We start from the raw sequence: 52,643 nt of genomic DNA, 5'->3' as shown, positions 1-52,643 counted from the left end.
ACGCCCTGCGGACTCCGGACGTCGTGGCCACGCATCTGACGGAGCTGGGGATACCCACGGGGGCGGACGATGCCACGGCTGCGGGGGAGCGCACGGCAAGCCGCGCCTTGCGGACCCGTCGGCGGACCTGGAGTTCTCCCTGTCACACTGCGCGGACCTGGTCGCAGTCGCGGTCACCGCCGGCCGCCCCGTCGGCGTGGACGTCGAGGCCGTCAGGGATCTCGACGGCGACCGGGCCCTGCTGCCTCGCGTGGTGCTGTCCGAGGCCGAGCAGCGGGTGCTGGCCGCGCTGCCGGCGGCTCGCACACCGGCCGCGTTCACCCGCTACTGGGCCCGGAAGGAAGCCGTGCTGAAGGCCACCGGCGACGGATTGACGGTGAACCCGGCCGACCTCACGGTGAGCGGCCCCGGCACGCCGGCGGCCCTGCTCGACTGGCGCGGCCGTCAGGACCACCGCGCAGCGTTCCTGCCGCTCGCCGATGTGGCGGCGGGCCCGGACCACCGGTGCGCCGTCGCGTTCCTCGGCCCTCATCCGCCCGGTTTCCGAGTGGTGCGCCACCGGCTCCCGGACGTCCGCGCGGCCGGGGCTCCGCCCCGCTAGATCCCCAACTCCTGAGCCAGCACCGCGGCTTGGACGCGGCTGCGCAGCTCCAGCTTCCCCAGCAGCCGGCTGACGTGTGTCTTCACCGTCGCCTCGGCCATGTCGAGCCGGGCCGCGATATCGGCGTTGGACAGCCCTTCGCCGAGGCAGGACAGCACCTCGCGCTCGCGCCGCGTGAGGGTGTCCAGGACCGACGGGTCGGCCGTCGTCTCCCGGCGGGGCTTCGCGGCGAACTCGGCGATCAGACGCCGGGTGACGGCCGGGGCGATGAGGCCCTCCCCGCGCGCCACCGTCCGCACCGCCTCGATCAGGTCCTTCGCCTCCGTGTTCTTCAGCAGGAACCCCGCGGCCCCGGCCCGCAGCGCCCCGAACACGTACTCGTCGAGGTCGAAGGTGGTGAGCACGAGGACGTCGGCCACCTGCTCGGCGACCACCTGCCGGGTCGCCGACACCCCGTCCAGACGCGGCATCTGAACGTCCATCAGCACCAGGTCGGGCCGCAGTTCGCGCGCCATGGCCACCGCCTGCCGGCCGTCCGCCGCCTCGCCGACCACCTCGATGTCGGGCGCGCTGCGCAGGATGAGGACGAGCCCGGCGCGCACGGCGGACTGGTCCTCGGCGACCAGGACGCGGATCATCGGCTGTCTCCTTCGGTCACGGGAAGCGTGGCGCGTACCACCCAGATCTTGCCGTCGACCGAGTCCGGGTCCTCGACGGGGCCGGCCTCGAACGCGCCGCCCAGCAGCGCGACCCGCTCCCGCATTCCGACGAGTCCGGCACCGGAGCCGGGTGCGCCAGGGCGGTCGCGGTCGCCGAACGGGCTGGTCACGGAGACGGTCAGACAGCTGTCGAGCTGGGCCAGCGCCACCGTGACCCGGCCGGGGGAGGCGTGCTTGAGGGCGTTGGTGAGGGACTCCTGGACGATGCGGTAGACGGCGAGCTCGACGGGCGCGGGTACCTTGCCATGCTCGGCCTCCAGGGTGACGTCGAGGCCGTTGGTGCGGGCGCCGTCGACCAGGGCGTCGAGCCCGTCGAGGGTGGGGGCGGCGACCGGCTCGGTGTCGCCGCTGGAGTCCCGCAGGATCCCGATCAGCCGCCGCATCTCCGCGAGCCCTTCGACGCTGTTCTCGCGGATGACGGCGAGGGCTTCCTTCGAGGTCTTCGGGTCGTCCAGGGAGAGCGCCGCCGTGGAGTGGATGGCGATCGCGGAGAGGTGGTTGGCGACCATGTCGTGCAACTCGCGTGCCATGCGGGCGCGCTCGGAGGTGATGGCCTGGGCGCGGTCCATCTCGGCCAGCAGCGCGGTCTGTTCGGCGCGCAGGCGGGCGGCCTCGGCGGCGTCGCGGTGGTTGCGGACGATCCAGCCGGTGACGGCCGGCATCAGCCCGACCAGGCCGATGACCACGCCGACCAGCAGGGCCTCGGGCACCCGCCACACCGCGACGGGCACCACCGTACCGGCCACGGTGAGCAGCCCGGTGATCCAGGGGACGCGGCGCACGGTGGCGGGCGGGCCGTAGACGACGGCCGCGTACACCAGGTCGGTGAACATCACGACCGTGACCAGGTTGCCCTGGGTGATGAGATCCGTGGTCAGCGCGGCCCACCCCACCAGCAGGGCCGTGCGCGGCATCGTGCGGCGCATCGCCTCGCAGCCGGCGGTCACGACGAGGGGCAGCAGGATCCACCAGCGGCCGTCGAGCAGCACGATCGGCTCCTCGGCCGGCCGGGCCGCGAGGCCCACACCCCACAGCAGCAGGCCCCCGAGCAGTCCGGCGAGCGCGGCGCACAGGTCGAAGCGGTGCGGGCGGGGCAGTCGTACGGCCATGTCCCCATCCAACACGGGACGGACGCTCGTCGCCTGATTCCGGGGAAGGGTCCTGGACTGCATCTTTCGATGTACCGCGAGTTCGTCGGCGCCGACGACGAAAGCGGCCGGTCCCGACGGGAGCCTGGAAAGGTGACCGAAGGGAGCATGTTGTGATCGTCGCGCTCATCATCGCCTGCGAGGTCGGCTTCTGGGTGCTGCTGGCCCTGGGACTCGCCGTCCGCTACCTGCTGAAGTGGCGCCGTACGAGCGTCGCCCTGCTGCTGTGCGAGCCGCTCCTGGAGGTCGTGCTGTTCGTGGCGACGGCGATCGACCTGAAGAACGGCGCCGAACCGAGCTGGGAGCACGGCGTGGCGGCGCTCTACATCGGCTACACCGTCGCCTACGGCCACTACACGATCCGCTGGCTGGACGGCCACGCCGCCCACCGCCTGGGCGGCGCACCCAAGCCGGTCGGGCCACCGCGCTACGGCATCCCGCGCGCCCGGCACGAGGGGCGGCTGTGGCTCCGTACGGTGCTGGCGGCGGCCGTCGCCTGTGCGTTGCTCCAAGGCGCGGTCTGGTACGTCGGCGACGACGGGGACATCTCGTCGCTGCGATCCTTCCAAGGGGCCGCGCTCAGGGCCGCGGGCATCCACGGCCTGGTCGCCCTCGCGTATCTGATCTGGCCGAAGAAGGAGCCGGCCGCGCCCGCGGAGGAACCGCGGCTCACGACGACGAAGGAAAGCACCCGACGCTGATCAGCGCAACCTCCACCAGGTCGGGGGCTAGGACAGGCCCTAGCGCTCCCCGCCCGGCACCCACAGCACGTCCCCGACCTCCGTGTTCGCCGTCCGGGCGAGGATGAACAGGAGGTCGGACAGGCGGTTGAGGTAGGTCGCGGTCAGGGGGTTCATCGTGTCGCCGTGGACCTCCAGCGCGGCCCACGTCGAGCGCTCGGCCCGGCGTACGACCGTGCAGGCCTGGTGGAGCAGGGCCGCCCCCGGGGTGCCGCCGGGGAGGATGAAGGAGCGCAGCTTCTCCAACCGCTCGTTGAAGTGGTCGCAGTCGGCCTCGAGCCGGTCGATGTAGAACTGCTCGACCCTGAGCGGCGGGAACTGAGGGTTCTCCACCACCGGCGTCGACAGGTCCGCACCCACGTCGAACAGGTCGTTCTGCACCCGGGTGAGGACCTTGACGATCTCCTCGTCCAGGCCGCCCAGTGCGATCGCCGTCCCGAGCACGGCGTTCGCCTCGTTGGCGTCGGCGTACGCCGAGATCCGCAGATCGGTCTTGGCGACCCGGCTCATGTCGCCGAGGGCGGTGGTGCCCTGGTCGCCGGTCCTGGTGTAGATGCGCGTCAGATTGACCATGTGACCAGCGTAGGTACGCCCCGGCCGTTCGGACCACGCGTGTGCGGACCGTCACGGCCACAACGGCGAAGGCGAGGGCGACCAGGACGCCGTACAGCAGGGTGGTGACCATCCGCAGGGTCGTCCTGGCCCCGGGCACGCAGTACCTGATCAGTCACCTCGAAGCCACCGTGCGCGAGGAGGCCGCCGCGGCCGAGGGTGACCCGCTGCCGGCCGCGAGATGCTCAAGGGGTGCAATCCGGACGAAGTGTCCCGAGAGGTCCTGGTGCTTCTCGACGACATCGAGGAGCTGTTGAGCGAGAAGGTGCTCAACTACGCCGTCCGGGGCGCGGAATGACCCGTGCCGGTGTGAAGTCCGTCAGATGAGACGTGACTCGCGTTACTAACCGGTCACACGGTCCCTCACGAGCGCTAAGGTCCGCCGAGAGCAACGTAAACAGGGTGTAAGGCGTTTCAAAGGGGAGTCGCAACAGTGGCACGGAAGCTTGCCGTCATCGGCGCCGGCTTGATGGGTTCCGGGATCGCCCAGGTCTCCGCTCAGGCGGGCTGGGACGTCGTCCTGCGGGATGTCACCGACGAGGCGCTCAAGCGCGGCACCGACGGCATCAAGGCCTCGTACGACAAGTTCGTCAGCAAGGGCAAGCTGGAGGCCCATGACGCCGACGCCGCCCTCGCCCGGATCACCGCGACCACCGACCTGGACGCCGCCGCCGACGCGGACGTCGTCGTCGAGGCCGTCTTCGAGAAGCTCGAGGTCAAGCACGAGATCTTCCGCACGCTCGACAAGATCGTGCGTGAGGACACCGTGCTCGCCTCCAACACCTCCGCCATCCCGATCACCAAGATCGCGGCGGCTACCGAGCGCCCCGAGCGGGTCGTCGGCGTGCACTTCTTCTCGCCCGTGCCGATGATGCAGCTCGTCGAGCTCGTCCGCGGCTACAAGACGAGCGACGAAACCCTCGCCGCCGCGCGGGAGTTCGCCGAGTCCGTCGGCAAGACCTGCATCGTCGTCAACCGGGACGTCGCCGGCTTCGTCACCACCCGGCTCATCTCGGCGCTCGTCGTCGAGGCCACCAAGCTCTACGAGTCGGGCGTCGCCACCGCCGAGGACATCGACCTCGCCTGCAAGCTGGGCTTCGGCCACGCCATGGGCCCGCTCGCCACGGCGGACCTCACCGGCGTCGACATCCTGCTGCACGCCACCAGCAACATCTACACCGAGTCCCAGGACGAGAAGTTCGCCCCGCCGGAGCTGATGCGCCGGATGGTGGACGCGGGTGACATCGGACGCAAGAGCGGGCAAGGCTTCTACAGCTACTGAGCACCCGTAAAACCGCACAGGCCCCGGGCGTATCACGCGATGGGGTGAATTCGGTATCGGTTCGCTCACAGACGGCAACCTCAGGCGGCTCAACGCAGTCAGAGGTTGCATCACCGGCCACGGCGAAGACTCGTAGCGAACACAGGCACAGACACATCGCGGAGCACGAACGCACGCTTGGGGAGCGCATATGCACATCAGGGGCGACCACGCCGAACTGGTCGTCGGGGGCGTCCTCGACGTCCGCAGCGCGGCGGACGCCCGTACGGTCCTGCACTCGGCCGTCGACGACGGAGTCGGCGATCTGGTGCTGGACCTGTCCGAGCTGGACTCCTGGGACGCCACCGGGCTCGGGGTGATCATGGGGGCCCACCGGCGGGCCGGCCGCTGCGGCCGGCGCCTGGTGCTGCGCGGCGTACCGCCGCAGATGCAGCGCCTGCTGGTGGCCACCCGGTTGCACCGGATCCTGGCGATCGAGGGCGGCATCGGGGTGGAGTCCCTGCCCCGGGTGTGACGCCGGGCACGGGCGGGGCGGGACAGCCGGGCGTTACGGCTGCGAAGCGTACGTCGCGCGCAATCCTCACGAGACCGTGACGTCTCGGACGGCGCGGTACCCCGAGCTGTCATAGATACTGTGCGAAGGTTTAGGGTTCGGCTGCCCGCTGCCTAGACAAACCCCTTCGAGCGGGCCCGGACCAGAAGCGACAGCGCGGTGTGCGGCAAGGCCGGGAGGGGCTTGGCACAGGCACACGACGCTTTTGGGGGGCTTGAAACCTATGGACCCGAACAACCGGGGACCCGAGGAGTACGGCCATGACGGCGACGACAACTCGTCGCGCCAGCGCCCGCCCAGGGACCCCCTCACACCCGACTTCGGACAGCACTCGCCCGCGCTCGCCCGCACGGTGCAGCTCGTCGCGGGCGACTTCCTGCTCACCGTCAACCCCGTCGACGGCAGCGAGATCGAGGTCTGCCCGCCGGCGGAGCGGCCGGCGCGGCCCGAGAAGCTGTCCCCGGTCGACCGTGCCGAGGCCGACCGCGCCGCCAGACCGCCCGTCCCGCCCGGGCCGACCCGGCCCGAACAGCCGCTCCTGGCCCGCCAGGACGAGCGTGAACAGTTGGTACGGCTGCTCGCCCGCGGCCGCTCGGTTCGCCTCGTCGGCTCCCGGGGCGCCGGCCGCACCAGCCTCCTCGACCTCGTCGCCGAGGACTGCGCGGACCTCGCCCCCGACGGCGTGGTCCGCCTCACCGGCTTCCACCGCACGCCCGACGACCTGCTGTACGACCTCTTCCACGCCGTCCACGGCGCGCCCCTGCACCGCCCGGATCAGGACGAACTGCTCGCCTGGGTCCGTGACATCGGCGCGGTCGTCGTCCTGGACGACATCGAGTTCGGCGGCGCCGCGCTCGACGCGCTGCTGGACGCGACCCCCGAGTGCGCCTTCCTGATCGGTGCCACGCCCGACGTGCCCGCCCCATCCGCCGGCTCCGGCATCGAGGACGTCGCCCTCGCCGGTCTCGACCGTGCCGACAGCGTGGAGCTCCTGGAGCGCCAGGTCGGCCGGGTCCTCACCGAGGACGAGGAGAACTGGGCGGGCGACCTGTGGTTCGAGTCGGAGGGGCTGCCGCTGCGGTTCGTGCAGGCCGGGGCGCTGCTGCGGCAGCGGGACCGGCTGCGGGACGGAGCGGACCCCGCCGGGGAGTTCGCAGCCTTCCAGGACGAGCCGCCGGTCGACGCGCCCTTCGACGCGCCGATGGAGGGCGGTCGCGAGGAGGTGCCGCTGCCGTCGGTCGGCGAGGCGGCCGGCCCCGCGTCGCTGCTCGCCTCGCGGCTCAGCGCCTCCGCCCGCGCCACCCTGCGGTTCGCCGTCGCGCTCGGCGGCGAGGTGCCGCACCAGGCGCATCTGCCCGCACTGGTCGGCGACACCCACGCGGACGCCGCGCTGGGCGAGCTGGCCGACTGCGGGCTGGTCTCGCCCGTCGGCTCCCGTTACCGGCTCGCCGCCGGGGTCCAGGCCCAACTGGAGGCCGCCGGCTACGCCGAGGACGTCCAGGACGGCGCCCTCACCGCCGCCCGGCACTACGCCTGGTGGGCCGGGCACCCCTCGGTCACGCCGGAGCGCGTGTGCGCCGAGGCGGACGCCGTGCTCGCCGCGCTGGGCGTGCTGGTGCCCGGCACCACGCCACCCGCCGAGGGCGAGGAGAGCCCGACCGTGCGGCTGGCCCGCACGGCCGCGCCCGCGTTCGCCGCGGGACTGCACTGGAGCGCCTGGGAACGGGCGCTGCGGGCGGGCGCCGAGGCCGCCCGGCTGGCCGGCGACGTCGCCGAACAGGCCTACTTCCATCACGAGTTGGGCATCCTCGCGCTCTGCCGCGGCCGGCTGGACCGGGCCCGTGCCGAGCTGGAGACCTCCATCGGTCTGCGCGGCGCCCTCGCCGACAAGCGCGGCACGGTCGCGGGCCGCCGCGCCCTCGCCCTGGTCTCGGACCGCTCCGGTACGACGCCGGGAGTGGCCGCGTTCGGTGCGACGGCGGCGGAGGAGGTGCCGGACGCGCGGTACGAGGAGTCGCAGTCGCCGCCGGGCGGCGTGCCGGCCGCGTTCTCGTCCGGAGGGAACCACACGACGCTGGTCACGCACCGGGCCTCGGCGGCCTCCTCGTCGTCCCCGGCGGCCTCGCGCAACGGCCGTGGCGGTGTCCGGGGGTTCGCCCGGCGCAACCTCGCCGCGGCCGGCGCGGGCGCGCTGCTCGTGGCCGTGCTCGGCACGGTGGTGACGCTCGGCGCGACGTCCGACAACGACCCGAGTGCCCCGGCCGACCAGGTCGGTGTCAACCCGTCCGCGAGCCAGGGCATCGGCGACGACGGCCTCGGCGCCGACAAGGCGGAGGGCGACGACGGGCAGAGCTCCGGCGACACCGGCACGGCGACGAGCCGGCCGACGGATCCCGGCCCTGACGGCACGCTCGGCACCGCGGACGACCCGACGCCGACGGAGTCGGGGGAGCCGTCGGACCGCCCGAGCGGCACGCAGGGGCCGGGCGGCCGGCCGACCGGTCCGACGGACGACCCGACGAAGCCGACGGACGACCCCACCAGACCGACGGACGATCCGACCAGGCCCACGGACGACCCGACCGACGATCCCACCGACGACCCGACCGACGATCCCACGGACGACCCGACGGGCCCGACGGGCGATCCGACCGACGACCCCACGGACACGCCGACGGACCCGCCGTCGACCTCGACCTCGGCCAGCGGCCCGGCCTCCTCCAGCCCGGCGGAGACCACCTCCGCCGGCGCCCCGAGCACGGACGAGGGCACGCCGAGCAGCACGTCGGACACCGTGATCTGACGCGACGACCAGGACGAGGAAGAATCAGGACGAGAGGGCCGGGTCCATCCCGTGGACCCGGCCCTCATCATCGTGGAACTGCTCGGAACGTGCGTCAGAACAACCGCAACTTGTCGTCCTCGATCCCCCGCAGCGCGTCGTAGTCCAGCACCTGGCAGCCGATGCCCCGGTCCGTCGCCAGGACCCGGGCCTGCGGCTTGATCTCCTGGGCCGCGAAGATGCCGCGGACCGGCGCGAGATGGGGGTCCCGGTTCAGCAGCTCCAGATAGCGCGTGAGTTGCTCCACGCCGTCGATCTCGCCCCGGCGCTTGATCTCCACCGCGACCGTCCGGCCCTCGGCGTCCCGGCACAGGATGTCGACCGGCCCGATGGCCGTCATGTACTCGCGGCGGATGAGCGTGTACCCCTCGCCCAGGGTTTCGATGCGGTCGGCGAGTAGTTCCTGGAGGTGAGCTTCCACACCGTCCTTGATCAAGCCAGGATCGACGCCGAGCTCGTGCGAGGAGTCGTGGAGGACCTCCTCCATCGTGATGATGAGCTTCTCGCCCGCCTTGTTGGTGACCGTCCAGACGTCCTTCTGCTCGCCATCCCCCTCCTTCAGCGTGCAGGGCGGCGACATCCAGTTCAGGGGCTTGTAGGCCCGGTCATCCGCGTGGATGGAGACGCTGCCGTCCGCCTTGACCAGGATCAGACGGGGCGCCGAGGGCAGGTGGGCGGTGAGCCGGCCCGCGTAGTCGACGGAGCATCGGGCAATGACGAGACGCATGGTCGGCAACGCTACTCGACGGGCCCAGGTGGACGCGATTCGCCCTGGGGGAGTCCGTATGACCCCGGACTGCCCCTGTTCATTTCTGGCCGATTGTGTGCCTAACGAGGACTGCCCATGTACGCATTCTCCTGGTGCGGTCACCGTCCGTTGCCTACCGTATTAAACGGGAGGTCGCGAGGCGTGTACGCAGAGTGTCCGATATCGCGAACTCCCCTATCTGTCCGGCAACCCCTGCTGCTGCGGGGGTGCGAGAGGAGAACCCATGTCGCTCGACGTCTCACCGGCCCTACTCGAGAAGGCCGAGCGAGGCGAGGTCGACGAAGCCGAATTCGTCGACTGCGTCCGGACCTCCCTGCCCTATGCATGGGGGATGATCAGCTCCCTGGTGGCCCAGCTGAAGGTGGACGGCGGTCAGTTCGCCGACAACCAGACGCCCCCGCCGGACGAGCAGGCACGTGGCCAGCTGCTGCGTGCGCTTGCGAGTGACGCGATACGCGGCGCGCTGCAGCGGCACTTCGGGGTGCGACTGGCCTTCCAGAACTGCCACCGGGTGGCGGTGTTCCCGCTCGACGCCTCGGTCGACGAGACGCTGACCCGCTTCACTTCGGTCCGCAGTCAGCTGCTGAACCAGTCTCCGGAGTTCAGGGACTGCTGACGCAGAGCCGCTTGCTTGCCGCTCCTTACGCGGGAGGTGCATTCAGTACTGGGGCGGCAAGCCCCCTGGCACACCGGGCACTTCGTCGGGGCCGGGTCATCGGCCGAGCTGCGGCAGCACCTCGGCGCCCAGTCGCCGTACGTTCTCCTCGGTCGCCGCCAGGTCGCCCGAGCCCTCGACGAGCAGGGCGAAGCGGGAGATCCCGGTCCGTTCGCTGGTCGCCGCCAGGCGGTCGGCGCACAGACGCGGGGTGCCCACCGGATGCAGCCCGCAGAGCAGTTCGGTGTACGCCAGCGGGTCGCGCATCGCGCGATGGCGGCCGTCCACCGTCACATGGGCCTCCAGGCCCTGCCGGAGCCAGCCCGGCATCGCCTTCGTCAGGGTCTCGACCGCGTCCGTGCGCCGGTCCGCGATCTGGCAGACGCCGGCCGAGACATGGGCCGCGCCCAGGATCTCCTGCGCCGGCCGGCCGACGGCGCGCGCGTGCTGCCGCCACAGGGCGACCATCTCGGCCTTCTCCTCGTCGCCCACATGCATTCCCAGCAGCATCGGCAGCCCGCGCTCGGCCGCCATGCGCACGCTCGCCGGTGAGGTGCACGCGACGACGACCTCGGGCCCCTCGGACTCGGTGAGGCACTCCGACGGCCTCGGTACGACGGGGACTTCACGGAAGCTGAACCGCTCGCCGGCCGCCGCGACCGCCGGTTCACGCAGCCAGCGCACCAGCAGATCGAGTGATTCCGGGAACCCTTCCTCGTACGCCTGAAGTCCCGAGCCGAACACCTCCAGATCGACCCAGGGGCCGCCGCGGCCCACGCCCAGCGAGAACCGCCCGCCGGAGGCGATGTGCAGCAGCGCGGCCTGTTCGCCGACGGCCACCGGGTGGGCGGTGGGCAGCACGGTCACCGCCGTGCCGACCCTCAGCCGACTGGTGCGGCCGAGCAGTAACGCGGCCAGGGTGATCGCGGACGGACAGGTGCCGTACGGCACGAAGTGGTGCTCGGCCAGCCAGACCGTGTCGAGCCCCGCTTTCTCGGCGACCTCGGCGGAGCGGACCGCGCGGTGCAGCGCCTCCCCGTCGCCCTGGCCCGGGAACCGGGCCGCCAACACGAAACTTCCTACGCGCATCGCTTTTCCTGCTTCCTTGGCTCCGACGCGGAGCTCCCCCACCCGGGCATAACCGTCTGACACGTGCCGAGGACACGGCCTGGCGAAGAGATTTGCGGATTGTCTGCACAATGGATGGCCGGAGCGAGGGACTTGTGGGGGTTGGTCCCGTACGAATACCCCCGTCCGTGCCGCGTAGGCTGGACACGACCCGTGCATCCTGTATAGCCCCGTGAGGTGTTCCGTGTCCCCGCGTCGCAACCGACCCAAGGCCCTCAAGGGAGCCGCCTCGTCCGGAGGCGGCGCCGAGGACGACCGCCCCGGGCGCTACGGCGGCTGGCAGTCCACGGAGAGCTGGGACGGCGAGGACTGGAACGTACGGCATGTGGCCGGCGCGAGCGCGCAGGGCAAGGCGTACCGCTGCCCGGGCTGCGACCAGATGATCCCGGACGGCGTCCCGCACGTGGTCGCCTGGCCGGACCACGGGGGCGTCGACGACCGCCGTCACTGGCACCGGGCGTGCTGGAACGCGAAGGACCGCCGCACCACGCGGGTGCAGCGGTCCCGTAACGCGCCGAGGTTCTAGCCGGGCGGGCTCACACGTCCCGCTGCTCCAGCAGCGCGTAGGCGCCGGCGAACGCGGCGGCCGTCACGCCGAGCATGATCCACAGCGGATCCCAGCCGGACGGGCCGGAGTCGGTGAAGGACTGGGAGTAGAAGACGCTGAGCTGGTTCGGGATGGAGTACTCGATCAGGGCCTGCTGGAGGTCCTGAAGCGACTCCGAGAACATGAACAGCGCGATGACCATCGGGGCCAGCATCAGCCCGATCATGATGGTGATCGCGCCCGCCGAGTGCCGGATGATCGAGCCCACGACGAGCGAGAGCAGGCCGAGCAGCGCGATGTAGAGCGAGATGCCGACCGTGCCCTTCAGCCACTCGGAACCGGTGGGCTCGCGCGCGTCGTCCAGGAGGGACACGTCCGCCAGGGCGACGAGGAGAGCCGACGCCAGCGTCACCACGAAGGCGACCGCGAAGAACACGATCGCCTTCGCCGCCAGCACCCGCGCCCGGCTCGGGCACGCGGTCATCGTGGTCCGGATCATGCCGGTGCCGTACTCCGAGGCCGTGGTCAGCACGCCCAGCGTGATGACGCACATGCTGCCCAGCAGCAGCCCGAAGAAGCCGAACGACAGCGGGTTCTCGCCGGCCAGGCTGCCGTCCGAGGCGTTGGCGGCGACCAGCGCGGCGGTCGCCAGACCGATGCCCACGACGAGCAGCACGAACACGCCGAGCGTCCACATCGTGGAGCGCACCGACCTGATCTTCGTCCACTCCGAGGCGAGCGCATGCCCGAGGTGCGTGCGCACGACGGGGATCGGCGAGGTGTAGGTGGGGTACGACGAGCCGGGCGCCGCCTGCCAGTTCGGTGCGGCGGTCTGCGGCATCGGGGGCTGGGGCGTGCTCATCGGGCGTCCTCGGGCTTGGTCGGGGCGGCTGGGGCGGACGGGGTGCCGCCCGCCACCGGCACCGAGCCGAAGGACTCCGACATCGCCTCGACCAGCAGCAGCCCGCGGCCGCCGGTCGACTCCCAGTCGACGATCACCGGCTTGGCGGGCGCGCGCGGCGAGGCGTCGCTGACGCAGACACGCACCCGGTCGCCGCGCAGGATCAGGTCGAGCCGGACCGGTCCCTGAGTGTGGATCAGCGCGTTGGTGACCAGTTCGGACACGACCAGCAGGACGCCGTCGGCCGCTTCCCCGACCTCCCAGCGGCGCAGGGTGCGCGCGGTGAAACGGCGGGCGTGCATGACGGCGTCGGGCAGCCGCCACACCACCCAGCCGGACCGGATCGGCCGGGCCGTCATGCCGTCGTAGCGCAGCAGCAACAGCGCCACGTCGTCCTCGCGCCGGCCCGCGTCGCCGAGCAGTTCGTCGGCCATCCGCCCGGCATCGGCCGGGTCGGCCGCGGCGAGCGCGGCGCGGGTGCGGTCCATCCCCTCGTCCAGGGGCAGGTCGGCGGCCTCGACCAGGCCGTCGGTGACCAGGGCGAGCACCGTGCCGGGCGTCAGCGCCACCGCGGTCATGGGGAACTCCGCCTCGGCCAGCACGCCCAACGGAAGTCCGCCCTCGACCTCCACCTCCTCCGTGGTGCCGTCGGGCTGGCGCAGCAGCGGGGCGAGGTGACCGGCCCGCACGAAAAGCGCGTTGCCCTCTTCCATGTCCACTTCGACATAGCAGCAGGTGGCGAACAGGTCGGTCTCCATGCCGACGAGCAGCCGGTTGGCGTGTGAGACGACCACGTCCGGCGGGTGGCCCTCCACCGCGTAGGCCCGGACCGCGGTGCGCATCTGGCCCATGATCGTCGCGGCCCCCGCGCTGTGCCCCTGCACGTCGCCGATGACGAACGCCACCCGGTCCTCGGAGATGACGATGACGTCGTACCAGTCGCCGCCCACCTGGAGCCCGCGCCGGGCGGGCAGATAGCGGGCGACGGCCGTGCCCCCGGGGAGTTCGGGCAGGCGCCGGGGCAGCAGGCTGCGCTGGAGCAGCGTCGCGAGTTCCTGCTCGGCGTCGTACGCGTGCGCGCGCTCCAGGGCTTGTCCCACCAGCGCCGCGGTCGCGGTCAGTACGGACCGCTCCTCGGTGGCGAACTCGTGCGGCTGGTCCCAGCCGACCAGGCACACGCCGACGACGCCGCCCTTGGCGGGCAGCGGCAGCACGGCCAGGCCGCCGGCGCCGATGCCGGCGAGTCCGGGTTCCAGGGCGGTGCCGGCGGGCCACAGATCCATGCGGCCGTCCCGCAGCGCCAGTTGAAGGGTGGGCAGGGCCCGGACCGGGGCGTCGGGCCATTCGGAACGCCACTCGGCACGCCAGGTCTCGGGCCAGGCGTCGGGCCGCGGCGGGTCGAGCACGATGACGATCAGCCGGTCCTCCCGCAGTTCGGCGAGGGCCACGCGGTCGGCGGCGAGCGGCTCGCGCAGCGCGGTGACGACCACGCGGCCGACGTCACGGACGGTCGTGGCGTCGTCGAGTGCGGCGGTGAGCCACTGGATCCGGGACACGTCGTCGGCGCTCCGGCGCTGGACCGAGGTCGCGGTGACCACCCCGAGCAACTGCTGCGGGCGGTCGCCGGGGCTCGCCGGCACCCGGCATCTCAGGCTCAGCCAGCGCATCTCGCCCGTGGGACAGCGGACCCGGAACTCCAGCTCCCGCCGGGCGGACGCCGGGGTGGACGGCTCCAGGACCGACATCAGCGCGTGCATGTCCTCGGGGAAGGCGTTCGCGATGAGGCTGTCCGCCTTGCCGTCGAACTCCTCGGGCGTGAGGCCGACCAGGTCGAGCAGTGTCTCGTCCGCGTCGATCACTCCGGTGTCCGGCACCAGGACGAACGAGCCCACCCGCAGCGTGCGCAGGGCGCGATCCAGCAGCGACGGCGCGGTGGGGCGGGCAGTCCCGGCTTTCTCGGTTCCGGCTTTCTCCGTCCCGGCCTTGAGCAGATCGGCGACCGCGTCGGCGTAACGCGTCAGGAAGCGCCGTTGCTCGGCCTCGAATCCGTCCGCGGAGGCCCCCACGAAGACGAGGCAGCCCAGCCGCCTGCCTTCCGCCGTGAGGGGCAGCGCGCCGAGTGACGTCTGGGCTCCCGGCGGCGTCGGCCCGCCTTCGTAGGAGGCGAGGGCCGCGGGGGTCAGCCACAGCGGCCGGTCGCTGCGGAACGCCTGCGCGGCGGGTGAGCCGCCGGACAGGGGCAGCCGCTCCGGCAGACCGTACTCGGACACGGCGGGTCCGGCCGTCTCCAGGAGCCGGAGTTCCTCCTGCCCGGCACCGGCCGCGTAGACAGCCGCCAGCGCCGCTCCGGCGAACGTCAGGGCCCGCTCCACCGGTACGGCCTCTCGCGCCGGAGGCGCTGAACCGGTGCCCGCGGCCCCGGACTGAGATGCCCGCAGCTGTGAGACGCCGGCCCGGGCACCGCCGTCATGAGGCATGTCCGCACCTTCCTCCCGCCCGGGCCACAGGTGCCGCCAGGTTGCGATCGGGGCGCTCAGCTACCAGCGTCTCATATGCGGACGAAGCGGACAGATCAGCCCGCCCACCGCTGTCGGTCGCGTTCGCAGTTCACCTCGGCCGGTGCCACACTTACGACATAACCGTCTTGCCACTTTTCATCCAGTTGCTTTCCAGGCGGGCGCCCGGCGCCGACATCCAGACCTCGTCCCGTTGGGAGGTCTCGCAATGAAGGCCCGCGTACGGGGGGCGGTCGTCGTGGTGACCGCGGCCGCCACGGCCGCGGTGCTCGCGGCCTGCGGGGACGACGGGACAACGGGCTCGGGCGGGGGAAGCCGGCCGAGGATCGGCGTGCTGCTGCCGGACTCCACCACGGCCCGCTGGGAGACCAATGACAGACCGCTGCTCGACCGACGGATCAGGGAACTGTGCGACGAGTGCACGGTGGAGCACGCCAACGCCAAGAACGAGGTCGCCATCCAGCAGGCGCAGATGAACTCGATGATCGCCGAGGGGGTCGACGCCATCCTGCTCGTGGCCGTCAATTCCAGATCACTGCGCCCCACGGTCGCGAAGGCGGACGAGGCGGGCATTCCCGTGATCGCCTACGACCGTCTCGCCGAGGGCCCGATCTCGGGTTACGCCTCCTTCGACGGCGAGGAGGTGGGCCGGCTCCAGGGCAGGGCGCTGCTGGAGGCCATGGGGGACACGGTGCCCCGTGGTCGCATCGTCATGATGAACGGCGACCCCACCGACCCCAACGCGGTGTCGTTCAAGAGGGGCGCGCTGTCCGTGCTGGAGGGCAAGGTCGAGATCGCCAAGGCGTACGACACCGGCCAGTGGAGACCGGAGATCGCGCACATGAACATGTCCGGCGCCATCTCCGCGCTCGGCGCCGGCACCATCGACGGGGTCTACGCCGCCAACGACGGCCTCGCCGCCGGCAGCATCGCCGCGCTGAAGGCCAACAAGGTCGCTCCGCTGCCTCCCGTCACCGGGCAGGACGCCGAGCTCGGGGCCCTGCGGCGCATCGTGGCCGGCGAGCAGTACATGACCGTGTACAAGCCCTTCGAGCCCGAGGCCGCCGCCGGTGCCGCGATGGTCGTGGCCGCGGCCCGCAACGAGAGCCTCGACCGGGTCGCCGAGGACACGGTGCGCACCGACAGCGGGCACACGGTTCCGGCCGTCCTGCTCACCCCGGTCTCCGTGACCGTGGACACCATCGACGACACGTTGGTGAAGGACGGCGTGCACACCGTCCAGGAGATCTGCACCCCGCAACTCGCCGCCGCCTGCGAGCGGGCCGGGCTCACCTGACGGGCCCGTTCCGCGGCGGGCCGGTCCGGTCATGGGAAGGAGTGGTCGTTCGTGCCGAGTCCCCCCTTGCTGAGGCTGCGCGGCGTGTGCAAGCGCTTCGGTGTCGTCGACGTCCTCACCGACATCGAGCTGGAGATCCGCGCGGGCGAGGTCGTCGCGCTGCTGGGGGACAACGGGGCCGGCAAGTCCACGCTGGTCAAGGTGATCTCCGGGGTCGCCCCGGCGGACAAGGGCCTCATCGAGTGGGAGGGCCGGGCGGTCCACATCAGGCGCCCCCACGACGCCCGGGACCTCGGCATCGCCACCGTCTACCAGGACCTCGCGCTGTGCGGGAACCTCGACGTCGTGGGCAATCTCTTCCTCGGCCGGGAGATCCGCAGCTACGGGTTCCTCGACGAGGTCGAGATGGAGCGGCGCACCGGTCAGCTGCTGGAGCGTCTGACCCGGGGCATCCCCGATCTGCGCGCCCCCGTGGTCTCCCTGTCCAGCGGCCAGCGCCAGACGGTCGCCATCGCCCGCTCCCTCCTCGGCGACCCGCGGATCCTCCTCCTGGACGAACCGACCGCGGCCTTGGGATTCGAGCAGACCACCGAGGTCCTGGACCTCGTGGACCAACTGCGCGACCGGGGCCTCGGGGTGCTGCTCATCAGCCACAACATGGGCGATGTGAAGGCTCTCGCGGACCGGGCCGCCGTGCTGCGGCTCGGCCGCAACAACGGCTTCTTCGACGTGAACACCGCGTCCCAGGAACAGATCATCGCCTCCGTCACCGGCGCCACAGAGAACGTGCCCCGCCGGATGGCACACCGGGAGGCAGGGTGGTGAAAGGGATGCGCAGCAGGGCCGCCAGCACGCGGAACACACCCGCCGAGCCCGCCACCGGGGCCCGTCGGCCACCTCGCGGACCGGCCGTCGCCCAGGTGGTGGAGAGCGGGATCGCCGTCCTGCGGCGCAAGCTGAGCGCCGGCGAACTCGGCTCGCTCCCGGTCGTCCTGGTCCTCGCCGCGGTCTGGATCACCTTCCAGTCCCTCAACGAGAGCTTCCTGTCGCCCCGGAACCTGTCCAACCTCAGCGTGGACATCGTGGGGACGGGGTTGATCGCGGTCGGCATCGTCTTCGTGCTGCTGCTCGGCGAACTGGACCTGTCGGTCGGGTCGATCAGTGGTCTCGCCGCCGCGGTCTTCGCCGTACTGAACGTGAACAACGGCGTGCCGGAATGGCTCGCCCTCATCGTCGCGGTGCTCGCGGGCACGGTGGCGGGAACCGTCCAGGGCTACTCCGTCGCCAAGACCCGGGTGCCGGCCTTCGTCGTCACCCTGGCGGGGCTGCTGACCTGGAACGGCCTGATGCTGTACATCCTCGGGACCAGCGGCACCGTCAACCTCGACGAGAACGGGCTCGTCGCCAAGCTGACGAGCCACTACTTCACCCACGACGCCGCCGCCTACGCGGTCGCGGCCGTCGGCACGGGCCTGGTCTTCCTCGTGTCCTGGCAGGAGAGACGGCGCCGCCACGCCATGGGCATGCGGCACCGCTCACTGCGGGGGATCATCGTGCGCACGGCCGTGCTCGCGGCGGTCTCGTTCACCGCCGCCTACCTGCTGAACCGGTTCCAGGGGCTGCCGCTCGCCCTGCTGATCTTCCTGGTCGTGGTGGCCGGGCTGGACATCGTCCTGCGCCGCACGCACTACGGACGGCAGGTCTACGCGCTCGGCGGCAGCATCGAGGCGGCCCGCCGCGCCAGCCTGAGCGTGACGCGGGTGCAGACCGCGGTGCTCGCCGTCTCCGGCACCATGGCGGCGCTCGGCGGCCTGTTCCTGGCCTCACGCATCACGTCGGTGAGCCAGGGGGCGGGTTCGGGCATCCTGCTGCTCAACGCCATCGCGGCGGCCGTGATCGGGGGCACCAGCCTGTTCGGGGGACGCGGCACGACCTGGTCCGCGGTGCTCGGCATGCTGGTCATCCAGTCGATCGCCTCGGGCATGGTGATCACGGACACCCCCACCGCCGTCCAGTTCATGATCACGGGTGGGGTGCTCTTCGCCGCCGTCGTGATCGACGCACTGTCACGGCGTTCACAGGAGGCGCACGGGCGGGCCTGACGATCCTCAGTCGGCGCAGCAGCCGTCCTCGGCACCGGCACCGGCACCGGCGCCGGCACGGGTGTCGAGTCGGCAGAAGCAGGACGCCTCGATCGGTACGTCCGCCAGCGCGGCGGCGAGGCGGAGCTGCTGGGCCACCATCCGCGCCTCCCCCGTCCTGCCGAGGCGCGTCAGGCACTCGTGCAGGCCGTGCAGCGACCAGACGTTGCCGGGGTGCTGCACGGCGCGCGGCAGGGTGCCGTCCAGGCCCAGGTCGGCGCGGTAGACCGCCTCGGCCTCCTCGACCCGGCCCTGTTCGAGGAGCAGTGCGCCGTAGGCGTGCCGGGTGGGTTGCATCCAGCCCCACGGCTCGTCGTAGGGGAGGTTGTCGTCGAGGTCGATGGAGCGTTCCAGTGCGGCGAAGGCGGCGTCGTGGTCGCCCTTGCGGTACTCCAGCTCGCCGTCGAGCATCGCCGAGGCGATCGCCAGGATGTCGGCGCAGGTGTTGTTGAAGAGCATGCGGGTCTCGGGGACGCGGGCGACGGCCGCGTGGAAGAGGCGGCGTTCCGTCTCCGCCTGCGGGACGCGGTGCGTGGCGGAGAGCGCGACGCCGCGGGCGTAGTGGATCATCGCGGTCGTCACGCAGTACAGGTCGGGGTCGGCGGGCAGCGGCAGGGCCAGGATGTCGTCCCAGCGGCCGAAGCGGATCAGGACGTGGACCCGCATGGCCACGAAGGCCTCGAGCCAGTCGGCCATGGGCGGGCTCGGCACCCGCAGCAGGTCTTCCGGGATGGACGCCTCCAGCTCCGCCGCGGTCCTGAGGGCCACCTCGGACTGGCCGAGGAACATCGCGCCGTAGATCTTGAAGTGGTAGTTGTGCGAGCGGTACAGGGTGTAGAAGTTCATCGCCCCGGCCCGGGCGTGGTACTTCTCGTCGGCCGCGATCGCCGCGGTGTTGTCCGAGACGACCCGCCGGTAGTCGCCGCAGAGCACCTCCAGGTGCGAGGGCATGTGATGCAGGTGGCCGGCGTCGGGCACCAGTCCGCGCAGCCGGTCCGCGACGGGCAGCGCCACCTCGGGTGTCGGGGACATCTCCATCAGGTGGACGTACATGTGCACCACGCCCGCGTGGCCGCGCCCCGCGTCGGTGGCGAGGGCGCGCTCCAGGACTGCCCTCGCCTCCAGGGTGCGCGCGCCCTCGGCCGGTTCGCCGGTCCTGAGGTCCCACAGCTGCCAGGGGGTGAGGTTCATCAGGGCGTCGGCGTACAGGGTGGCGATGTCCGGGTCCTCGGGGGCGAGTTCGTAGACCGCGCGCATGCTGTCGGCGTAGGGGGCGTTCCAGATCGAGCAGTCCTCGACGGCCTCCGCCTGCGGGTAGCGGGCGCGCAGTGCGCCGATCAGCGCCCGTTCGACGGGGGTGGCCTTCGCCGTCTTGTCGTGGGCCAGTTCCACGGCGGCGTGGGTGCGGTCGACGGTCCGGGCCAGGTCCTGGTCGTCGAAGAACTCCCAGGGCTTGTTGTAGTTCGGACCGAGTGCGTAGGCGATGCCCCACTGGGCCATGGCGCAGTCGGGGTCGGCCGCGGCGGCGGCCTCGAAGCAGGCGACGGCTTCCTCGTGGTGGAAGGCGTACGTCCACATCAGCCCGCGGTCGAACCAGAGTTGGGCCTGGGCGGAGGACGTGGTCACGGGGCGGGTGTAGGTGCCGAGGTCGTAGTAGTCCATCGTCTGTCTCCTGCCTGTGCTGCGCCCGCCGGCCTGTTCCCGAGTCTTCCTGAGCGCATCGGGTCTCGCACCGACAACGGGGGCAGCCGCCGCCCGGTTGCGGTTCAGCTGTCTCCGGCGCCGGCGCAGCACGGACGCGGTGTCGCGCAGAGCGACGACGCGGGCCGCGGCGGGGCCCGCGGTCCGAGGAACCCGGCGCGGCGAGCCGGCCGCCGGACGACCGCCCACCCCCGGGCCGCCGCACGGAGGGCCTCGCAGGGCTCCTACACCGCTGGCCAAGCCTCCCCGGGTGCGGGCAAGGGGCGTCGTGGCGCATTCTTGCTGTGTCGCACGCGTGAGGGCGTACGGACGAGGTAGGCCGATGACTGGGAGCGCCGAGGGCGCAGAGCGGACTCCCGGCAGGCTGGCGGCGCTGCTGATCGATGCCTCGGCGGAGGCGATCAGCGCGGCCGGTGGCCACGCCGGAGGGGTCTACCTGCGCTCACGCACGCCCGGGCTGCTGCGTCTGGCGGTGCTGGAAGGGCTGCCCGGGCCGCTGTTCAAGCCCTGGTGGCGGCTGCACGTGGACCGGCCGTTCCCCGTCGCGGACGCCTATCGGCTCGGCGTCGAGGTCGCGCTGCCGAACGCGACGGAGACGATGCGCCGCTATCCGCAGTTCGCGGCCGGTCTGCCGTTCCAGTTCGGGTCGCTGCACATCCCCGTCGTGGGCGGCTCGACCGTCTTCGGTGTCCTGACCGTGCTGCTGCCCCCGGCGGCGGACGCCACGGAACTGCTGCCCGTGCGCGAGCGCGTCGGGCGGCTGGCCGCGGAGCTGGGGGTGGCGCTGGAGAAGGTGCGGGACGGGGACGAGGCGTCGGCGGTGTCCTGGGAGGGCGGGCCCGTGTGTGTCCGGCCCCCGGCCAGCCGCCCGCCCTCGGGGCGTCTCGGCCAGTTCGTCTGGGACCCGGTGACGGGCACCGTGACGACGGACGAGCGGTTGAAGCTCGTGCTGGGTTCTGCGGCGGGAGAGGCCGACGGGACCGTGGAGGAGTTCGCGCGGGCCGTCGCCCCGGGTGACGCGGAGGGAATCCTGGCCGCGCTGCGGGAGGCGGCGGGCGGCCGGCCCCCGGCCCTGCCGCTGTGCGTGCACGCCGCGGACGGTGCGCTGCGCCTGGTCGAGGTCTGGGGGCCGTACGACGACTCGGCCCGCTCCACCGACCCGTCTCTTCCCGGTGGGGTGACGGTACGCGGTGCCGTGCTCGAACCGGGGCCGGGCACGGTGGCGGACTCGGCGGCCGACCTGCTGCCGGAGGGGGTGTTCTGCCTGGACCGGCTGGGGGCGGTCGTCTACGCGAATCCGCGTGCCGCGGCGCTGCTGCGCCGACCGCGCAGCGAACTGCTGGGCCGGACCCTGTGGGAGGGCGTGCCGTGGCTGAACCAGCCCGCCTTCGAGGATCATCTGCGCGGCGCGCTGCTCTCCCCCGACCCGGTGCACTTCCATGTCCGCAGACCGTCCGCGCACGGACGTGAGGCCACCGCCCACTCGCTCGGCGGCGACCTGCTCGCCGTGTCCGTGTATCCCGGCCCGGACCTGCTGACCTGCACACTGCGCCCCGGGCACCGGATGGCGGACAGTCCGTCCGGGCTTCCGGACGCGCACGCCGCGCCGGAGCAGGCCGGCGCGCCCTCGCTCTCCCCCCTGTACCGCCCGATCGTCCTCGCCATCGCGCTGACGGAGGCGGTGACCGCCCGTCAGGTGTCCGCCGTGGTGATGCGGGAGCTGCTGCCCGCGTTCGGCGGCCGTCGCCTCGCCATCTACCTGCTTCAGGAGCGGCATCTGTTCCTGGCCTGGGAGACGGGCTTCCCCAAGGGGTTCCTCGCCCCGTTCGAGGGGGTGGGTCTGGACGCGCGGCTGCCCGGTGTGGAGACGCTGACCACCGGGCGTCCGCTGTTCTTCGACTCGATGCAGCAACTCGCCGACGCCTATCCGGGTATCCCGCTGGACGCCACGGAGGGCGCCCGCGCCTTCCTGCCGCTGATCGCCTCCGGGCGGCCCGTCGGATCCTGCATCCTCGGATTCGACCGGCCGCGCAGCTTCAGCACCGAGGAACGCACGGTGCTCACCGCCATGGCGGGGCTGATCGCGCACGCCATGGAGAAGGCGCGGCGCTACGAGAGCGAGGCCGCGCTGGCCCGTGGACTGCAGCAGGTGCTGCTGCCCCGGCGGCTGCCGCAGCACCCGCTGATCGAGACCGCGGGGCGGTATCTGCCCGGCACCCAGGGCATGGAGGTGGGCGGGGACTGGTACGACGTCGTCGCCGCCGGGGACGGTCTGGCCCTGGTCATCGGTGATGTGCAGGGGCACGGTGTGCAGGCGGCGGCCATCATGGGTCAACTGCGCAGCTCCGTCAGGGCCTTCGCCCTCGGCGACCGGCCGCCCGACGAGGTCATGAGCGGCACCAATCGCCTCCTCATCGACCTCGACTCCGGTCTGTTCGCGAGCTGCTGCTACATCCGGCTCGACCCGGCGACCGGCGTGGCTCAGGCGGCCGTGGCCGGGCACCTGCCGCCCCTTCTGCGCCGCCCGGACGGCCGTACGCAGGTTGTCGACCTGCCCGGCGATGTCGTGCTCGGCGTGGACCCGCAGGCCGAATATCCGGTGGCGGAGCTGCGGATGGAGCCCGGTGCCGTGCTGGCGCTGTACACGGACGGTTTGGTCGAGCGGCCCGGTGTCGACATCGACGACGGCATCAGCGCGCTTCGGGTGGCGCTGTCCCGGGCCGGTGCCCCGGCCTCCCGCGCGGGGGCCCGCTCGCTGGCGGGCGTGGCCGACCGGCTCACCGCGAAGGCCCGGCACACGGCGGACCGCCCCGACGACATCGCGCTGCTGCTCGCCACCCGGCGGGCCACGCCCCCGCGTCGGAGGTGAGGGCGCCCGCCTGTGCGGCCCGGTCGTGCGGTGACCGTGCCCGGTGGGTGCCGCCACCGTCGTAAACCTGTTGCGCGGACGGGAATTGCCCGGACGGGTCGGCCGCGGCATGTGATCGTCCTGTGGGTGAGGGAGCGGGTCCTGTCACGGTCTGTGACGTCTCTCGCCTCCAGGGGCCCGGCAGTGTAGACATGGGCACATGGTCCGACTATGGGGTCGATCCGGGGCCCGGTCGGCCCGTCGTCCCGGCGGTCTGCGCGCCCGGCGTGCGCCCGACCGCGTCCTCGGAGTGCCCGAACGGGCGATGCCGTCCGGTGTGCTCGCCGAGCGACGCCGCACGGGCCGGCTCTCCGCGGTGCGGTCGGCTCTGGGCGGGCGCAGCGTCGCGGGGCAGGTGTTCCTGCTCCAGGTGGTGATCGTGCTCCTGCTGGTCGTGGCCGCGGTGGTGGCGCTCGTCCTCCAGGTGCGGTACGACACCACGCAGGAGGCCCGCAACCGTTCGGTGGCGGTCGCCGAGGCGTTCGCGAACGCGCCCGGCACCCGGGAGGCGCTGGACAGCCCGGATCCGAGCGCGGTGCTGCAACCTCGGGCCGAGGCGGCGCGCGAGGCGACCGGGGTGGACTTCCTCGTCGTCATGAACACCGACGGCATCCGCTACTCCCATCCCAAGCCGGACCGGATCGGGAAGAGGTTCGTCGGGACCATCGGGCCCGCGCTGGACGGGCGTGTCGTGACCGAGGAGATCACCGGCACGATCGGGCCGCTGGTGCAGGCGGTGGTGCCCATCAAGGCGCCCGACGGGAAGGTCGTCGGGCTGGTGTCGGCCGGCGTCACGAAGGCGACCGTGGGCGGCACCGCGAACCGGCAGCTCCCACTCCTGCTGAGCGCCGCGGCGGCGGCGCTCGCCCTGGCCACGGGCGGCACGGCCCTGGTCAGCAGGCGCCTGCTGCGGCAGACCCACGGCCTCGGCCCGGACGAGATGACCCGGATGTACGAGCACCACGACGCCGTCCTGCACGCCGTCCGGGAGGGCGTGATCATCGTCGGCGACGAGCGGCGGCTGCTGCTCGCCAACGACGAGGCGCACCGTCTGCTCGACCTGCCCGTGGACGCCGAGGGACGCCGGGTGCTCGACCTCGGCCTCGACCCCGCCACCGCCGAACTGCTGGACTCCGGCCGGACGGCCACGGACGAGGTGCACCTGGTCAAGGACCGGCTGCTGGCGGTCAACCAGCGCCCCACCCATCTGCGGGGCCGGATGGCCGGCAGCGTCGCCACCCTCCGCGACTCGACGGAGCTGCGGGCCCTGTCCGGCCGGGCCGAGGAGGCCCGCGAACGCCTGAACATGCTGTACGACGCCGGTGTGGGCATCGGCACCAGCCTGGACGTCACCCGTACCGCGGAGGAACTGGCGGAGCTCGCGGTGCCCCGGTTCGCGGACTACGCCACCGTCGACCTGTTCGACGCCGTCCTGGCGGGCGGGCAGCCGGAGGCGGTGACCCGGCTGCGGCGCACGGCGTGCAGCGGGATCCGCAAGGACGCGCCGCTGTATCCGGTGGGCGAGCAGATCCGGTTCGTCGACTCCTCCCCGCAGTCCCGCGCGCTGCGCGTCGGGCAGGCCGTCATCGAGCCGCGGCTGGCCGAGGCGCCGGGTTGGCAGGCCCAGGACCTGGAACGGTCGGCGCAGATCCTGCAGTTCGGCATCCACTCGCTGATCGCCGTGCCGCTCAGGGCGGGGTCCCTGGTGCTGGGCGTGGTCAGTTTCTGGCGGGCGCAGAAGGCCGAGCCGTTCGAGGCCGACGAGGTCGCGCTCGCCGAGGAACTGGTGGCGCGGGCCGCGGTGTCCATCGACAACGCCCGCCGGTACACCCGCGAGCACAGCATGGCGGTGGCCCTGCAGCGCAGCCTGCTGCCCCGCAGCCTGCCCGAGCAGAATGCCCTGGACATCGCCTACCGGTATCTGCCGGCGCAGGCCGGTGTGGGCGGCGACTGGTTCGACGTGCTCCCCCTGTCCGGTGCCCGGGTCGCGCTGGTGGTCGGGGACGTGGTCGGGCACGGGCTGCACGCGGCGGCCACGATGGGCCGGCTGCGTACGGCCGTGCACAACTTCTCCGCCCTGGACCTGCCGCCGGACGAGTTGCTCGCGCTCCTGGACGAGCTGGTGGCCCGCATCGACCAGGACGAGGCCGAGGCCGGCGAGAGCGCTCCGGTGACGGGCGCGACCTGTCTGTACGCGGTGTACGACCCGGTTGCGCAGCGGTGCACGATCGCCCGCGCCGGCCATCCGCCGCCGGCCCTGATCGGGCCGGACGGGACCGTGGACTTCCCGGACGTGCCCGCCGGTCCCCCGCTGGGCCTGGGCGGGCTGCCGTTCGAGACGGCCGAGCTGGAGCTGGCGGAGGACAGCCGGCTCGTGCTCTACACGGACGGGCTCGTGGAGGACCGGACCCGGGACATCGACGAGGGCCTCGAACTGCTGCGCGCCGCTCTGGTCCGGGCCGGCCGGTCACCGGAGGAGACCTGCCAGGCCGTGCTGGAGGCCCGGCCGCCGACCCGGTCGAGCGACGACATCGCGCTGATCGTGGCGCGCACGCGGGCGCTCGGGCCCGACCTGGTCGCGGAGTGGGAGGTGCCGTCCGACCCGGCGGCCGTCGGCCAGGTGCGTTCCGCCGTGACGCGGGCGCTTCAGGGGTGGGATCTGGAGGAACTGTCGTTCACCACGGAGCTGATCCTGAGCGAGCTGGTCACCAACGCGATCCGCTACGGCGGTGACCCCATCCGCGTGCGCATGCTGCGCGACCGCAGTCTGATCTGCGAGGTCTTCGACAGCAGCAGCACCTCACCGCATCTGCGGTACGCGACCATGACGGACGAGGGCGGGCGCGGCCTGTTCCTGGTCGCGCAGCTCGCCGAACGCTGGGGGACGCGCTATCTGCCGGCGGGCAAGGTGATCTGGGCGGAGCAGCCCCTGCCGTAGCAGGCGCCCCCTCATTTGGAGCCGCCGTGAAGCACCCCCCGCACACGTCGCGCCGCACTCTGCTCGCCCTGATCGGCGTGTCCCTGGCGTCGGTCCCACTCGCCGACCCCCCGCGCGCCGTCGCGGCCCGCGCCGCCGCAGGTCTCGACGACGCGGCGAAGAAGGAGATCGCCATGCAGCTGGTGTCGAGCGCGGAGAACTCCTCGCTCGACTGGAAGGCGCAGTACAAGTACATCGAGGACATCGGCGACGGCCGCGGCTACACCGCCGGGACCATCGGCTTCTGCTCCGGCACGGGCGACATGCTCGACCTCGTCGAGCTGTACGCCGACCGCCGCCCCGGCAACGTCCTCGCCCCGTACCTGCCGGCGCTGCGCCGGGTGAACGGGACCGACTCGCACGACGGGCTCGACCCGCACTTCCCGCGCGACTGGCGCCGGGCCGCCGAGGACCAGGCGTTCCGGCGGGCGCAGGACGACGAGCGCGACCGCGTGTACTTCGGTCCGGCCGTGCGGCAGGGCAAGACGGACGGACTGCGGGTGCTCGGCCAGTTCGCGTACTACGACGCCATCGTCATGCACGGCGACGGCGACGACCACACCAGCTTCCGCGCCATCCGAAGGCGTGCCCTGAACCGGGCCCGGCCGCCGGCGCAGGGCGGTGACGAGGTCACCTACCTGCACGCCTTCCTGGACGCACGGGTATGGGCCATGAAGCAGGAGGAGGCCCATAGCGACACCAGCCGGGTCGACACCGCCCAGCGGGTCTTCCTGCGCAAGGGCAACCTCGACCTCGATCCGCCGCTCGACTGGAAGGTGTACGGGGACAGTTACCACATCGACTGAAGCGGCGTCCGGCGCCCCGCACGAGCGGGGCGCCACCTCATAAAGCAGCCTTATGAGCTCATAGACCGGACCCGCGTACCGACTTAGGCTTGCCTTAGTTTAGGCTTCCCGTCGAGTCGATCCATCACCGCTCGAAGGGAACCTGACCATGCCCCGCCCCCTGCGGGTAGCCATCGTCGGAGCCGGCCCCGCCGGGATCTACGCCGCCGACGCCCTGCTCAAGTCCGACGTGGCCGCCGAGCCCGGCGTGTCCATCGACCTCTTCGAGCGCATGCCGGCGCCGTTCGGGCTGATCCGTTACGGCGTCGCCCCCGACCACCCCCGCATCAAGGGCATCATCACGGCCCTCCACCAGGTGCTCGACAAGCCGCAGATCCGTCTCTTCGGCAACGTCGACTACCCGAACGACATCAGCCTGGACGACCTGCGCGCGTTCTACGACGCCGTGATCTTCTCGACGGGCGCGATGGCCGACCGCGATCTGCGCATACCGGGCATCGACCTCGACGGCTCGTACGGCGCCGCGGACTTCGTCTCCTGGTACGACGGCCACCCGGACGTGCCGCGCACCTGGCCCCTGGAGGCCGAGAAGGTCGCGGTGCTCGGTGTCGGCAACGTCGCCCTCGACGTGGCCCGCATCCTCGCCAAGACGGCGGACGAGCTGCTGCCGACGGAGATCCCGCCGAACGTCCACGACGGCCTGAAGGCCAACAAGGCCGTGGAGATCCACGTGTTCGGCCGCCGCGGCCCGGCGCAGGCCAAGTTCAGCCCGATGGAGCTGCGCGAGCTGGACCACTCCCCCACCATCGAGGTCATCGTCGACCCCGAGGACATCGACTACGACGAGGGCTCGATCGAGACCCGGCGCGGCAACAAGCAGGCCGACATGGTCGCCAAGACCCTGGAGAACTGGGCGATCCGCGATGTCGGCGACCGGCCGCACAAGCTGTTCCTGCACTTCTTCGAGTCGCCCTCGGAGATCCTCGGCGAGGACGGCAAGGTCGTCGGCCTGCGCACCGAGCGCACCGCCCTGGACGGCACCGGCAACGTCAAGGGCACCGGCGAGTTCAAGGACTGGGACGTCACCGCGGTCTACCGCGCCGTCGGCTACCTCTCCGACAAACTCCCCAAGCTGCCCTGGGACATCGAGTCCGGCACGGTCCCGGACGAGGGCGGCCGGGTCGTCCAGGAGAGCGGCGAGCACCTCCAGTCGACGTACGTCACCGGCTGGATCCGGCGCGGCCCGGTGGGTCTGATCGGCCACACCAAGGGCGACGCCAACGAGACGGTGGCGAACCTGCTGGACGACTTCGCGAACGGCCGTCTGCAGACGCCCGCTTCGCCCGAGCCGCAGGCCGTGGAGGCGTTCCTCGCCGAGCGCGAGATCCGGTTCACCACCTGGGAGGGCTGGTACAAGCTGGACGCCGCCGAGAAGGCGCTGGGCGAGCCGCAGGGCCGTGAGCGCGTGAAGATCGTCGAGCGTGAGGACATGCTCCGGGAGAGCGGCGCGTAGGACTTGGACGCGGACCGGGAGGGCCGGGGGTTCGTCCCCTCGGCCCTCCCGGCTTTTTCGTGCCCCGATGCTCGGCCGTGGTGCGCCCGTCCCACATTTCGGTGAAGTCGGTACGGCACCGGCTCCTGGCGCATACACTCCTGATCTTCACAGAAGCTCCATACAGGGGGGATGTTTCTCCATGCGTATACGCATAGCCGCCACCACCGCCGTCGCGGCCGGCACGCTGGCCGCGCTGTCCGCCGTACCGGCCCAGGCCACCGAGTACTCGTCCGCGTTGAAGATCCGCGGCATCCAGTACGACGCTCCCGGCCGCGACTCCAACAACTGCTCCACCGGCAACACCGACGAGGAGTACCTGACGATCAAGAACTACTCGTCCGGTACCACGGTCAACCTCAAGGGCTACGTCGTGAAGGACAAGGCCGGCAACCGCTTCGCCTTCACCGCCAACCACTACCTGCAGCCCGGTGACCACGTGAAACTCCGGGGCGGCAACGGCACCGACTCCGACGCGAGCAACGTCGCCTACCGCGACAACTGCAACTTCATGTGGAACAACGACAAGGACTCGATCTACCTGTACAAGCCCTCGGGCGCCGGGGCCGATTCGCACTCCTACACCAAGAGCGGATCCGACCCGGACGGCAACGGGTACATCACCTACCACAGCTGAGCCGGCACCGCGCCATGAGCAGGACCCGCCCCAATGCGGATGGCGGGCGGGTCCTGCTCACCGAGTCATTGTCATGACGGGACCTGGTGCGGGCCACGAGTGAGCGGCGGTCGACCTGTGCGCGTCGCGCACACCCCGTGTGCGGACCCCGCCTGATCGACGCCCACCCGCGGCGACGATACTGGTACGGCCACGTGCCCCCGCCCACAGATGGACCCATGCCCAGCTCCTCCAGCGCCCGCCCCACAGCCCCGCCCACGGTGTGGTCGGCCCGTGGCCGCCACCTCGGACCTGCCGCGCAGGACGTGCTCCGGCTCAGTCTGCGGCAGCTCAAGGACAGCGAGGTCATCGACGACTTCCTGGAGGTGCCCGAGACCGCGGGCGCCCAGGAGTGGATCTTCGAGGCCCGATGGCGGGTCGCCGAGACGGTGACCGTGCGCGCCCGGCTGACCGTCGAGCACGACTCCGGCGAAGGGCAGGAGTGGGTGCTGGTCGCGGAGGCGGAGGCCCCGTGGGACCCGCGGTGGCCGTCACCGGCCACCATGTTCTGGCCGCGGGAGCCGGACGCGACCTGGGACCACGATGCCGTCACGGGCCTGCGCCTGACGGACATCAACCCCCTGCCCGCGGACGACAAGGCCGTACGGCGCGTGCTGCGGGACGCCGCGCGTGACGGCTGGAGCGTCCATGTCGTCGTCCACGAGGCCATGACCACGGACCAGCGTGGCCGGGTGCCACTGGCCGGGATGCTGCCGCCGAGCCTGCGGCACCGGGTGGTCGAGCACCGGGCCGCGCCGAGCCAGCTGCGCGTCGTGAACTGGGCCCTGCGCGACTTCGACGTGGAGGTGCCGCGCGGCGGCGCGGTGGTGCTGCCCGGAACCGCGGCGAGGTCCGCCTACGACGCCGACGACTTCGCCGTACGCAGCGTCTTTCTCGACGGCTCGGAGCCGGCCGAGCTCATCCACGCCGTGACGCGCTTCGCCGCGCTGCCGCGGCCGTTGCCCGACGGGGGCGAGGAGGCCGTCACCGCCCTGCGCGAGGACTGGCGGCTGCTGACGCTCGAGGAGGAACTCGCCCGCGAGCGCAAGCTGGTGGCGATGTACGCCGACGCGCTCGAGGCGATGACGAAGTCCCGCGACCTGTACCGGGAGGCCGCCGAGCAGGCCCACGCCGCGCTGGCCGCCTACCGGGAGGCCGCCGACACCGTACCCGCGGCGCGGCCCGAGCCGCCCGCCGACCCGGCGCCGTCCCCGCTCCAGCACCTGACCCGGACCTTCGAGCGCCTGAAGGGCACCGCCCGGGCTCGCAGGAGCGCCTCCGGCGAAAACGCGGCACAGGAGGGCGAGCCCGCCGGGGGGCGGCCCGAGACCGTCGAGGAGCGGCCGCAGACGTCGGACCGCTGACGAAAGCGGGAGGGGCACGGAACCGGCCCGCCGACCGCTCGGCCGGGATGCGTACGGCGGCTGCGCAGGACTCGTCGGTGGCGTGTACCGCGTCGAGCGGTTTCCCTTCGGCGCGCGCAGGCGCGGTCCGCACGCCTGCCCAGGCAGGTGGCCGGGCCGATCGCGCGTCTTTCGTCCTGACGGGTGATGGGGTGCGCCGGGTGACCGCTGTCATGCAATGCGCACGCCAAAGGGGGGAATCCGACCAGCAGTGCGCGTGGGGCGCACCCCGGCAGGAGGAGGCTCCATGGAGTCGACCACCACTGTGATCGTCGTCGTGGCCCTCGCGGCCGCCTTGCTCGCCGTGGCCGTCGGCGTGCTGGTGCGGCTCGTGCGGACGCGGCGCCGACTGCGACGTGCCGGGCTGCCCACCGGGCCGCGGTGGGTGTTCTGGGGCGCCCTGCTGTACTTCGTGCTGCCGACCGATCTGGTGCCCGACCCGGTGTATCTGGACGACATCGGCGTGCTCCTGCTGGCACTGCGTACCCTGCGCCGCTCTCCCGAGACCGGGCGGTCGGCCCCGTTGGTCACAGAAAGTAAGGAAACCAATCACTCGTTCGATTCGTATAAGTAAGTGGAACCCAAAGGGCGTCGACGACCCCGGTGACGCCGCTGGGTGACCGAAGCTCGATCGGAGCACCACCTGTGAGGGAGAGACGATGCAACCGTTCGCGCTCAACTATGCACGTCCGGCAGCGGAGTTGGAGGTCACCGCTCCGTACGTGTACGACTCCGGTCTGCAGTTGAACGTGCTCCGAGACGGGCGGATAGCCGCCTGTGACCGCGCTTTGATGCGGGAGTTGGGGACCACCACGTCCACGGCGGGCTCGAAGACACACTTCGACGACTGAACACAGGTCGGCGACGATGACGGTGTTGATTCTGACCAGCGAAGAGGACGTGACGGCGGACATGGTGGTCGTCCACCTGAACGCGTCCGGCGTCCCGGTGGTCCGGCTCGACCCCGCCGACCTGACCGGTGGGGTCGCCCTGTCGGGCGAGTATGCGCACGGTGCCTTCCGTGGCCATCTGTCGGCCGCGGGACGCCTGGTGAGCATCGGCGGGCTGCGGTCGGTCTGGATACGCAGGCCCGGCACGCCGGCGGCCCGGGCGGCCGCGCCCTCCGTATGGCTGGCGGAGGAGGCCGGGCAGGCGCTCTACGGCATGCTGCGGGGCTGTGACGCCCGCTGGATGAACCATCCCGACGCGGCCCGTCGAGCCCGGTACAAGCCCTGGCAGTTGCGGTTGGCCCAGCGCTGCGGTCTGCCGGTGCCGGCCACGCTGATCACGACGTTCCCGCAGGCGGCCCGCGAGTTCGCGGAGCGGTATCCGGACCTGGTGGTCAAGCCGGTGTCCGGGACCCATCCGCAGGATCCGCCGCGGGCGGTGCCCACCAGCCGGGTGGCCCCGGACACGGACTTCTCCGCCGTCGCCTTCGGTCCCACCCTGCTGCAACGGCGGGTCACCAAGCGGGCCGACATCCGTCTCACCGTGGTGGGCGACCGACTGCTGGCCGCGCGCAAGCCGGCCGACGCCGACGGCGAGGTGGACGTCCGGTTCGCGAAGTCCGAGGCGCCCTGGCGTCCCGTCGAGGTCGCCCCGCGCGTCGCCGAGGCCGTGCGCGCCTACCTGCGGGACGCCGAACTCGCCTACGGCGCCTTCGACTTCGTGGAGGACGCCGACGGGACGTGGTGGTTCCTGGAGTGCAACCAGTCGGGGCAGTTCGGGTTCGTCGAGGTGGACACGGGCCAGCCCATCGCCCAGGCCATCGCCGAGTGGCTCGCCCGTCCCGCCGTCGAGAGGCAGTCGCGGGTCGACGGGGCGGGCGCGAAGGTGTGCTGACCCGGCTCAGCGTGAATGCGGGCCGGGCGGCAGGGCGCTGCGCTGCCAGGTCGGTGCCGGCGGGGCCGGGCGACCGGGAGCCGGCGCCGGGGCTGCGGACGACTGGAGCAGCGGCTGCATGGCGAACTCCACTTCCCTGCTGACGCGTTCGGCCTCCCTGCGCACCTGGGTGGGGATGTCGCCGCGCTCCGCGATGAGCCGGTCGTAAATGGGGGAATCCTGGAACACCCGTCAACGCGCCTTTCATGTCGTGGCCCCGTGTGCGGAGGGCACGGCAGTCGAGTCTAGGCGCCGACGCACACTGAAGTACGAATTCTGCCAGAGCGCTTGACGTCCGGCGAACGGGCACCACGTGCCGCGACACGTCGCCGTGCGCCGCGTGGTTCCCCTGGTCACGCCCCCGTCGTCGAGCCCGGCCGGACGATCATCAGGATGGTGACGGTTGCCCACAAAAGGTTGAAGATGCCGGTGAACATGGCGAGTTGGACCGTCGCGGAGTGCTCGACGGGCCGCTCGGCGTCCAGTTGCCCGAGCAGTTCCTCCTGGCGGGGCAGGACGAAGGCGACGAGGATTCCGGCGGCGGCCGCCGTCAGGGCGATGGACACGATCAGCCAGCCGCTGCCCAGCACGCCCATCGCCAGGGCGGTGGCCAGGCCGAGGACCGGGACCGACACCCCGATGGCGGCGTAGACGCGGCAGATGCGGTGCAGGAGCCGGACGGTGCCCACGGCCACCGCCCCGTCCGCCGCCGGGACGCGGCGTGCCGCCGGCGGGAACATGCTGGCCGCGACGGTGACGGGGCCGACGGCGACGATGGCGGCCAGGACGTGAAGAATGAGCAGGATCTTGGTCATCGGGTGGTGTCGGTCTCCGTGTCGGCGTGGGCATGGGGCCCCGGGCGGCTCGGCCCGCTCGGGACGGCCCGGCCCACGTTAGGGATCTCCGGTGCGGGCGCACAGGGGCTGAAATGACAACTTCCAACGGAATCCCGCCAACGCCCCGTTCCCGATGCACACCCCCGCGTCCCCCCTCTGACCTGGTCTTCTGGCGATGGCGGGAATCCGCCTAAGGTGGCCCTCATGCACACCGTGGCGATCCTGGTTCTCGACAACGTGGTGCCGTTCGACATGGCGGCCCCCTTCCAGATGTTCAGCTGGACGCGGTTGCCGGACGGCCGCCACCCCTACCGGGTGCGGCTGTGCGCCGAGTCGCCCGAGGTGCCCACGGAGGGCTTCGCCCTGCGGATCGAGCGAGGGCTCGACGGGCTGGCGGACGCGGACACGGTCATCGTGCCGGGCTGCGACGAGACCGGGCCGCCCTCCCCCGAGGTGGTGGCGGCCCTGCGGCGGGCGGCGCAGGCCGGCACGCGGATCGCGTCGGTGTGCGTGGGCGCCTTCGTCCTGGCCGAGGCGGGACTGCTGGACGGGCTGCGCGCCACCACCCACTGGATCGCCACGGACGAACTGGCCCGGCGCTTCCCGCAGGTCGACGTGCAGCCGGACGTGCTCTACGTCGACAACGGGCAGATCCTCACCTCCGCCGGGGCGGCCGCGGGACTGGACATGTGCCTGCACATGATCCGGCGGGACCTGGGGTCGGCCGTCGCCGCGCACACCGCGCGGATGTCCGTCGTTCCGCTGGAACGGGAGGGCGGACAGGCGCAGTTCATCGTGCACGAGCACCCGCCCGTGCCGCGCGGCTCGGCGCTCGAGCCCCTGCTGGAGTGGATCGAGGACAATCTGGCCCGGGAGATCACGCTCGGCGAGATGGCGGACCGCGCGGGGATGAGTGAGCGCACCCTCAGCCGCCGGTTCCGTGAGCAGACCGGCACCACTCCGCTGCAATGGCTGCTGCGGACGCGTGTGCGGCGGGCCCAGTATCTGCTGGAGAACAGCGACCACCCGATCGAACGGGTCGCGCGGCAGGCCGGGTTCGGCTCTCCGACGGCGTTCCGCGAGCGCTTCCGCCGGGTGGTCGGCACCACGCCGCACGCCTATCGCTCGGCGTTCCAGGGGAAGGCCGCGGCGGGCGCCTAGTCATTACCGAGGCGCCCTCCTGGTCGGTCACGGTGGGATAAATCACCCGAGTCCGCGCGGGTCGTTAGCAGTTGGACAAGGTGTGTCGATCCGCCCCGAGGACGGTGTACGCCCATGACTTGCTCCAGCCGCCTGCTCTGTGCCCTGTACGTCACCACGAGCGCAGGGCTCGCCTGGACCTCGATCCTCGAAGTCCGGTACGGCCCCGTGTGGGCCGCGTGCCTGTTCGCCGCCGCCGGTCTCGTGCCGATCATCGCCGTCGTACGGGAGACCGTGATCGGCGAACAGCGGCGGTGGCTCCTGGAGTTGGTCGCGCGGGCGGGGCGGGGGGACGACGCCGCCGAGGCGATCGTCCGGGCGGAACTGGACTCGGCGTGCTGCGAGCGCTGGTGGACGAGCCTCGGCAGTGAGCACGACGTGACCTGCCGGTACGGGATGCCGCGCAGCAGCAGCGCCGCGTGAGCGTCCGCACCCGCCGCCCCGCGAGGTGCGCCGTCGTCGGCGCCCTGCGGGGAGGCGTGGGGAGGGCGGGCGTCACCGCCCGAGAGCCCGGTCGACCTCCTCGCGCAGGAGGGCGACGTAGTCGCGGCTCCAGCCCTCGATCGTGGTGCGGTCCCACAGGTCGGCCGAGTACTCGAGCCCTTGAAGTACCGGTAGCCGAGGACCTGCGGCACATGGACGGCGGTGGCGCCGACCAGGGAACTGGAGCAGCCCGTCTGGACGTTGACGGCGGGCCCGGTCAGGCCCACGAACATGCGGTGCTGGGGGTCCGTGAGCCGGGCCTCGCGGGGGCTCATCGCGAAGTGCTGGGCGTCGAAGCCGGCGATGTCGTCCAGCAGTCCGGAGGCGCCGACGAAGTCCGCGGCCCGGTACTCGTCGGCGGGGACACCGGCGGCGGCCAGCTCCTCATGAGTGAATCAGCCGCTGCCCTCCGTCACGGTCGGTTTGTCCCGGTCGGCCGTGTCCTCCTCGCCGCGGTCGGGTGCTGCGCCCCGGCCGACGAGCCACAGGAGCAGGCCCGCGCACAGGGCGATCGCGAATCCGTGGAAGGCGGCGACCACCTGGAGCGGTGAGAGGGTCTCCAGGAGCGCGCCGCTCACGAGCCCGCTGCTCGTCGGGGGCGGTCTGGAGCCTGGACACGTAGACGATCTCGGTGAAGCCGTCGGCGGCTCCGGCGACGAGCGCGGCGATGACGGCGGGCACGGTCGGCAGCCCGCTGAAGAGCACGGTGAACCCGGCCGACATCGCACAGGCCCCGAGCGCGAACGCCCGCTCCCCCGGGGTCCGCCCGGTCTTCTTGGCGACCCGGCCGATCACCTGCTGGGCGACGATGTTGCCGATGGCCCACGTGGCCCAGAACTGGCTGATGAACGTGGCCGGATGGTCGGGATCCAAGGCGCTGGAGTAGCGCGGCAGGGCGACGTTGTGGGACGAGGAGCCAAGACCGTCCACCGCCCGCACGGCGATCATCGCCATCAGCAGCGGAGCCGTGCCCAGCAGCATCCGGGCCGTCCAGCGGGCGGCGCCCGAGGTCCCGGCGGAGCCGTCGGCGGCGGTGGCCGCCCTGGTGCGCACGGGCAGCAGGAACAGCACCGTCGCGGAGACCAGGAAGGTCGCGGCGTCCAGCGCGAACGCCGCCGAGTAGCCGAACTTCGCGACCACCACCCCCGACGAGGCGAACCCGGCGATCATGGCGAGTGAACGCCCGGTCACCAGCAGCCATCCGGTGCACGCTGCCGTACAGCAGGCGTACGTGGAGGACGTGCAGGGGGTGGTTGACCAGCAGGATGAACTTGATGACGCCGGTGCCCAGCCAGAGCCTGCTGATCGGCTGGTGCTGGACGACGGTGTCGACGATGGACGCGGTGATCAGCGGCAGCAGCCAGATCGGGCTGCGCTTGACCGTGAAGACGCCGACGGCCACGGATTCCGTACGGCTCAGACGGCGTCCAGCTCCGCGATCTCCTCGCCGGTGAGCACGAGGTCGGTCGCCGCGAGCGAGTCCAGGATGGTCTCCGGCCGGCTCGCGCCCGGGATCGGTACGACGACCGGCGACTTGGCGAGCATCCACGCCAGGCACACCCGCTGCGGGCTCACCCCGTGCGTCTCGGCGACGCGCGCGAACGGGGCGTAGGCGGAGCCCAGTTCACGCGCCCGCGAGATGCCGCCGAGCGGGCTCCAGGGCAGGAAGGCGATGCCGAGCTCGTCGCACAGCCGCAGCTCCGGCTCGCTGGAGCGGAACGCCGGGGACAATTGGTTCTGCACGGAGACCAGCCTGCCGCCGAGGATCTCGTTCGCCTGCCTGATCTGCTCGGGGTTCGCGTTGGAGATCCCGGCCATGCGGATCTTGCCCTCGTCGAGCAGGTCGCGGACGGCGCCGACCGACTCGGCGTACGGCACCCTCGGGTCGGGGCGGTGGAACTGGTAGAGGCCGATGGCCTCCACGCCGAGCCGGCGCAGCGACGCCTCGCAGGCGTCCTTGAGGTGCCGGGGGCTGCCGTCCAGGGTCCAGCTGCCGTCGCCGGGACGCAGATGGCCGCCCTTGGTGGCGACCAGGACGTCCTTGCCCAGGTCGTGGGAGGCGAGGGCCTTGGCGATCAGGGTCTCGTTGTGACCGACCTCGTCGGCGTCCCGGTGGTAGGCGTCCGCGGTGTCGATCAGGGTCACGCCGGCGTCGAGGGCGGCGTGGATCGTGGCGAGCGAGCGTGCCTCGTCCGGGCGCCCCTCGATGGACATGGGCATCGCGCCCAGACCGATCGCGCTGACCTCGACCTCACCGATGCGGCGGGTGTGCATGGGCTCGTGACCTCTTTCCGGCTGTCGCGCGGGAGACGACGCTTGGCAGCGATGTCCGGCGCGCGGGCGTGGACAGCACGCCGTGCCGGACCGTGGACCGACACCAGCGTGGCTGGCCCGCCGCGAGAGGTCCAATAGAAGAAAGAGAACGCATTCAGCGATGCCGCCACTGAATGTCCGGTGCGGGCATCGGGTGCGAAGCCGGTTGCGCGGCCTCCGGGTCGGTGTGACACGCTCGCCTCCACCCGGCATCGGTCACGGACGTTTCGGCACAGTGAGAGGCGGCGGCATGCGCATCGGACTCCTCGGCACCGGCCCGTGGGCCCAGATGGCCTACGCCCCGGCCCTGAGCCGACACGACGAACTGGATTTCGCGGGAGTGTGGGGCCGCCGTACGGCCGCCGCCAAGGAGTTGGCCGACAGCTACGGCGTGCGCGCCTATGACGATGCCGACACGCTGCTCGACGACGTGGACGCCGTCGCCGTCGCCCTGCCACCGGCCGTTCAGGCCGACCTGGCGGTGCGGGCCGCCCGCGCGGGCTGTCATCTGCTGCTGGACAAGCCCCTCGCGACCACGGTGGCGCAAGGGCGGGCGGTCGTCGCGGCGGTCGAGGAGGCGGGCGTGGCCTCGGTCGTCTTCTTCACGGCCCGGTTCCAGCCGGAGATCGACGCGTGGATCTCCCAACAGGCGGCCACGGAAGGCTGGTTCACCGGCCGGGCGGAGTGGCTCGGCGCGGTGTTCAGCGGTGACGGCAACCCGTTCGCCGCCTCGCCGTGGCGGCGGGAGAAGGGCGCGCTGTGGGACGTGGGCCCCCATGCGCTGTCCGTTCTGCTGCCGGTTCTGGGTGACGTACGGCGCGTGGCGGCGGCCGCGCACGGGCCCGGTGACACCGTCCATCTGGTCCTCGAGCACGTCAGTGGCGCGTCGAGCACGCTGACCCTGAGCCTCACCGCGCCGTCGGCTGCGACGGGGGCCACGGTGGAGCTGCGGGGCGCCGCCGGGGCGGCCGTCCTTCCGGAGAGCGCCCAGAGCGCGGTGTCCGCCCTGGTCCGCGCCGGCGACGCCCTGCTGGCCGCCTCCCGCACCGGGGGCGCGCACGCGTGCGACGCGGCGTTCGGGCTGCGGGTGACCGAGATCCTGGCCGCGGCCGAAGGGCGGTTGAACGGCGGCGCCTGATGCGGGCCGGACGATGAGCGGGCCCCGAGCCCGCCGGGCAGCGGGCAGGGGCGCCGACAGGCGGCCCGGACCCGCGGGGGGACCGGACCGCCGTCATGTACGGCTCCCGGGGTCTACGCCTCGTTACGCACGGCCCACCGGTTCGAAGTTGATGCGTTCGCTGACGACGGGGAAGCCCGCCTTGGCGAAGTTGGCGGCCATGGGGAAGTTGCCCTGGTCCGTCGCTCCGCTGACGAACTCCGCGCCCTGCTGGACGAGGAAGTGGGTGCACTCCGCGAGCAGGTCGTAGGCGTAGCCGTGGCCGCGGTGTTCCGGGACGACCCCGATGAAGCCGATGGTCGGCCCGGAGGGGTTGTGGGCCGGGATGTGGATGCCGACCAGGTCGCCGTCCGGAGTGTGCGCGAGCTGCCACCACTGCCGTGGGGACGGGCACCAGTGGAAGAAGTCGAGCTCCTCCTGGGCGGCCCGGTCGAGGCCGCCCTCCTCGATGGCGCGCAGCGAATGGGCGTCGAGAGTGACGGAGTGGATGCGGCGCAGCGCGTCGAAGAAGACCGCGTCGTCGGGCTCGGCGCTGAAACGCAGGCGTCCGGGGCGCTCGGGCAGGCCGTGCTCCGGGGTCCAGCGGTACAGGAAGCGCTCCACCAGGAGTTCGTAGCCGGCCGCCCGTGCCGCGCTGAAACGGGTATCGGCGGCGGCCTTCAGAGCGGGCTCGTCCCGCCAGCCGCCGGGCAGGTTGATCTCCAGTTCGACCTGCCAGGGGGCGGTGCGCAGCAGTTCGGCGCCGGCCTCCTCCTCGCCCTCGGCCACGTCGAACCAGTTGATGTTGATGGGCTCCGAGTCGTCGGGGCCGCCCCACCAGGCGCCGCGCGCGACGACCACGTCGTCGCGCAGCGCGACTCGCTTCCACTCGGGGCGGAAGCGGGTCCGCCGGTGAGCCTCACGGGCGCCCAGCGGGTCGGGGTGTGCGTCGAAAAGATGGGCGTCGCTCGCAGAGAGCGCGCGAATGACCGGATCGGTCACGGATTCCTCCGGGATGCAGGCTGCTTGGAGCGCTCCCGGTCAGATCGACTGAACCACGCCGGGGCAAGGGAAAGGGGAGCGCTGGATGTGGGTGAACCGCACGGCACTCGCCTCCTTCCGTCCGTATCAGGGCGTGCGGTCACACCGTACGTGATCTTCCGCTGGTCCGTCCACGGATTTTCACGGCTTCTGGAGCGGGGTTCGGCAGGTCGCCGGGAGCGCTCTCAGGGAGCCTGTGGAGCTTAAGTGGGTCTTAGGCGAGGCTTAAGGCGTCGTGGCCATTCCGTGGTCTTTCAAGTTCCCGCAGTTCAGCGGGGTTTGGGCGCTGTGCCGACCCGTTGGCCGACGCGGGGCCCGTGCGTACCATCGGGCCCCATCGGTGGCGGCGACGGCCCCTGCGAGAGCGCTCTCAGGGCACGTGTTCGCCTCACCGCCGCAGCCCATGTACCCGCACAAGTACTTCGGGAGACCCCCCACATGACTTCCCGTCATCAGCGCCCTCTCGCTCGACGCCGGCTTCTCCTCGCCCTCGGCGGCGCGGCGGTGGCCGCCCCCGCCATGGCCGCCGTGGCCCCGCACGCCCTCGCCGGCACGCCCGCGACCGGCGCCGCTCCTGCCGCGGCGGGCCCGCTGCCGCTGACGATCGTCAACGACAGCGGCTCCTTCGACAACGCGAACGTGCACGTCTACATCGTCGGCAACCAGGACGGCAGGCAGGTGCGTGTCACGCCCGACGGCACCCTCGCGCCGATCGCGCTGGCGGACAACGGCCCCGACGGGTTCACCGACTACGCCATCAGCCTGGCCGGCGGCGGCGAGACACGGCTGTCCCTCCCCCACATGTCCGGCCGGATCTACGTGTCGCTCGGCCAGAAGCTCAAGTTCAAGGCCGTCGCGGACGGCAACGGCGACACGGCACTGCAGTACCCGGCCGGCTGGGTGGCGTCGGATCCCAACTACCCGGTGCTGCACGACTGTGCCGAGTTCACCTACAACACCTCGGGCATGTTCTGCAACACCACCATGGTCGACATGTTCAGCGTGCCGCTGAGCATCCGGCTGACCGGCGCCAGGGACCAGACGACCGGGAAGCTGCGCGCCGGCGGACGTGCGGCCGCGTTCGCCGCGGTCCGCCAGGTCGAGGAGTTCGCCCGGCTCGTCGTGGACGAGACACGGGTCATCGCCCCGGGACACGGCCTGGACGCCGGTCTGTTCGCCGAGGACTACTTCGCGCCGTACATCGACGAGGTGTGGAGCGCGTACACCGGGCGGGACCTCACCGTCACCACCGACGCGGGGACGTTCACGGGCCGTGTACGCGGTGAGCGGTTCACCTTCGACGGGCCCGCCCAGGTGTCCTTCGGCAAGCCGTCGACCCGCGACGTGCTGTTCTGCGACGGCGACCTCGCCGCCCCCAACGACGGCACGACCGGCCCCGTCGCCGCCGTCCTCGGCGCCGGGTTCAACCGCTCGACCCTGCTCAGCCATCCTGCCCAGCCGACGACCGACGCCGCCGCCTTCTACCGGACGGACCTGACGAACCACTACGCCAGGGCGATGCACACGGCCGCGGAGGACGGCAAGGCGTACGGCTTCGCCTTCGACGATGTGGCCGACTTCGCCTCGTACATCCAGGACACGGCGCCGACGGGGATCCGGCTGACGCTCACACCCTTCGAGAGCTGACGCCGCCGGGGCGGGTGCCCGGTCCTCGGCGGCGGGGCATCCGTCCTCGGTCACGGGGCGTCCCAAGGGGGGCACGGGTGGCGTCCAGGCGGTTTCGCTCCGGGAGAGAGAGGCACCCCCGGGTCCAAGGGGCCGACAGGTGCGCGGCGGGCTCCCGGCGCCTCCGGATGCAGGGTCCGCTCCGGCGTTGAATGGTGATAACAGACCCGATGACCGCACCGGGCCCGAAGAAGTCACCCGGATCCGAGGAGCAGAGATGATGCCGACGTCCCAGCCCGAAGCGTCCGGGCCGTCCGAGGAGCGCGCCACCCCGGACGACCTGCTCCACGCCCGCACCGGCACCGAAGTGTCCCCCGAGGACATCGTGCTTGCCTCAGGCAAGGACCTCACTCCGCGCACCCTGGAATGGGCCAGGCGCAAGCTGGCGGCGGAGGGCCCCTCCGCCCTCGACAAGCTGCTGCCCTAGGCATACCGCCACGATCCGTACGGGTCGCCCTGGGGTGCGGGCCGGCGCCCCGGGCGCCCGTGCGCGCCGTCCCTACGCACCGGCTTCGACCGCGTCCAGGCACAGCACCGGCACGAGCTGGACGACGTTGTTGGCGAAGCCCCCGCGGTTCCAGGGCGGGACCAGTGGCTGGGTGTGGCCCTCGGCGTCGGTGGCCCGGGCGCTCAGCGCATGCTCGCCGGGGGCCGCCGTCCAGCCGTGCCGCCAGCGGCGCCATGCCCACGGGTGACCGGCGTCCGGCTCCAGTTCGGCCCGCGCCCAGGTACGCCCCGCGTCCGCGCTGACCTCGACGCGCGTCACCGGGGCGTGCCCGGACCAGGCACGCCCCTCCAGCGTCACCGGCCCGGGCCGGACCACTCGGGCCCGGGACATGAAGTCGGGGAAGCCCGGCGGGACGAGCAGGGCGCGCGGGGCGATGCGGGTGACCGGCTCGCCCACGTCCTCGGGGTGCCGGCGCAGCCGGTAGGCCACGGTCTGCTGGAAACCCGTGAACGGCACATCGCTGACGGTGACCTCGCGCAGCCACTTCACCTGCGCCATGCCGTACCAGCCGGGCACGACCAGCCGCAGCGGACGGCCGTGCTGCGGGGGCAGCGGTGCGCCGTTCATCGCGTACGCCACCAGCACCTCGGGAGCGTCGCCCGTGGCGACGTCGATGGGCAGCGCGCGCCGGTAGTCCTGCTCGACACCGCGCTCGACCCCGTGATCGGCACCCGTGCAGACCACGTCGACCGCGTCGGGCTCGACGCCGGCCTCCGCCAGCAGCAGGCGCAGCGGGACACCCGTCCAGTCGGCGGTGCCGACCGCCTCGACGAGCCAGGGCTGGCTCACCGGCCGGGGGGTCAGCAGGGCCCGGCCGTTGCCCGCGCACTCCAGGGTGACCCTTGTGGTGACCTGCGGGAACGTGCGCAGATCGGCCAGGTCCAGGCGCAGCGGGCGGCGCACTCGGCCGCCGAGGGTCAGCTGCCAGGGGGCGTCGTCCGGGACGTACGGGATGTCGTAGTGGGTCAGGACGTAGTGCAGGCCGGGCGGGGTGAGGTCGTGGCGCAGGGCTTCGAGGGGCAGGCCGTGGTTGCGGGTCGCGAGTGCCAGTTCGTCCCGGCCGATGCCCTCGTCGGGGGCGGCGAGCCGGGCCGGTGCGCTCGTGTCGGCGAGTCGATGGCCCGTACTCGCGTTTCGTCCCATACCCGCATTATCGACCCGTCTCGGCATGGTGGCTCCTGCCGTCCCGACCGCGTCGGCGCCTATCGAAAGGGGGCCTGCGGCTGTCAGACTCCTGAAGGTGCCCGACTTCGACATGCTCGTCATCGGATCCGGCCCGGGTGGCCAGAAGGCGGCGATCGCCGCGGCCAAGCTGGGTCGGCACGTCGCCGTCGTCGACCGGCCCGAGATGGTCGGCGGCGTCTCCCTCCACACCGGGACCATCCCCTCCAAGACCCTGCGCGAGGCGGTGCTGTACCTGACCGGCCTGACCCAGCGCGATCTGTACGGCCAGAGCTACCGGCTCAAGGAGGACATCACCGTCGCCGATCTGACCGCCCGCACCCAGCACGTGGTCGGCCGGGAGGTGGACGTCATCCGCAGCCAACTGTCCCGCAACCACGTCGCCCTGTACGCCGGGACCGGCCGCTTCGTCGACCCGCACACCGTCGCGCTGCGCGAGGTCACCGGGCACGAGCGGCTGCTGACCGCCGAGCACATCGTCATCGCCACCGGCACCCGGCCCGCGCGGCCGGACAGCGTCGAGTTCGACGGCCGGACGATCATGGACTCGGACAACGTCCTCGCGCTGGAGCGGGTGCCGCGCTCCATGGTCATCGTCGGTGCCGGTGTCATCGGCATGGAGTACGCCTCCATGTTCGCGGCGCTCGGCAGCAAGGTCACCGTGGTGGAGAAGCGCGCGGGGATGCTCGACATGTGCGATGTCGAGGTGATCGAGTCGCTCAAGTACCACCTGCGGGACCTCGCCGTGACGTTCCGCTTCGGGGAGACCGTCGCCGCGGTCGAGCGGCATCCCCGGGGGACCCTGACCGTCCTGGAGAGCGGCAAGAAGATCCCCGCCGACGCGGTGATGTACTCCGCGGGCCGGCAGGGGCTCACCGACGAACTGGACCTCGACAAGGCGGGGTTGACCGCGGACAGGCGGGGCCGGATCACGGTGGACGAGCACTACCGCACCGAGGTGCCGCACATCTACGCCGTCGGCGACGTCATCGGCTTCCCCGCGCTGGCGGCGACCTCGATGGAGCAGGGGCGGGCGGCGGCGTACCACGCCTGCGGGGAGCCCGTCGGCCGGATGCACCACCTCCAGCCGATCGGCATCTACACCATCCCCGAGATCAGCTTCGTCGGGCGCACCGAGGACCAGCTCACCGAGGACCGGGTGCCGTTCGAGGTGGGCGTCTCGCGCTACCGCGAGCTGGCCCGCGGGCAGATCATCGGCGACTCGCACGGCATGCTCAAGCTCCTGGTCTCCCCCGAGGACCGCACGCTGCTCGGTGTGCACTGCTTCGGTACGGGGGCGACGGAGCTCATCCACATCGGGCAGACGGTGATGGGGTGCGGTGGCACCGTCGACTATCTGGTCGACGCGGTCTTCAACTACCCGACGCTCGCCGAGTCGTACAAGGTCGCCGCCCTGGACGCCACGAACAGGCTGCGGCAGATCGACCGGCTCGGGGACTGAGCCCGCCCCGCCATCGGGGACCGGACCCGGCAGGACCCGGCAGGACCCGGTGTCCCTAGGTCTCCTGGTCGCCGTCGGGCAGCCGCGTGTCCTCGACGACGTGCATCGCGGCCTCCTCCGCGCCGGCCGCTCCACCGTCGATGCCCTGGTCGGAGGCGATCTCCTCCTTGGTGGTGTCGCAGTGCGCCCCCTCGTCCGGGGCGACCAGGCGGCCCGCGCGCTCGGCGCCCGCCTCGGGGTCGACCGGTTCGCCCTCGCCGCCCGGCAGATCGCCCACGTCGTCACCGACGGGCTCGGACACGTCGGGGACCTCCTGGGTGAGCCGTTCGTCGAGGGTCTCGCCGTCGCGCTGTTCGGCGGCCGTGGTGCCGTGCTTGGTGACCCCGAGCGGCTTCTCCAGCGGGGAGTAGCCCTCGTCGAGGGTGTCGTCGTAGGTCCGCTCGTCCACGGCGTCCTGGAGGTCGAGCGGTGCGGCGTCCTCCTGTTCCTCGTTGCTTGCGGTGGGCTGGTACGCGTCGTCCGCCATCGGCTCGGCGGGCGGGTGTTCGGTGCCCATGGCTGCCTCCCTCACTCGAGCGCGCCCGCTGGTTCGGCGCTTGGGTGTCCTGAACCGCGTTTCCCGTTGCGCGCTGTCCAACCCAGGAAGATCTCCACGCTCTTGAAGGCTCAACGGGGAGGGCTATCATCACTCGCACACATGGCGTGACCGTACGGCGACGCAACGGCGTACCGTGTCCGCCACCCCCCTTGTGCCGCCCCTGCCCCGAGGTCATCCCTCTGCGGTTCGTGGCGTTGTTCCACCCCACCCCCCATACGGCGTAGGGGCCGGTCCGCCCGCGCGTCGTGCACGACGGAAAGCAGCGCATCCATGAGCAACAGCAGGGGCAGAGGGCTGCAGGCCAATGCCCTCGGTACGTTCGACACGGTGGTGATGGCGGTCGCCGGCAGCGCCCCGGCGTACTCGATCGCCGCGACCACCGCCGTCCTCGTCGGCGCGGTGGGCCTGGCCAGTCCGGCGGCGCTGCTGTACTGCGCGATACCGATGCTGGGCATCGCGCTCGCCTTCAGCTATCTCAACCGGATCGACGTGAACGCCGGCGCCAGCTACTCATGGGTCGGGCGTACGCTGCACCCCTTCCTGGGGTTCATCAGCGGCTGGGCGCTGGTGATCTCGGCGACGATCTTCATGGTGGCCGGTTCCCTGCCGGCCGGTTCGATGACACTCGCCCTCTTCGACGAGGAACTCGCCGAGAACACCGCGCTGTCCACGCTGGTGGGCGCCGGCTGGTTCCTGATCATGCTGTGCGTGGTGCTGGGCGGCGCCCGTCTCACCGTCCGGGCGCAGCTCGTGATGTCCGGTCTCGAACTGGCGATACTGGCCCTGTTCGCCGTGCTCGCCCTCTTCCACTCCGAAGGCGCCCGGGCGTTCGACTGGTCCTGGCTCGGCTTCGGGCACTTCGACGGGGTGACGGGATTCGCCTCGGGGGCGCTGGTCGCCGCGTTCTACTACTGGGGCTGGGATGTCACCAGCAACCTCAGTGAGGAGACTCGTAACAGCCGGCGTACGACGGGACTCGCGGGCCTCATCGGGGTGGGCATCATTTTCCTGCTGTTCGAGGTGTTCACGATCGCGGTGAACGTCTTCCTCTCCTCGAAGCAGATCCAGGACAACGACGCCAACGTGCTGGCCGTGCTCGGTGAGGAGGTCTGGCCTGGCTGGGGCGGGAAGTTGCTGATCGTGGCGGTGATGCTGTCGACCATCGCCACCCTGGAGACCACGCTCATCCAGGTCACGCGCTCGCTGTTCGCGATGGGCCGGGACCGTACGATGCCGTCGGCGCTGGGCCGGGTGCACCGCCGCTGGAACACACCGTGGGTGGCGATCGCGGTCGTCGGTGTCGTGGCGCTGGCGATGTTCGTCGCCGCCAACTCCCTGGGCACGGTGGGCGACATCCTCTCCGACGCCATCTCGGCGATGGGGTTGCAGATCGCCGTCTACTACGGGCTGACGGGCCTCGCGGTGGTCGTCGCCTACCGCAGGATGCTGCTGAAGTCGGTCGGCAACTTCGTGTTCGGCGGTGTGTGGCCGTTGTTCGGTGCGCTGTTCATGTTCTGGGTCTTCGCCGAGTCGCTGAGCGAGCTGAGCGGTTCGGCGGTCGCGATCGGCGTCGGCGGGCTCGCGGCCGGGCTGATCCCGATGCTCTGGTACTGGCGGCAGGGCAGCGACTACTACCGGCCGGCCAAGCTGGACGCCGCGCGGACCGTCGAGGCGGACTACGTCCCGGCCGGTGCCGGCGGCCCGAACTCCCTTGTCCATGAGGGTCTTCCCACCGACTTCTGAGGGGACCCGCCATGGCGCGAGGCAGCTCCAAACGCGACTTCACTCCCGACTTCGACCCCGACTGCGGGGACGCGCCCCTGACCTGCGCCCGCCAGGACATCGTCATCGGCCGCTGGCAGGGGCTGCGGGAGCTGCTGCGGGCCACCGGTCCGAACTGGCTGGCGCGCGGCCACCGGATCCGGCTGCTCGCGCAGGCGTGCGCGGGCAGTTCTACGGTCGAGTCGTGGCTGGCCGCCGAACCGCACAGCGCCGACGCGCTGGTGCTGCGGGCGGCGACGGAGACGGCCCGGGCGTTCCATGTGGCCATCGCCGCGGGCCGGGGCGTGCCCATCGACCAGCAGCGCATCGACACCGCGGTGCTGTCGTGCCTGAAGGCCGCCGACGCCTACCCGGACGATCCGACGCCGTGGATCTCGCTGATCTCCCTCGCGCGGCTGTATCCGTCGGGCGTACGGCGGCAGGAACTGGGGCGCTGGTGGGACGAGTTGCACCGACGTGACCCGTACAGCGTGGAGGGGCATCTTCAGGTGCTGCACTACTACTCCTCGCGCTGGCACGGCACCCACGGTCTGATGTACGACTTCGCCCGCGACGCGGCCGGGGTGGCGCCGCCCGGCTGCCCGCTCCCGGTGCTCGTGCAGTACGCGCGGGTCGAGGAGTTCCGTTACGCCCTGGACGCGGCCAGGGGACAGCATGCCTCCATGGGGCTCGGCCAGCACTGGAGCAACGACGGCGCCGTCGGCGACGTACGCCGGACCTGGGAGCGCTGGATCATGGGCCGCGCCGAGGGCGATGTGGTGCCCGGCGAGCTGCGCGACCTCAACTACCTTGCGCACGCCGCCTGCCAGGCGGGGATCCACGACATCGCCGAGCCCCTGTTACGGATGCTGGGGCGGCGGGCCACGCGGGCTCCGTGGGCGTACACCGGCGATCCCGAGAAGCAGCTGGTCAGGTGGCGCAGGGAGGTGGGCGTGCGCGGGTGACCCGCTCAGGTGTCGACGGCCGACGGATCGAAGCCGGCGTCCGCGAGCACCGTGGCCGCCACGCCGCGGCCCACACCCGCGAGGCCGATGAGCAGGTCGGCGCAGCCGATGAGCCCGTCGCCGTGCTGCTCGGAACGGGTCTCCGCGAGGGCGATCGCCTTGCGGGCGTACGGCGTCCAGGCGATGCGCTCGGCGGCCTGGGAGGCGCCCCTGCCGAGGCGTCCGGCGACGGCACGGTGAACGGCGTCGGGGCGGACCCCGGCGCTCTCCAGGAGCCGGGTGGCGCTGTTGGCCTCCGCCGTCAGGCCCCACAACAGGTGCTCGGTGCCGATGTAGTTGTTGCGGTGCGCCACGGCGGCCTGCTTCACCTGCGCCATGGCCCGGCGGAGGTCCTCGGACATCGTCTCGGTTCCGTAGCGCTTGTGCGGCGCGTGGAAGCGCTGCTGCACCGCCTGCCGGGTCACCCCCAGCGCGGCCCCGATGTCCGTCCACGAACAGCCGTGCATCCGGCAGTGCTCGACGTAGTCCTCGACCAAGTCATCGGCCAGCGCCTGGAGTTGTCCCGCCAGACCTGCGGCGGTCGTCAGCAGGGCCAGCCAGTCGGGTTGTTCCTGCCCACCGGGTCGGTGCGCGGTCTCGCAGGTGCGGTCCACTTCGGCGATGAGGTCGTCCAGGTCGGGAAGAGGCATGAGGCAAGTACGCCTTGACACTTTGGAATTGTCAAGGCGCACTTGCCACACCTGGCCTGTCAGGGAGCGGCGTTCGGGCCGTCCGGGCGGTGCCGGCGCTGCTCGACCATCTCGTGGCTCAGTTCCTCCGTCTCCGGCTCGGACAGCCGCTCGAAGCCGTCCTCAGTGATCAGCGCGACGGTGGGGAAGATCCGGCGGCCGATGTCCGGTCCGCCGGTCGCGGAGTCGTCGTCGGCCGCGTCGTACAGCGCGTGCAGCGCGGCCAGGGCCGCCTCGTGCCGGGACATCCCCGGGCGGAACAGCTTCTTCAGAGCGCCTCGGGCGTACGGCGACCCGGAGCCCTCGGCGTGGAAGTCGTACTTCTCGTACGGCCCGCCGGTGACCTCGAAGTCGAAGATGCGTCCCCGCGCGCTCTCGGGGGCCTTGACGTCGTAACCGGCGAGGAGCGGTACGACGGCGAGGCCCTGCATGGCCTGGCCGAGGTTCTGCCGGATCATGCCGGCGAGGCGGGACGCCTTCGCCTTGAGGGTCATGGGGACGCCCTCGACCTTCTCGAAGTGTTTCAGCTCGACCTGGTACAGCTTCACCATGTCCAGCGCGAGTCCGACGGTGCCGGCGAAGGCGACCGCGGTGTGGTCGTCCGCGGGGTGGACCTTCTCCAGGTCGCGCTGGGCGATGAGGTTGCCCATGGTGGCCCTGCGGTCGCCGGCGATCAGCACGCCGTCGCGGTAGGTGAGGGCCAGCACCGTGGTGCCGTGCGGGAAGCGGTCGGGCGCGGCGCGGACGCCGTCGGGGAAGGGGCGGCGCATGGGCAGCAGGTCCGGGCGGTGGGCCGCCAGGAACTCGGTGAAGGACGAGGACCCCGGAGTGAAGAACTCCTCCCCCAGCCGCCCCTCGTGCTCCTTGCTCGTCATGGGCACTCCCCCTCCCGCGTCCGGCCGACACCCGGACTCCTACCTGAACGGGCCGACCGGGAAACGCCTTGGGCGCTCACAAGGACCCGCGCCGTACGAGCACCCCGAGCACCACCAGCCCCGGGATCAGCGGCAGCCACACCGTCAGCAGCCGGTAGCCGAGCACGGCGGAGGCGGCCGCGACGGCCGGGGCGCCCGCGGCCGTGAGTGCGAGGGCGAGCGCGACATCGAGGGAGCCCAGACCGCCGGGCGTGGGCAGCAGGGCGGCCACCGTACTGGCGGCGAGATGGAGCAGCGCCACCCGGGCGGGCGGGAGGGGCAGGTCGACCGCGCGGGTGACGGCGACGAGCGCCACGCAGTGCAGCGCCACGAAGGCCAGCGAACCGCCCCACAGGGCCGCGGCCCGCACCGGTCGCGCGTGGACGGCCCCGAGGTACGCCCGTAGCGCCGTCAGGGCACGCCGACACCGGTCCGACAGCGGACCGGCCAGCAGGGCGAGCGCGCCGACGGCCGCGACGCACACGGCGACCAGGTACCGGGCGTCGAGGGACGGGACGAGCAGGACGCCGGGGCAGACCGCGACGAGCATGGCGATCAGGGCGCCCCGCACGATCCCGCCGGCCGTGCCCTTGACGGCGATCGCGGTGGCCGCACCGGCGAACGGTATGCCGCAGCGCATCAGGAAGCGCAGGGTCACCACACCCGCGCCGAGCCCGGCGGGCAGCACATGGTTGGCGGCGGACGCGGCGAACTGCGCCGCCACGAGCCGCCCCGGCGGCAGCCGGTCGGGCACCGCGCCCTGCTGGGCGAACGCCGAGCAGGGCCATGTCGCCACGGTGGCCACGCCGGCCACCAGCAGCCACCCCTGGTCGGCGACGGCGAGCCGCACCGCGCCGGTCTCGACCATCGGCCAGTGCCGTCGGGCCAGCCAGACCACGGCCGCCAGGACGGCGAGCGCGAGGGCGGTGTGCCAGTAGGTCTGTCTGCGCTGGGGTGAGGGGAGGATCTGTTCCGGCGTCATGCCCGTCCGCCCGCGCCCGGCTTCGGGGCGATGCGGACCTCGAGGCCGTCGAGGCGGTGCAGCTCCCAGTCCCGGGCGTACCGGGGCGGTGTGCCGCCGGGAGCGGTGAGGGCGCCGACCGGGACGCCGCGGGCGGCCCGCAGGATCTCGGCGGTGGTGGTGTTGGCGTTGTGGCCGCGGGTCGCGCCGGAGGAGCAGCCCGTGTAGTAGGCGACGGGAATGGCCTCGTGCCCGGTGAGCAGACAGGGCGGGCGTACGCCGAGGCGGTGGAGTTCGGCGGCGGAGCGGTCCCAGGCGTGGCGGGCGGCGACGGTGCGGTCCACGGTGCGGTCCAGGACGACGTACTGCACGGCCAGATGCCCGGCCAGCCCGAGCGCGACCACCGCGGCGACCGCCGGGCGCCACCGGCCGTTCGGCCTGGTGACCAGGTGGAGCAGCGCGTCCGCGACCGGGAGGGCGAGCAGGGCGTAGGCGGGCAGCAGGAAGCGGGGTGCCGCGTAGCCGATCATGAACAGGTACGGGAAGGCGGCCGTCGCGGCGCAGGCCAGCGGGACCAGGGTGCGGGTGGTGCGTCCGGCCAGGAAGGCGACGGCCAGGCCGTAGGCGGCGAGCAGGGGGAGGACGAACCACCAGGCGTAGACGACCGGGTGGGGCATCGCGCCGTCGCACGGCCGGCACAGGGTGCTGCCGACCAGGCTGCGCAGCTGGTCGTCGACGGCGAGGTTCCAGCCCAGGTCGCCCTGGATGCGGGAGGCCTCGTTCAGCCGCTCCCGCAGGCCGCCGTGGCTGAGGAACGCCTCGACGACCCACTGGACGCCGCCGGCCAGGAGGCCCCCGGCGAGGGCCGCCCCGATTCGCCAGTGCCGTACCACCAGCACGACGACGAGCAGCGGCAGCGTGACCCACACGGCGTCGGTGGGCCGCATCCAGGCCATCAGCGCGGCACCGGCCAGGACGCCCCACACGGCCCGTCGGTCGAAGCGGTCCCCGCGGGCGCGCAGGAAGCAGCCGACGCAGAGCAGGGCGCCGAACGCGACCCAGAGGTTGGGCATGGCCTGCGGGCCGTAGAAGAGGGTCATCCACAGGGTGGCGAACAGGGCGCCCGCGGCGGCCAGGACGCGGGACGGGAAGAGTCCGCGCCAGGCGCGCAGGGCCACGTACAGGCCGAGTCCGGACAGGACGGCGAGATAGACGCGCAGCAGTGTGGTGGACGACGACCAGGAGGCGATGGGCCACGCCAGCAGGGAGACCCCACGCGCGCGTGGGGCGCTGAAGAAGGCCGCCGGTGCCTCGGTGCCGACCTGGCTGACGTACACCACCTCGTCCCAGCCGAGGCCCAGCGTGGGGCGCACGAGGAGGAGTTGGGCGAGGGTGAAGAGGCCGGCCACCGCCACGAGCAGGCCGTCGCCACGTGCCCGCCAGGACCCGCCGGACACGGTCGCGTCGTAACGCCGGTCCATGCTCACCAGCATGGACTTCGTGCCATAGGTCATCGTCCACCCCTCACCCCTACGAGCCGTAGGGTTTCCAAGCCCCGCCGCGTGCGGGTCGATGGCGGGAAGTCAGGCAAACACCGCAAACAAGCACAAACTAACCCGCGGAAGATCGGCATGCAGCCCGGAATTCGGCCAGGTGCCTGATGTGGTCCGGCCATCCGCGTCCGGTGGGGACGTCGGCCGACACCGTCCGGGTGACACACTCTGCGGTGTGGCTGCCCTGAGTTTCGACGACCTCCTCACCCGCGCCCGGTCCCTCCCTCGCGGCGGCCGCCGCGCCGTCCTCGGCATCGCCGGCAGCCCCGGCGCGGGCAAGACGACGCTCGCCGAGCACCTGGTGCGGGAGCTGAACGGTGCCGGGGACCCCTGGGTCGCGCATGTGCCCATGGACGGCTTCCACCTCGCCGACGTGGAGCTGGACCGGCTCGGGCGGCGGGACCGCAAGGGCGCGCCGGACACGTTCGACGCGGCCGGGTACGCGGCGCTGCTCAGGCGCCTGCGCGAGGACGCCGATGACGCCACCGTGTACGCGCCCGGCTTCGAACGGGTCCTGGAGCAGCCGATCGCGGGGGCCGTCCCGGTGGAGCCCGCAGCCCGGCTGGTGGTGACCGAGGGCAACTACCTGCTGCTGGACACGGGCGCGTGGGCGCGGGTGCGGGCAGAGCTGGACGAGGTCTGGTTCTGCGAGCTCGACGAGCCGGAGCGGCTACGGCGGCTGATCGCCCGGCACGAGGAGTTCGGCAAGTCGCACGAGCAGGCGGTGGCCTGGGTCATGCGCTCGGACCAGCGCAACGCGGAGCTGGTCGCCGCGACCCGGGACAGCGCCGACCTGGTGGTGCCGGCCACGGCACTGCCCGTCCCGCACGAGCCGCCGGCCGCCCGTGCGAGGCCGTTCCTGGTGATCGCCGCGTCGTCGGCGACGGTCACCGGGTTGCCCAGCCGGTGCAGCAGGGTGCGAATGGTGTCGGGGGCGAAGT

At 72.1% G+C, this 52,643-nt stretch carries 46 protein-coding genes and 4 pseudogenes; 29 read left to right on the top strand and 21 right to left on the bottom strand.

Annotated elements, in window-relative coordinates:
• The first annotated feature begins 196 nt into the window (after nt 1-196).
• A complete protein-coding gene (locus tag ABZ078_RS34495) occupies nt 197-601 on the top strand; it encodes a 4'-phosphopantetheinyl transferase superfamily protein (protein WP_356581907.1) in 405 nt (134 codons plus the stop codon).
• Here ABZ078_RS34495 and ABZ078_RS34490 read toward each other — a convergent pair.
• Together ABZ078_RS34490 and ABZ078_RS34485 are read right to left on the bottom strand one after the other, a co-directional pair.
• Nucleotides 598-1,239 carry a response regulator transcription factor gene (locus tag ABZ078_RS34490; RefSeq protein WP_356581905.1) on the bottom strand — a complete coding sequence of 214 codons (642 nt, stop codon included), beginning with the start codon at nt 1,237-1,239 and terminating at the stop codon, nt 598-600. The two genes, ABZ078_RS34495 and ABZ078_RS34490, sit on opposite strands and share 4 nt — an antisense overlap.
• Nucleotides 1,236-2,429 (bottom strand): histidine kinase, encoded by a 1,194-nt coding sequence (locus ABZ078_RS34485; protein WP_356581903.1) that lies wholly within the window; start codon nt 2,427-2,429, stop codon nt 1,236-1,238. The genes ABZ078_RS34490 and ABZ078_RS34485 overlap by 4 nt, the downstream gene beginning before the upstream one ends.
• A 152-nt stretch (nt 2,430-2,581) precedes the next feature.
• Between ABZ078_RS34485 and ABZ078_RS34480 the strand changes: the two genes are divergently transcribed.
• Complete coding sequence (locus ABZ078_RS34480) at nt 2,582-3,169, top strand: hypothetical protein (RefSeq protein WP_356581901.1); 588 nt, start codon at nt 2,582-2,584, stop codon at nt 3,167-3,169.
• 39 nt (nt 3,170-3,208) lie between these two features.
• Here the strand turns inward: ABZ078_RS34480 and ABZ078_RS34475 are convergent, their stop codons facing one another.
• Nucleotides 3,209-3,781, bottom strand: coding sequence for a cob(I)yrinic acid a,c-diamide adenosyltransferase (locus ABZ078_RS34475; protein WP_356581899.1), 573 nt, complete (start codon nt 3,779-3,781; stop codon nt 3,209-3,211).
• Nucleotides 3,782-3,936: 155 nt separating this feature from the next.
• Between ABZ078_RS34475 and ABZ078_RS34470 the strand changes: the two are divergent.
• The 4 genes and pseudogenes from ABZ078_RS34470 to ABZ078_RS34455 form a co-directional block, all read left to right on the top strand.
• Nucleotides 3,937-4,118: pseudogene (locus tag ABZ078_RS34470) on the top strand (TetR/AcrR family transcriptional regulator); the annotation flags it as partial.
• A gap of 135 nt (nt 4,119-4,253) precedes the next feature.
• A complete protein-coding gene (locus ABZ078_RS34465) occupies nt 4,254-5,102 on the top strand; it encodes a 3-hydroxyacyl-CoA dehydrogenase family protein (protein ID WP_301996844.1) in 849 nt (282 codons plus the stop codon).
• 190 nt (nt 5,103-5,292) lie between these two features.
• Nucleotides 5,293-5,616 carry an STAS domain-containing protein gene (locus ABZ078_RS34460; protein ID WP_030046661.1) on the top strand — a complete coding sequence of 108 codons (324 nt, stop codon included), beginning with the start codon at nt 5,293-5,295 and terminating at the stop codon, nt 5,614-5,616.
• Nucleotides 5,617-5,878: 262 nt separating this feature from the next.
• Nucleotides 5,879-8,458, top strand: coding sequence for an ATP-binding protein (locus ABZ078_RS34455; protein ID WP_356581896.1), 2,580 nt, complete (start codon nt 5,879-5,881; stop codon nt 8,456-8,458).
• 94 nt (nt 8,459-8,552) lie between these two features.
• On the opposite strand, the gene nucS is transcribed toward ABZ078_RS34455, so the two are convergent.
• A complete protein-coding gene (gene nucS, locus ABZ078_RS34450; RefSeq protein WP_356581894.1) occupies nt 8,553-9,224 on the bottom strand; it encodes an endonuclease NucS in 672 nt (223 codons plus the stop codon).
• A gap of 265 nt (nt 9,225-9,489) precedes the next feature.
• Here nucS and ABZ078_RS34445 point away from each other — a divergent pair, with 265 nt between their 5' ends.
• Nucleotides 9,490-9,882, top strand: a complete 393-nt coding sequence (locus tag ABZ078_RS34445) for an SCO5389 family protein (protein WP_356581892.1) — start codon at nt 9,490-9,492, stop codon at nt 9,880-9,882.
• A gap of 96 nt (nt 9,883-9,978) precedes the next feature.
• Here the strand turns inward: ABZ078_RS34445 and ABZ078_RS34440 are convergent, their stop codons facing one another.
• On the bottom strand, nt 9,979-11,010 hold the full coding sequence (locus tag ABZ078_RS34440) for an LLM class flavin-dependent oxidoreductase (protein WP_356581890.1): 1,032 nt from the start codon (nt 11,008-11,010) through the stop codon (nt 9,979-9,981).
• A gap of 223 nt (nt 11,011-11,233) precedes the next feature.
• Between ABZ078_RS34440 and ABZ078_RS34435 the strand changes: the two genes are divergently transcribed.
• Nucleotides 11,234-11,575, top strand: coding sequence for an ATP/GTP-binding protein (locus ABZ078_RS34435; RefSeq protein WP_356581888.1), 342 nt, complete (start codon nt 11,234-11,236; stop codon nt 11,573-11,575).
• Nucleotides 11,576-11,585: 10 nt separating this feature from the next.
• On the opposite strand, the gene ABZ078_RS34430 is transcribed toward ABZ078_RS34435, so the two are convergent.
• The gene (locus ABZ078_RS34430; protein WP_356581886.1) at nt 11,586-12,458 is read right to left on the bottom strand and encodes an ABC transporter permease subunit; all 873 of its coding nucleotides are present in this window, start codon (nt 12,456-12,458) and stop codon (nt 11,586-11,588) included.
• Entirely contained in the window at nt 12,455-14,974 is a 2,520-nt protein-coding gene (locus tag ABZ078_RS34425) for a SpoIIE family protein phosphatase (RefSeq protein ID WP_356581884.1), read from the bottom strand. The genes ABZ078_RS34430 and ABZ078_RS34425 overlap by 4 nt, the downstream gene beginning before the upstream one ends.
• A 247-nt stretch (nt 14,975-15,221) precedes the next feature.
• On the opposite strand from ABZ078_RS34425, the gene ABZ078_RS34420 reads away from it, so the two are divergent.
• The 3 genes from ABZ078_RS34420 to ABZ078_RS34410 are packed head-to-tail and all read left to right on the top strand — an operon-like array spanning nt 15,222 to nt 18,412.
• Nucleotides 15,222-16,310, top strand: a complete 1,089-nt coding sequence (locus ABZ078_RS34420) for a substrate-binding domain-containing protein (protein WP_356581882.1) — start codon at nt 15,222-15,224, stop codon at nt 16,308-16,310.
• A 51-nt stretch (nt 16,311-16,361) separates the two neighbouring features.
• The gene (locus ABZ078_RS34415; RefSeq protein ID WP_356581880.1) at nt 16,362-17,135 is read left to right on the top strand and encodes an ATP-binding cassette domain-containing protein; all 774 of its coding nucleotides are present in this window, start codon (nt 16,362-16,364) and stop codon (nt 17,133-17,135) included.
• A gap of 5 nt (nt 17,136-17,140) precedes the next feature.
• Entirely contained in the window at nt 17,141-18,412 is a 1,272-nt protein-coding gene (locus ABZ078_RS34410; RefSeq protein WP_356581878.1) for a sugar ABC transporter permease, read from the top strand.
• Nucleotides 18,413-18,418: 6 nt separating this feature from the next.
• On the opposite strand, the gene ABZ078_RS34405 is transcribed toward ABZ078_RS34410, so the two are convergent.
• Complete coding sequence (locus ABZ078_RS34405; RefSeq protein WP_356581876.1) at nt 18,419-20,113, bottom strand: hypothetical protein; 1,695 nt, start codon at nt 20,111-20,113, stop codon at nt 18,419-18,421.
• Between the two features lie 361 nt (nt 20,114-20,474).
• Here ABZ078_RS34405 and ABZ078_RS34400 point away from each other — a divergent pair, with 361 nt between their 5' ends.
• From ABZ078_RS34400 to tgmB, 9 genes are all read left to right on the top strand, one after another.
• A complete protein-coding gene (locus ABZ078_RS34400) occupies nt 20,475-23,021 on the top strand; it encodes a SpoIIE family protein phosphatase (protein ID WP_356581874.1) in 2,547 nt (848 codons plus the stop codon).
• 199 nt (nt 23,022-23,220) lie between these two features.
• Nucleotides 23,221-25,998 carry a SpoIIE family protein phosphatase gene (locus ABZ078_RS34395; protein WP_356581872.1) on the top strand — a complete coding sequence of 926 codons (2,778 nt, stop codon included), beginning with the start codon at nt 23,221-23,223 and terminating at the stop codon, nt 25,996-25,998.
• Between the two features lie 26 nt (nt 25,999-26,024).
• Nucleotides 26,025-26,843: a chitosanase gene (locus ABZ078_RS34390; protein ID WP_356581870.1), complete on the top strand. Its 819-nt coding sequence runs from the start codon at nt 26,025-26,027 to the stop codon at nt 26,841-26,843.
• 148 nt (nt 26,844-26,991) lie between these two features.
• The gene (locus tag ABZ078_RS34385; protein ID WP_356581868.1) at nt 26,992-28,356 is read left to right on the top strand and encodes an FAD-dependent oxidoreductase; all 1,365 of its coding nucleotides are present in this window, start codon (nt 26,992-26,994) and stop codon (nt 28,354-28,356) included.
• A 181-nt stretch (nt 28,357-28,537) separates the two neighbouring features.
• Nucleotides 28,538-29,032, top strand: a complete 495-nt coding sequence (locus ABZ078_RS34380; protein ID WP_356581866.1) for a lamin tail domain-containing protein — start codon at nt 28,538-28,540, stop codon at nt 29,030-29,032.
• Nucleotides 29,033-29,250: 218 nt separating this feature from the next.
• Nucleotides 29,251-30,435, top strand: coding sequence for a hypothetical protein (locus tag ABZ078_RS34375; RefSeq protein ID WP_356581864.1), 1,185 nt, complete (start codon nt 29,251-29,253; stop codon nt 30,433-30,435).
• 286 nt (nt 30,436-30,721) lie between these two features.
• Nucleotides 30,722-31,048, top strand: a complete 327-nt coding sequence (locus ABZ078_RS34370) for a YkvA family protein (protein ID WP_356581862.1) — start codon at nt 30,722-30,724, stop codon at nt 31,046-31,048.
• An 85-nt stretch (nt 31,049-31,133) separates the two neighbouring features.
• Complete coding sequence (tgmA, locus tag ABZ078_RS34365; protein WP_356581860.1) at nt 31,134-31,325, top strand: putative ATP-grasp-modified RiPP; 192 nt, start codon at nt 31,134-31,136, stop codon at nt 31,323-31,325.
• A 16-nt stretch (nt 31,326-31,341) separates the two neighbouring features.
• Nucleotides 31,342-32,316, top strand: coding sequence for an ATP-grasp ribosomal peptide maturase (gene tgmB, locus ABZ078_RS34360; RefSeq protein WP_356581858.1), 975 nt, complete (start codon nt 31,342-31,344; stop codon nt 32,314-32,316).
• A 6-nt stretch (nt 32,317-32,322) separates the two neighbouring features.
• On the opposite strand, the gene ABZ078_RS34355 is transcribed toward tgmB, so the two are convergent.
• Together ABZ078_RS34355 and ABZ078_RS34350 are read right to left on the bottom strand one after the other, a co-directional pair.
• Nucleotides 32,323-32,544 (bottom strand): hypothetical protein, encoded by a 222-nt coding sequence (locus ABZ078_RS34355; protein ID WP_356581856.1) that lies wholly within the window; start codon nt 32,542-32,544, stop codon nt 32,323-32,325.
• Between the two features lie 164 nt (nt 32,545-32,708).
• The gene (locus ABZ078_RS34350; protein ID WP_356581854.1) at nt 32,709-33,170 is read right to left on the bottom strand and encodes a DUF2269 family protein; all 462 of its coding nucleotides are present in this window, start codon (nt 33,168-33,170) and stop codon (nt 32,709-32,711) included.
• A 225-nt stretch (nt 33,171-33,395) separates the two neighbouring features.
• Here ABZ078_RS34350 and ABZ078_RS34345 point away from each other — a divergent pair, with 225 nt between their 5' ends.
• Together ABZ078_RS34345 and ABZ078_RS34340 are read left to right on the top strand one after the other, a co-directional pair.
• A complete protein-coding gene (locus ABZ078_RS34345) occupies nt 33,396-34,352 on the top strand; it encodes a helix-turn-helix domain-containing protein (protein ID WP_356581852.1) in 957 nt (318 codons plus the stop codon).
• Nucleotides 34,353-34,466: 114 nt separating this feature from the next.
• Complete coding sequence (locus ABZ078_RS34340) at nt 34,467-34,814, top strand: hypothetical protein (RefSeq protein WP_356581850.1); 348 nt, start codon at nt 34,467-34,469, stop codon at nt 34,812-34,814.
• A gap of 173 nt (nt 34,815-34,987) precedes the next feature.
• On the opposite strand, the pseudogene ABZ078_RS34335 reads toward ABZ078_RS34340, so the two are convergent.
• From ABZ078_RS34335 to ABZ078_RS34320, 4 genes and pseudogenes are all read right to left on the bottom strand, one after another.
• Nucleotides 34,988-35,254 (bottom strand): annotated as a pseudogene (locus ABZ078_RS34335) (beta-ketoacyl synthase N-terminal-like domain-containing protein); the annotation flags it as partial.
• Nucleotides 35,255-35,258: 4 nt separating this feature from the next.
• Nucleotides 35,259-36,065, bottom strand: a complete 807-nt coding sequence (locus ABZ078_RS34330; RefSeq protein ID WP_356581848.1) for an MFS transporter — start codon at nt 36,063-36,065, stop codon at nt 35,259-35,261.
• 7 nt (nt 36,066-36,072) lie between these two features.
• Nucleotides 36,073-36,294: pseudogene (locus ABZ078_RS34325) on the bottom strand (ABC transporter ATP-binding protein); the annotation flags it as partial.
• Nucleotides 36,291-37,148 (bottom strand): aldo/keto reductase, encoded by an 858-nt coding sequence (locus tag ABZ078_RS34320; RefSeq protein WP_356581846.1) that lies wholly within the window; start codon nt 37,146-37,148, stop codon nt 36,291-36,293. The gene ABZ078_RS34320 and the pseudogene ABZ078_RS34325, both read right to left, overlap by 4 nt.
• Before the next feature lie 289 nt (nt 37,149-37,437).
• On the opposite strand from ABZ078_RS34320, the gene ABZ078_RS34315 reads away from it, so the two are divergent.
• The gene (locus ABZ078_RS34315) at nt 37,438-38,325 is read left to right on the top strand and encodes a Gfo/Idh/MocA family oxidoreductase (RefSeq protein ID WP_356581844.1); all 888 of its coding nucleotides are present in this window, start codon (nt 37,438-37,440) and stop codon (nt 38,323-38,325) included.
• A gap of 123 nt (nt 38,326-38,448) precedes the next feature.
• Here the strand turns inward: ABZ078_RS34315 and ABZ078_RS34310 are convergent, their stop codons facing one another.
• Nucleotides 38,449-39,345, bottom strand: a complete 897-nt coding sequence (locus tag ABZ078_RS34310) for a GNAT family N-acetyltransferase (RefSeq protein WP_356581842.1) — start codon at nt 39,343-39,345, stop codon at nt 38,449-38,451.
• Between the two features lie 477 nt (nt 39,346-39,822).
• On the opposite strand from ABZ078_RS34310, the gene ABZ078_RS34305 reads away from it, so the two are divergent.
• Together ABZ078_RS34305 and ABZ078_RS34300 are read left to right on the top strand one after the other, a co-directional pair.
• Nucleotides 39,823-41,031 carry a beta-1,3-glucanase family protein gene (locus ABZ078_RS34305; protein ID WP_356581840.1) on the top strand — a complete coding sequence of 403 codons (1,209 nt, stop codon included), beginning with the start codon at nt 39,823-39,825 and terminating at the stop codon, nt 41,029-41,031.
• 259 nt (nt 41,032-41,290) lie between these two features.
• The gene (locus ABZ078_RS34300; protein ID WP_356581909.1) at nt 41,291-41,497 is read left to right on the top strand and encodes a hypothetical protein; all 207 of its coding nucleotides are present in this window, start codon (nt 41,291-41,293) and stop codon (nt 41,495-41,497) included.
• 72 nt (nt 41,498-41,569) lie between these two features.
• Here ABZ078_RS34300 and ABZ078_RS34295 read toward each other — a convergent pair whose 3' ends face one another.
• Nucleotides 41,570-42,721, bottom strand: coding sequence for a sulfite oxidase (locus tag ABZ078_RS34295; protein WP_356581838.1), 1,152 nt, complete (start codon nt 42,719-42,721; stop codon nt 41,570-41,572).
• A 97-nt stretch (nt 42,722-42,818) separates the two neighbouring features.
• Between ABZ078_RS34295 and sthA the strand changes: the two genes are divergently transcribed.
• Nucleotides 42,819-44,222, top strand: a complete 1,404-nt coding sequence (sthA, locus tag ABZ078_RS34290) for a Si-specific NAD(P)(+) transhydrogenase (protein WP_356581836.1) — start codon at nt 42,819-42,821, stop codon at nt 44,220-44,222.
• A gap of 55 nt (nt 44,223-44,277) precedes the next feature.
• On the opposite strand, the gene ABZ078_RS34285 is transcribed toward sthA, so the two are convergent.
• On the bottom strand, nt 44,278-44,778 hold the full coding sequence (locus ABZ078_RS34285; RefSeq protein WP_356581834.1) for a DUF5709 domain-containing protein: 501 nt from the start codon (nt 44,776-44,778) through the stop codon (nt 44,278-44,280).
• Between the two features lie 312 nt (nt 44,779-45,090).
• On the opposite strand from ABZ078_RS34285, the gene ABZ078_RS34280 reads away from it, so the two are divergent.
• Nucleotides 45,091-46,563, top strand: coding sequence for an APC family permease (locus tag ABZ078_RS34280; RefSeq protein ID WP_356581832.1), 1,473 nt, complete (start codon nt 45,091-45,093; stop codon nt 46,561-46,563).
• A gap of 11 nt (nt 46,564-46,574) precedes the next feature.
• Complete coding sequence (locus ABZ078_RS34275) at nt 46,575-47,546, top strand: hypothetical protein (RefSeq protein WP_356581830.1); 972 nt, start codon at nt 46,575-46,577, stop codon at nt 47,544-47,546.
• A gap of 5 nt (nt 47,547-47,551) precedes the next feature.
• On the opposite strand, the gene ABZ078_RS34270 is transcribed toward ABZ078_RS34275, so the two are convergent.
• The 4 genes from ABZ078_RS34270 to ABZ078_RS34255 all read right to left on the bottom strand — a co-directional run bounded on the left by ABZ078_RS34270 (nt 47,552) and on the right by ABZ078_RS34255 (nt 51,663).
• A complete protein-coding gene (locus ABZ078_RS34270; RefSeq protein WP_356581828.1) occupies nt 47,552-48,235 on the bottom strand; it encodes a Clp protease N-terminal domain-containing protein in 684 nt (227 codons plus the stop codon).
• Between the two features lie 59 nt (nt 48,236-48,294).
• The gene (gene prcB, locus ABZ078_RS34265) at nt 48,295-49,149 is read right to left on the bottom strand and encodes a proteasome subunit beta (protein WP_356581826.1); all 855 of its coding nucleotides are present in this window, start codon (nt 49,147-49,149) and stop codon (nt 48,295-48,297) included.
• 76 nt (nt 49,150-49,225) lie between these two features.
• Nucleotides 49,226-50,170: a YbhN family protein gene (locus tag ABZ078_RS34260; RefSeq protein WP_356581824.1), complete on the bottom strand. Its 945-nt coding sequence runs from the start codon at nt 50,168-50,170 to the stop codon at nt 49,226-49,228.
• On the bottom strand, nt 50,167-51,663 hold the full coding sequence (locus ABZ078_RS34255) for a hypothetical protein (RefSeq protein ID WP_356581822.1): 1,497 nt from the start codon (nt 51,661-51,663) through the stop codon (nt 50,167-50,169). Before ABZ078_RS34255 ends, ABZ078_RS34260 begins: the two co-directional genes overlap by 4 nt.
• A gap of 214 nt (nt 51,664-51,877) precedes the next feature.
• On the opposite strand from ABZ078_RS34255, the pseudogene ABZ078_RS34250 reads away from it, so the two are divergent.
• A pseudogene (locus tag ABZ078_RS34250) lies at nt 51,878-52,522 on the top strand (nucleoside/nucleotide kinase family protein); the annotation flags it as partial.
• Nucleotides 52,523-52,643 lie beyond the last annotated feature (121 nt).

Source organism: Streptomyces sp. NPDC006385 (assembly GCF_040612485.1).
Lineage (GTDB): Bacteria > Actinomycetota > Actinomycetes > Streptomycetales > Streptomycetaceae > Streptomyces.
The sequence above is the reverse complement of the archived record's forward strand: the minus strand, read 5'-3'. Positions and strand labels throughout refer to the sequence as shown.

Bases quoted from the DNA above. Each gene is read 5' to 3' on its own strand.
- ABZ078_RS34490 (WP_356581905.1), bottom strand. From the start codon at position 1,239: ATGATCCGCGTCCTGGTCGCCGAGGACCAGTCCGCCGTGCGCGCCGGG.
- ABZ078_RS34485 (WP_356581903.1), bottom strand. From the start codon at position 2,429: ATGGCCGTACGACTGCCCCGCCCGCACCGCTTCGACCTGTGCGCCGCG.
- ABZ078_RS34475 (WP_356581899.1), bottom strand. From the start codon at position 3,781: ATGGTCAATCTGACGCGCATCTACACCAGGACCGGCGACCAGGGCACC.
- ABZ078_RS34460 (WP_030046661.1), top strand. From the start codon at position 5,293: ATGCACATCAGGGGCGACCACGCCGAACTGGTCGTCGGGGGCGTCCTC.
- ABZ078_RS34455 (WP_356581896.1), top strand. From the start codon at position 5,879: ATGGACCCGAACAACCGGGGACCCGAGGAGTACGGCCATGACGGCGAC.
- nucS (WP_356581894.1), bottom strand. From the start codon at position 9,224: ATGCGTCTCGTCATTGCCCGATGCTCCGTCGACTACGCGGGCCGGCTC.
- ABZ078_RS34445 (WP_356581892.1), top strand. From the start codon at position 9,490: ATGTCGCTCGACGTCTCACCGGCCCTACTCGAGAAGGCCGAGCGAGGC.
- ABZ078_RS34440 (WP_356581890.1), bottom strand. From the start codon at position 11,010: ATGCGCGTAGGAAGTTTCGTGTTGGCGGCCCGGTTCCCGGGCCAGGGC.
- ABZ078_RS34430 (WP_356581886.1), bottom strand. From the start codon at position 12,458: ATGAGCACGCCCCAGCCCCCGATGCCGCAGACCGCCGCACCGAACTGG.
- ABZ078_RS34425 (WP_356581884.1), bottom strand. From the start codon at position 14,974: ATGCCTCATGACGGCGGTGCCCGGGCCGGCGTCTCACAGCTGCGGGCA.
- ABZ078_RS34420 (WP_356581882.1), top strand. From the start codon at position 15,222: ATGAAGGCCCGCGTACGGGGGGCGGTCGTCGTGGTGACCGCGGCCGCC.
- ABZ078_RS34410 (WP_356581878.1), top strand. From the start codon at position 17,141: ATGCGCAGCAGGGCCGCCAGCACGCGGAACACACCCGCCGAGCCCGCC.
- ABZ078_RS34405 (WP_356581876.1), bottom strand. From the start codon at position 20,113: ATGGACTACTACGACCTCGGCACCTACACCCGCCCCGTGACCACGTCC.
- ABZ078_RS34400 (WP_356581874.1), top strand. From the start codon at position 20,475: ATGACTGGGAGCGCCGAGGGCGCAGAGCGGACTCCCGGCAGGCTGGCG.
- ABZ078_RS34395 (WP_356581872.1), top strand. From the start codon at position 23,221: ATGGTCCGACTATGGGGTCGATCCGGGGCCCGGTCGGCCCGTCGTCCC.
- ABZ078_RS34385 (WP_356581868.1), top strand. From the start codon at position 26,992: ATGCCCCGCCCCCTGCGGGTAGCCATCGTCGGAGCCGGCCCCGCCGGG.
- ABZ078_RS34380 (WP_356581866.1), top strand. From the start codon at position 28,538: ATGCGTATACGCATAGCCGCCACCACCGCCGTCGCGGCCGGCACGCTG.
- ABZ078_RS34375 (WP_356581864.1), top strand. From the start codon at position 29,251: ATGCCCAGCTCCTCCAGCGCCCGCCCCACAGCCCCGCCCACGGTGTGG.
- ABZ078_RS34370 (WP_356581862.1), top strand. From the start codon at position 30,722: ATGGAGTCGACCACCACTGTGATCGTCGTCGTGGCCCTCGCGGCCGCC.
- tgmA (WP_356581860.1), top strand. From the start codon at position 31,134: ATGCAACCGTTCGCGCTCAACTATGCACGTCCGGCAGCGGAGTTGGAG.
- tgmB (WP_356581858.1), top strand. From the start codon at position 31,342: ATGACGGTGTTGATTCTGACCAGCGAAGAGGACGTGACGGCGGACATG.
- ABZ078_RS34350 (WP_356581854.1), bottom strand. From the start codon at position 33,170: ATGACCAAGATCCTGCTCATTCTTCACGTCCTGGCCGCCATCGTCGCC.
- ABZ078_RS34345 (WP_356581852.1), top strand. From the start codon at position 33,396: ATGCACACCGTGGCGATCCTGGTTCTCGACAACGTGGTGCCGTTCGAC.
- ABZ078_RS34340 (WP_356581850.1), top strand. From the start codon at position 34,467: ATGACTTGCTCCAGCCGCCTGCTCTGTGCCCTGTACGTCACCACGAGC.
- ABZ078_RS34320 (WP_356581846.1), bottom strand. From the start codon at position 37,148: ATGCACACCCGCCGCATCGGTGAGGTCGAGGTCAGCGCGATCGGTCTG.
- ABZ078_RS34315 (WP_356581844.1), top strand. From the start codon at position 37,438: ATGCGCATCGGACTCCTCGGCACCGGCCCGTGGGCCCAGATGGCCTAC.
- ABZ078_RS34305 (WP_356581840.1), top strand. From the start codon at position 39,823: ATGACTTCCCGTCATCAGCGCCCTCTCGCTCGACGCCGGCTTCTCCTC.
- ABZ078_RS34300 (WP_356581909.1), top strand. From the start codon at position 41,291: ATGCCGACGTCCCAGCCCGAAGCGTCCGGGCCGTCCGAGGAGCGCGCC.
- ABZ078_RS34295 (WP_356581838.1), bottom strand. From the start codon at position 42,721: ATGGGACGAAACGCGAGTACGGGCCATCGACTCGCCGACACGAGCGCA.
- ABZ078_RS34285 (WP_356581834.1), bottom strand. From the start codon at position 44,778: ATGGGCACCGAACACCCGCCCGCCGAGCCGATGGCGGACGACGCGTAC.
- ABZ078_RS34280 (WP_356581832.1), top strand. From the start codon at position 45,091: ATGAGCAACAGCAGGGGCAGAGGGCTGCAGGCCAATGCCCTCGGTACG.
- ABZ078_RS34275 (WP_356581830.1), top strand. From the start codon at position 46,575: ATGGCGCGAGGCAGCTCCAAACGCGACTTCACTCCCGACTTCGACCCC.
- ABZ078_RS34270 (WP_356581828.1), bottom strand. From the start codon at position 48,235: ATGCCTCTTCCCGACCTGGACGACCTCATCGCCGAAGTGGACCGCACC.
- prcB (WP_356581826.1), bottom strand. From the start codon at position 49,149: ATGACGAGCAAGGAGCACGAGGGGCGGCTGGGGGAGGAGTTCTTCACT.
- ABZ078_RS34260 (WP_356581824.1), bottom strand. From the start codon at position 50,170: ATGACGCCGGAACAGATCCTCCCCTCACCCCAGCGCAGACAGACCTAC.
- ABZ078_RS34255 (WP_356581822.1), bottom strand. From the start codon at position 51,663: ATGACCTATGGCACGAAGTCCATGCTGGTGAGCATGGACCGGCGTTAC.